A 42,462-nucleotide genomic window follows, 5' to 3' on the forward strand; every position below is an offset into this window, starting at 1 on the left:
GATTTTCATTGAGTATTAGAACAGAAAAATGCTTGGAGTATTTGTTTGTGTGTTTATTTTTATATAACAAACTATAAACACAACAAAAATATAAAAAAAGAGACAAAAATCAACAGAAAACTATTGACAACGATTTCATATAGTGTTATACTTATGGCATAAAGTTAATGGAAAGAAGGGAAAACCTTATGGGATTAGATTATTTCTTTGACAAAAACCTTGTGTTTTGCTTAGAAGCGGATAATCAAGAACATCTCTTTGATCAGGTTGCAACTTTATTGGAAGAACGAGAAATCGTAACTCCGACCTATCGTGAAGCCTTGATCACGCGTGAAAAGTCATTTCCAACTGGCTTAGATATGGAATTTTTGGGTAAGGATTTGCCGAATGTGGCTATTCCTCACACAGATATTGTTCATAATCTTGCCGAAAAAGTTGTGGTCGTTCGATTAGATAAACCTGTGACCTTCCACAACATGATTGCACCAGATAAGGAAGTAGAAGTATCTTTACTCTTCTTTATCATTAATAACTCAAGTTCAAGTCAAACAAACATTCTTGCTCAGTTGATGGACTTCTTTACTGGAAATGGTCATCTTGAAGACCTATCAAAAATTTCTGAACCAGAAGCCCTCTATGCTTATATCGCTGAAGCAATTGCTTAATCTTGTCTATTAAAAATATTAAATCGGAGGAAATCCATATGATTAAAATTCTTGCTGCCTGCGGTGCAGGTGTTAACTCAAGCCACCAAATTAAAAGTGCTCTTGAAGAAGAACTTTCAAACCGTGGCTACGATGTGCACTGTGATGCAGTCATGGTCAAAGACGTTAACGAAGACCTTATCAAAGGTTATGACATCTTCACACCAATTGCTGCGACAGACCTTGGTTTTGACCCAGGTATTCCAGTTATCGAAGCTGGACCAATCTTATTCCGTATCCCAGCTATGAGTGCTCCAGTATATGATAATATTGAAGCAGCCATTAAAGAACACGGGTTAAGCTAATTTTAATTTGTTAACATTCATATAACATAAAAAAGGGAGGAACTGTTATGGATGCAATCTTTGACCTAATCGGAAAGGTTTTCAATCCCATCTTAGATATGGGTGGACCTGTCATCATGTTAATCATTTTGACAGTATTGGCTTTACTTTTTGGAGTGAAATTCTCCAAAGCGCTTGAAGGTGGTATCAAACTTGCCATCGCTCTTACAGGTATCGGTGCCATCATCGGTATGCTCAACACTGCTTTCTCAGCATCACTTGCAAAATTCGTTGAAAACACTGGTATCCAATTGAGTATTACCGACGTTGGTTGGGCACCACTCGCAACAATCACTTGGGGATCTGCTTGGACACTTTACTTCTTGCTCATCATGTTGATTGTCAACGTAGTGATGCTTGCTATGAAGAAAACCGATACACTTGATGTCGATATCTTTGATATCTGGCACTTGTCTATCACAGGTCTCTTGATTAAATGGTATGCTGATAACAATGGTGTGAGTCAAGGGGTTTCACTCTTTATTGCTACAGCAGCTATCGTCCTTGTCGGTGTGTTGAAAATTATCAACTCTGACTTGATGAAACCTACATTTGATGACCTTCTTAACGCCCCAAGTTCATCACCAATGACATCAACTCACATGAACTACATGATGAACCCAGTTATCATGGTTTTGGATAAGATTTTTGAAAAATTCTTCCCAGGCCTTGATAAATATGACTTTGATGCTGCTAAATTGAACAAGAAAATCGGTTTCTGGGGATCTAAATTCTTCATCGGTTTCATCCTTGGTATCGTTATCGGTATTATGGGAACTCCACATCCAATTGCAGGTGTTGCAGATGCAGATAAATGGCGTCTTGTTATCAAAGGATGGTTGTCTCTTGGTTTGACTGCCGGTGTATCTTTGGAACTCTTCTCACTTATCGGTTCATGGTTCATCGCAGCCGTAGAACCACTATCACAAGGTATTACAAACGTTGCTACTAAACGTCTTCAAGGACGTAAATTCAATATCGGTCTTGACTGGCCATTCATCGCTGGTCGTGCTGAAATCTGGGCTTGTGCCAACGTACTTGCTCCAATCATGTTGATTGAAGCTGTTCTTCTTTCAAAAGTCGGAAATGGTATCTTGCCACTTGCAGGTATCATCGCTATGGGTGTTACTCCAGCTCTCTTAGTTGTAACTCGTGGTAAATTGCTCCGTATGATTATCTTCGGAACACTCTTGTTGCCACTCTTCCTTCTTTCAGGTACACTTATTGCACCATTTGCAACAGAACTTGCTAAAGGTGTAGGTGCCTTCCCAGCAGGTGTGAGCCAAACTCAATTGATCACTCACTCAACTCTTGAAGGACCAATCGAAAAACTTCTTGGTTGGACAATTGGTAACACTACAACTGGTGATATCAAAGCAATTCTTGGTGCAGTAGTCTTCCTTGTATTCTATATCGGTATCTTTGCTTGGTACAGAAAACAAATGATCAAACGTAACGAAGAGTACGCAGCAAAAGCAAAATAATGCGCTCCTATAAAATGTAAATTGTTGAAACTAGGTTGTCATACTGTTTAGGAGTGACAGCCTAGGTTTTTTATAAACTATCAAGAAATCGGAGAAAATAATGGTAATTGAATAATACTCAATGAAAATCAAAGTGTAAACTAGGAAGCTAACCGCAGGTTGCTCAAAACACAGTTTTGAGGGTGTAGATAAGATTGACGAAGTCAGTAATCATACCTACGGCAAGGCGACGCTGACGAAGTTTGAATTGGATTTTCACAGAGTGTAAATTGTTGAAACTAGGTTGTCATACAATGTATACCACTTGGGCTTTGGCAGTAGCTAACTGCACTAAATATAATATAAGGAGGGTTTTATGGGGAAAGGCCATTGGAATCGGAAAAGAGTTTATAGCATTCGTAAGTTTGCTGTGGGAGCTTGCTCAGTAATGATTGGGACTTGTGCAGTTCTATTAGGAGGAAATATAGCTGGAGAATCTGTAGTTTATGCGGATGAAATACTTATTACTCATACTGCTGAGAAACCTAAAGAGGAAAAAACGATAGTAGAAGAAAAGGCTGATAAAGCTTTGGAAACTAAAAATGTAGTTGAAAGGACAGAACAAAGTGAATCTAGTTCAACTGAGGCTATTGCATCTGAGAAGAAAGAAGATGAAGCCGTAACTCCAAAAGAGGAAAAAGTGTCTGCTAAACCGGAAGAAAAAGCTCCAAGGATAGAATCACAAGCTTCAAGTCAAGAAAAACCGCTTAGGGAAGATGCTAAAGCTGTAACAAATGAAGAAGTGAATCAAATGATTGAAGACAGGAAAGTGGATTTTAATCAAAATTGGCACTTTAAACTCAATGCAAATTCTAAGGAAGTCATTAAACCGGATGCAGATGTATCTACGTGGAAAAAATTGGATTTACCGTATGACTGGAGTATTTTTAACGATTTCGATCATGAATCTCCTGCACAAAATGAAGGTGGACAGCTTAACGGTGGGGAAGCTTGGTATCGCAAGACTTTCAAACTAGATGAAAAAGACCTCAAGAAAAATGTTCGCCTTACTTTTGATGGCGTCTACATGGATTCTCAAGTTTATGTCAATGGTCAGTTAGTGGGGCATTATCCAAATGGTTATAACCAATTTTCATATGATATCACTAACTATTTGAACAAAGATGGTCGTGAGAATGTGATTGCTGTCCATGCAGTCAACAAACAGCCAAGTAGCCGTTGGTATTCAGGAAGTGGTATCTATCGTGATGTGACTTTACAAGTGACAGATAAGGTGCATGTTGAGAAAAATGGGACAACTATTTTAACACCAAAACTTGAAGAACAACAACATGGCAAGGTTGAAACTCATGTGACCAGCAAAATCGTCAATACGGACGACAAAGACCATGAACTTGTAGCAGAATATCAAATCGTTGAACGTGGTGGTCAGGCTGTGACAGGTCTAGTACGTACAGAGAGTCGTACCTTAAAAGCACATGAATCAACAAGCCTAGATGCGATTTTAGAAGTTGAAAGACCAAAACTCTGGACCGTTTTAAATGACAAACCTGCCTTGTACGAATTGATTACGCGTGTTTACCGTGACGGTCAATTGGTTGATGCTAAGAAGGATTTGTTTGGTTACCGTTACTATCACTGGACTCCAAATGAAGGTTTCTCTTTGAATGGTGAACGTATTAAATTCCATGGAGTATCCTTGCACCACGACCATGGGGCGCTTGGAGCAGAAGAAAACTATAAAGCAGAATATCGCCGTCTCAAACAAATGAAGGAGATGGGAGTTAACTCCATCCGTACAACCCACAACCCTGCTAGTGAGCAAACCTTGCAAATCGCAGCAGAACTAGGTTTACTCGTTCAGGAAGAGGCCTTTGATACTTGGTATGGTGGCAAGAAACCTTATGACTATGGACGTTTCTTTGAAAAAGATGCCACTCACCCAGAAGCTCGAAAAGGTGAAAAATGGTCTGATTTTGACCTACGTACCATGGTCGAAAGAGGCAAAAACAACCCTGCTATCTTCATGTGGTCAATTGGTAATGAAATAGGTGAAGCTAATGGTGATGCCCACTCTTTAGCAACTGTTAAACGTTTGGTCAAGGTTATCAAGGATGTTGATAAGACTCGCTATGTTACCATGGGAGCAGATAAATTCCGTTTCGGTAATGGTAGCGGAGGGCATGAGAAAATTGCTGATGAACTCGATGCTGTTGGATTTAACTATTCTGAAGATAATTACAAAGCCCTTAGAGCTAAGCATCCAAAATGGTTGATTTACGGTTCAGAAACATCATCAGCAACCCGTACACGAGGAAGTTACTATCGCCCTGAACGTGAATTGAAACATAGCAATGGACCTGAGCGTAATTATGAACAGTCAGATTATGGAAATGATCGTGTGGGTTGGGGGAAAACAGCAACCGCTTCATGGACTTTTGACCGTGACAACGCTGGCTATGCTGGACAGTTTATCTGGACAGGTACGGACTATATTGGTGAACCTACACCATGGCACAACCAAAATCAAACTCCCGTTAAGAGCTCTTACTTTGGTATCGTAGATACAGCCGGCATTCCAAAACATGACTTCTATCTCTACCAAAGCCAATGGGTTTCTGTTAAGAAGAAACCGATGGTACACCTTCTTCCTCACTGGAACTGGGAAAACAAAGAATTAGCATCCAAAGTAGCTGACTCAGAAGGTAAGATTCCAGTTCGTGCTTATTCGAATGCTTCTAGTGTAGAATTGTTCTTGAATGGAAAATCTCTTGGTCTTAAGACCTTCAACAAAAAACAAACCAGCGATGGTCGTACCTACCAAGAAGGTGCGAATGCTAAGGAACTCTATCTTGAGTGGAAGGTTACTTACCAACCAGGTACCTTGGAAGCTGTAGCTCGCGATGAAGCTGGAAAAGAAATTGCACGTGACAAGATTACCACTGCAGGGCAACCAGCAGGAGTTCGCCTCGTCAAGGAAGAACACGCCATCGCCGCAGATGGAAAAGACTTGACTTACATCTACTACGAAATCGTAGACAGTGAAGGAAATGTTGTACCAACTGCCAATAATTTGGTTCGTTTCCAATTGCATGGACAAGGTCAACTAGTCGGTGTCGATAATGGGGAACAAGCCAGCCGAGAACGCTATAAGGCGCAAGCAGATGGTTCATGGATCCGTAGAGCCTTTAACGGTAAAGGGGTTGCCATCGTTAAATCAACTGAACAAGCAGGTAAATTCACTCTGACTGCCCACTCAGATCTCTTGAAATCGGATCAAGTTACCGTCTTTACTGGTAAGAAAGAAGGACAAGAGAAGACTGTTTTGGGGACAGAAGTAGCAAGAGTTCGTACATTAATTGGTAAAGAACCAAAAATGCCGAAAACAGTAGGTTTTGTATACAGCGACGGTAGTCGTGAAAAACTTCCAGTAACTTGGTCTCAAGTCGATGTTAGTCAAGCAGGAGTTGTGACTGTTAAAGGTACAGCAAATGGACGTGAGGTAGAGGCTCATGTCGAGGTTCTAGCAATTGCGAAAGAATTACCAACAGTTAAACGTATTGCTCCAAATACTAACTTGAATTCTGTAGACAAATCTGTTTCCTATGTTTTGACTGATGGAAGTGTACAAGAGTATGAAGTGGACAAGTGGGAGATTGCCGAAGAAGATAAAGTTAAGTTAGCAATTCCAGGTTCTCGTATTCAAGCGACCGGTTATTTAGAAGGTCAACCAATTCATGCAACCCTTGTGGTAGAAGAAGGAAATGCTGCAGCACCTGTAGTGCCAACTGTTACTGTTGGAGGTGAGGCAGTAACAGGTCTTACTAGTCGACAACCAATGCAATATCGTACTCTATCTTATGGTGCCCAACTGCCAGAAGTCACAGCAAGTGCTGAAAATGCTGATGTGACAGTTCTTCAAGCAAGCGCAGCAAACGGCATGCGTGCGAGCATCTTTATTCAGCCTAAAGATGGTGGCCCTCTTCAAACCTATGCAATTCAATTCCTTGAAGAAGCACCAAAAATTGCTCACTTGAGCTTGCAAGTGGAAAAAGCTGACAGTCTCAAAGAAGACCAAACTGTCAAATTGTCGGTTCGAGCTCACTATCAAGATGGAACGCAAGCTGTATTACCAGCTGATAAAGTAACCTTCTCTACAAGTGGTGAAGGGGAAGTCGCAATTCGTAAAGGAATGCTTGAGTTACATAAGCCAGGAGCAGTCACTCTCAAAGCGGAATACGAGGGAGCTAAAGGCCAAGTTGATCTCACTATCCAGGCCAATACTGAGAAGAAGATTGCGCAATCTATCCGTCCAGTAAATGTAGTGACAGATTTACACCAAGAACCTACTCTTCCGTCAACAGTAACGGTTGAGTATGACAAAGGTTTCCCTAAAGCTCACAAAGTCACTTGGCAAGCTATTCCGAAAGAAAAACTAGACTCCTATCAAACCTTTGAAGTACTAGGTAAAGTTGAAGGAATTGACCTTGAAGCGCGTGCAAGAGTCTCTGTAGAAGGTATCGTTTCAGTTGAAGAAGTCAGTGTGACAACTCCAATCGCAGAAGCACCACAATTACCAGAAAGCGTTCGGACATATGATTCAAATGGTCACGTTTCATCAGCTAAGGTTGCATGGGATGAGATTCGTCCAGAGCAATACGCTAAGGAAGGTGTCTTTACAGTTAATGGTCGCTTAGAAGGTACGCGATTAACAACTAAACTTCATGTTCGCGTATCTGCTCAAACTGAGCAAGGTGCAAACATTTCTGACCAATGGACCGGTTCAGAATTGCCACTTGCCTTTGCTTCAGATTCAAATCCAAGCGACCCAGTTTCAAATGTTAATGACAAGCTCATTTCCTACAATAACCAACCAGCCAATCGTTGGACAAACTGGAATCGTAGTAATCCAGAAGCTTCAGTCGGTGTTCTGTTTGGAGATTCAGGTATCTTGAGCAAACGCTCCGTTGATAATCTAAGTGTCGGATTCCACGAAGACCATGGAGTTGGTGCACCGAAGTCTTATGTGATTGAGTATTATGTTGGTAAGACTGTCCCAACAGCTCCTAAAAACCCTAGTTTTGTTGGTAATGAGGACCATGTCTTTAATGATTCTGCCAACTGGAAACCAGTTACTAATCTAAAAGCCCCTGCTCAACTCAAGGCTGGAGAAATGAACCACTTTAGCTTTGATAAAGTTGAAACCTATGCTATTCGTATTCGCATGGTTAAAGCAGATAACAAGCGTGGAACGTCTATCACAGAGGTACAAATCTTTGCGAAACAAGTTGCGGCAGCCAAACAAGGACAAACAAGAATCCAAGTTGACGGCAAAGACTTAGCAAGCTTCAACCCTGATTTGACAGACTACTACCTTGAGTCTGTAGATGGAAAAGTTCCGGCAGTCACAGCAAGTGTTAGCAACAATGGTCTCGCTACCGTCGTTCCAAGCGTTCGTGAAGGTGAGCCAGTTCGTGTCATCGCGAAAGCTGAAAATGGCGACATCTTAGGAGAATACCGTCTGCACTTCACTAAGGATAAGAACTTACTTTCTTATAAACCAGTTGCTGCGGTTAAACAAGCTCGCTTGGTACAAGTAGGTCAAGCACTTGAATTGCCGACTAAGGTTCCAGTTTACTTCACAGGTAAAGACGGCTACGAAACAAAAGACTTGTCAGTTGAATGGGAAGAAGTTCAAGCAGAAAATCTGACAAAAGCAGGTCAATTTACCGTTCGAGGCCATGTCCTTGGTAGTGATCTTGTTGCTGAGTTCACTGTACGAGTGACAGACAAACTAGGCGAAGCTCTTTCAGATAACCCAGAGTATGATGAAGACAGTAACCAGGCCTTTGCTTCAGCCACTAACGATATTGATAGAAACTCCCATGACCGTGTGGATTATCTCAATGACGGAGATCATTCAGAAAATCGTCGTTGGACAAACTGGTCTGCAAGACCGTCTACCAATCCAGAAGTATCAGCAGGCGTAATCTTCCGTGAAAATGGTAAGATTGTAGAACGGACTGTTGCACAAGGAAAAGTTCAGTTCTTTGTAGATAGTGGTACAGATGCACCATCTAAACTTGTTTTGGAACGTTATGTCGGCCCAGACTTTGAAGTGCCTACCTACTATTCAAACTACCAAGCCTACGAATCTGGACATCCATTTAACAATCCAGAAAATTGGGAAGCTGTGCCTTATCGTGCGGATAAAGACATTGCAGCTGGTGATGAAATCAACGTAACATTTAAAGCTATCAAAACTATCAAAGCCAAAGCTATGAGATGGCGTATGGAGCGTAAAGCAGATAAGAGCGGTGTTGCGATGATTGAGCTGACCTTCCTTGCACCGAGTGAATTGCCTCAAGAAAGTACGCAATCAAAGATTCTTGTAGATGGAAAAGAACTTGCTGATTTCGCTGAAAATCGTCAAGACTATCAAATTACCTATAAAGGTCAACGGCCAAAAGTCTCAGTTGAAGAAAACAATCAAGTAGCTTCAACTGTGGTAGATAGTGGAGAAGATAGCCTTCCAGTACTTGTTCGCCTCGTTTCAGAAAGTGGAAAACAAGTCAAGGAATACCGTATCCACTTGACTAAGGAAAAACCAGTTTCTGAGAAGACAGTTGCTGCTGTACAAGAAGATCTTCCAAAACTCGAATTTGTTGAAAAAGATTTGGCATACAAGACAGTTGAGAAAAAAGATTCAACACTGTATCTAGGTGAAACTCGTGTAGAACAAGAAGGAAAAACTGGTAAAGAACGTATCTTTACAGCGATTAATCCTGATGGAAGTAAGGAAGAAAAACTCCGTGAAGTGGTAGAAGCTCCGACAGACCGCATCATCTTGGTTGGAACCAAACCAGTAGCTCAAGAAGCTAAAAAACCACAAGTGTCAGAAAAAGCAGATACAAAACCAATTGATTCAAGTGAAGCTAGTCAAACTAATAAAGCCCAGTTACCAAATACAGGTAGTGCGGCAAGCCAAGCAGCAGTAGCAGCAGGTTTAGCTCTTCTAGGTTTGAGTGCAGGATTAGTAGTTACTAAAGGTAAAAAAGAAGACTAGAAATTTTGATACCTTCTTTATCATTAAAGACCAAAGAAAAACTCTTGTCCTAAATAGAAGATAAAGAGCCTGAGACAAAATAGTTCTCAACCACAAAAAAGCTAGATATTTCCAATTGCGGAACTCTAGCTTTTTAATTTTGAGTCGTTCTCTTATTGTATAGTAGATTGAAACTAGAATAGTACACTTCTACTTCTAAAACATTGTTAGAAATCAATTTGACTGTCCTTATCGATTTGTCCTGTTCTTATTTCATTTCACTATGTTTTAGGAGGTTATTGGCCATAAGTACCAATCCCATGTCAATTCTCACTTGACGCATCCCTCTCAGATTACATATCTTGTAACCCAAACAAGCCTTTATCTGCCCAAAGACAGGTTCCACATCAATCTTGCGTTGAGCGAAAATCTGTCTACCTTGGGGAGATAAAAGCGCCTGACATTCTTTAACTTTCAAGTTTTGATAGCCTTCGTTCATATACAGTCCCTTTTGAGGGGCTGATTCAGGTTCGTCGGCGTAGTAAACCTTGATTTCCTGTTGCAAGTCTGTCTGTGTTTTCTGATGTTTGATATGGTGAAAACGATAGCACCAGCCATCAGGATGTGTGTAGCTATCCTCCTTGTTATCATAGTGCCAATTCGCTAAGTTTCTAGCTGACTGTTTATACCCTCTCTTTTGTTCCTTGTCAAACATGGCATATTTAATCAGAAGGGGAGTGATTTCTTCTTGAAAATAGACCTGTATCTGTTCTTGAAGTTTGGCGGAGAATTTCTCTGTCGTTTTCTTCCACACAAAACTATACTTGTTGGCATTGGCTTCAATCTTAGTTCCGTCAATAAACAGACAATCTAAGGTCACTAACTCTTCCACTTTTAAACGAAGATTGAGGTCGATGAAAAGATCACGAATAAGGTCTTCCATCCCTTCAGCGACTCGAAAACGATTGATGGTGCGATAGCTGACAACCAACTGCCCTGTTAGGTATTACATAGCCAGATTTTCAATCATCATTTTTTCAATTTTTCGCCCAGAGAAAATCCCTTGTGAATAGGCAAATAGAAGAGCAGATACAAGCATTTTTGGGTGATAAGACGGGCGACCAAAGGCATGATAGAAGGCGTGGAAGTGATAATCCTCCAAGGTATTCACCACTTTTTCAATCGTAAAGACGAGATGGTCTTGTGGCAAGAAGGAACTGATTTCTAGTGGTAAAGTTGTTTGATTTGTGTTATAGTGAATATGCATGGGATAGCCTTTCTAAACGGTTTATTGTGCAATTCTATTTTACCAAGACTATCGCAACCATGCAAAAAAGCAACGGCAAATCCGTTGCTTTTTTGGATATAAGAGACTATTGTCCCAGACTCTTTTCTTTGTATAAAATTGTATAGTGTTATTGTCTATACTATTTTGTAGAGAAAGCAAAAATCCCTAGAAAAAAATGCTTAGGGATTCGACTATTTCATTAAGAACAATTCAACAATCATTTCTATATACATGATAAGGGTTAATAAGAATCCTGCACGCCAGAAGAATTTGATGAATTTAGGATAGTAAAAGCTGCGTTTTTTCAAAAGGAAGAAAAAGACGAGAATAATGGCTAGGAACGAGAGGGCTAGCCCCAGTCTAGGGAGGAAATTATGGGTAAAGGTTTTAGCTGTAATCAAGTAATACTCAAATACCAAGACTGGAAAAGCCAAATCCGCAAAGTTTCGTCCTAGTTTTTTTAATCTAAAAAGTTTGGTTAGGATAATGCAGACGACTAAGGTCAGTATCAATAATAAAATAGATGCTAATTTCATTAAAATCATACCCATATTGTATCATAAAAAAAAGGCTAATGGAAACGAGAAACAGAGGAATTTATAGGAAAGTCAGGCTTTTGAGATTGTGGGTGATTTTTGTTATAATGAAAGTTATAAAATCTTATAATACCTTGAATGATTATTATCGAAAACTCTTTGGAGAAAAGACTTTTAAAGTCCCTATTGATGCGGGATTTGACTGTCCCAATCGTGATGGAACTGTGGCTCATGGAGGCTGTACTTTTTGTACGGTTTCAGGTTCTGGAGATACTATTGTAGCCCCAGATGCGCCTATCCGTGAGCAATTTTATAAGGAAATTGACTTTATGCACCGTAAGTGGCCGGATGTTCAGAAGTATCTGGTTTATTTTCAAAATTTTACCAACACCCATGAAAAGGTGGAAGTTATTCGAGAGCGTTATGAACAGGCTATCAATGAGCCAGGTGTGGTAGGAATCAATATTGGAATGCGCCCAAACTGTTTACCAGACGAAACCATCGAATATTTGGCTGAGTTATCGGAGTGCATGCATGTGACGGTTGAATTGGGCTTGTAGACTACTTATGAAGCAACTTCTGACCTGATTAACCGTGCGTATTCTTATGAATTGTAGGTGGAAACGGTCAAGCGTTTGAGAAAGTATCCCAAGATTGAGATTGTTTCCCATTTGATTAATGGTTTGCCTGGTGAAACCCATGAGATGATGGTTGAAAATGTCCGCCGTTGTGTCACGAATAACGATATTCAAGGGATTAAACTGCATTTGCTCCATCTTATGACAAATACTCGTATGCAACGAGATTACCATGAGGGACGTTTACAATTGATGAGTCAGGACGAATATGTCAGGGTCATCTGTGACCAACTGGAAATCATTCCCAAACATATCGTCATCCATCGAATCACAGGAGATGCACCTAGGGATATGCTGATTGGGCTTATGTGGAGCCTCAATAAATGGGAAGCTCTCAACAGCATTGAGATGGAGATGCGACGTCGTGGAAGTGTTCAAGGATGCAAGGCTGTAAAACAGGAGTTTGAAAATGAAAAGACCACTTGAGATGGCACATGATTTTTTGGCTGAGGTCGTGACAAAAGAGGATGTCGTAGTGGATGCGACTATGGGAAATGGTCATGACACGCTTTTTTTAGCCAAGCTAGCCAAGCAAGTCTATGCCTTTGATATTCAGAAGCAAGCCTTGGAAAAGACCCAAGAGCGTTTGCATCAGGCTGGCTTGACAAATGCCCAGTTAATCTTGCAAGGTCATGAGACACTGGACCAGTTTGTGACAGAAGCCAAGGCAGGGATTTTTAATCTGGGTTATCTGCCGTCGGCTGATAAGTCAGTCATTACCCAACCTCAGACAACGATTGAAGCCTTAGAAAAGCTGTGTAGCTTACTTGTCAAAGGTGGACGGATTGCCATTATGATCTACTATGGTCATGATGGAGGCGACCTCGAGAGGGATGCTGTCTTGGATTTTGTGAGCCAGTTGAACCAACAAGAGTACACAGCTACCATTTACCGAACTTTAAACCAAATCAACAATCCACCATTTTTAGTGATGATTGAAAAATTAGAGAGATACAGACATGGATAAACAATACCTACACGAAAAGCTGGATGCCATGCGCCAGAATTTTGTTGAATCAACCCACCACGAACGAGCGGTGGGCGTGCTAGACCAAGCGCATATGAGCAAAAAAATGCTTAAAATCAAGAAAAAATTAGTTGCTCTTGAAATGGAACGGTGCCAGAGAAAAATTGAGCACAAAGACTGTTCCAAGATTGACCAAAAAATCAAAGAGCAGAAGGAGATATTTGAATCCTGTTGTAAAAAAGATTAAGGAGGACGTGCGTGGAATTACTGATTTACCTCATCCTATTTTTACTGGTTTTGATTGTCTCAAGTACAACCAATAAGCTCCTGCCCTTTTTGCCTCTCCCTTTGGTGCAAATTCTTTTGGGAATTGTGATTGGTCTCTTTTTACCCAATACTGACTTTCACCTTAATACGGAGTTGTTTTTGGCACTGGTTATCGGACCCTTGCTTTTCCGAGAGGCTGAAGAAGCAGATGTTACGGCTATTTTAAAACACTGGCGAATCATTGTTTATCTCATATTTCCAGTGATTTTTATCTCGACCCTGAGTTTGGGTGGCTTGGCCCATCTTCTTTGGTTCAGCCTTCCCTTGGCAGCTTGCTTGGCTGTTGGGGCAGCCCTTGGTCCTACGGACTTGGTGGCCTTTGCCTCTCTTTCGGAGCGTTTTAGCTTTCCTAAGCGCGTGTCCAATATCCTTAAGGGCGAAGGACTCTTGAATGATGCTTCTGGTTTGGTGGCTTTTCAGGTAGCTTTGACAGCTTGGACAACTGGAGCTTTTTCTCTGGGGCAAGCTAGCAGTTCGCTTATCTTTTCAATCCTAGGCGGTTTTTTAATTGGCTTTTTAACAGCCATGACTAATCGTTTCCTGCATAGCTTCTTGCTAAGTGTGCGAGCAACGGATATTGCTAGTGAGCTCCTTCTGGAATTGAGTTTACCCTTGGTAACCTTCTTCCTGGCAGAAGAAGTCCACGTTTCAGGGATTATTGCCGTCGTAGTTGCTGGGATTTTAAAGGCGAGTCGCTTCAAGAAAATCACGCTCCTCGAAGCCCAAGTGGATACGGTGACCGAGACAGTTTGGCATACAGTGAATTTTATGCTCAACGGTTCTGTCTTTGTGATTTTAGGAATGGAGTTGGAAATGATAGCAGAGCCTATCTTGACCAATCCAATCTATAATCCCTTGCTCTTGCTGGCATCTCTTGTCACCCTTACCTTTGTCCTCTTTGCTATTCGTTTTGTCATGATCTATGGCTATTTTGCCTATAGGACTAGACGTCTCAAGAAAAAGCTAAATAAGTATATGAAGGACATGCTTCTCTTGACCTTCTCAGGTGTCAAGGGAACGGTGTCGATTGCTACGATTCTCTTGATACCAAGTAATTTAGAACAGGAGTATCCTCTCTTACTTTTCCTTGTCGCAGGTGTGACGCTTGTAAGCTTTTTAACAGGTCTCTTGGTTCTGCCTTATCTTTCTGATGAAGAGGAAGAAAGCAAGGACTATCTCATGCATATCGCCATTTTGAATGAAGTAACGCTGGAGTTGGAAAAAGAGTTGGAAGACACCAGAAATAAACTTCCCCTCTATGCGGCTATTGACAATTACCATGGACGTATTGAAAATCTCATTTTAAGCCAAGAAAACCAGGATGATCAAGAAGACTGGGCTGCTTTGAAACTCTTGATTCTTAGTATTGAAAGTGATGGATTGGAACAGGCCTATGAAGAGGGGAACATTAGCAATCGTGCTTACCGAGTTTACCAACGTTATCTGAAAAATATAGAACGAGGAATCAATCGTAAGTTTGCGTCACGATTGACCTATTATTTCCTTGTTTCTTTGCGGATTTTACGTTTTCTCCTTCATGAAGTTTTTACTCTCGGGAGGACTTTCCGTAGCTGGAAGGACAAGGAGCAAAGCCGTCTCCGTGCTCTTGATTATGACCAAATTGCAGAGCTCTATCTTGCCAATACAGAGATGATTATTGAAAGTTTGGAAAACCTGAAGGGAGTCTATAGACGCTCTTTGATTAGTTTTATGCAGGAGTCTCGTCTTCGAGAAACAGCTATTATCAGCAGTGGTGCCTTTGTCGAACGGGTTATCAATCGCGTTAAGCCTAACAATATCGATGAAATGCTGAGGGGCTATTATCTGGAGCGCAAGTTGATTTTCGAATACGAAGAAAAACGATTGATTACGACCAAGTATGCCAAGAAGTTACGACAAAATGTCAATAACTTAGAGAACTATTCCTTGAAGGAAGCTGCCAATACCCTGCCGTATGATATGGTGGAATTGGTAAGAAGAAATTAGTTAATACTCTTCGAAAATCTCTTCAAACCACGTCAGCGTCGCCTTGGATTATATATGTGACTGACTTCGTCAGTTTCATCTACAACCTCAAAGCAGGGCTTTGAGCAACCTGCGGCTAGCTTCCGAGTTTGCTATTTGATTTTCATTGAGTATAAGATTATAAGTGAAGGAGTGTGACATGAAAAAGTGGTGGAAAGAGCTGATAGACAAGCCTCTATTAAAAGCCTTTTTGCATTATTATCAAGCATCAGATAGTGAGTTGACCAGTGTCGCAGTAGCCTACTATTGGTTGATTTCGATTTTTCCCCTGCTTTTGGTGGTGGTCAATATCCTCCCCTATTTTCAGATTCCTGTGGGAGAATTTCTGGGATTTGTAAAAGATGTCCTGCCCCCAAGCCTCTATGAAGGTGTGGAAAAAATAGCCAGAGAAGTCTTGACCCAACCTTCAACAGGTTTATTGAGTTTTTCTGTTTTATCGGCGTTATGGAGTTTTTCAAAATCTATGAATTTCTTGCAAAAAGCTTTTAACAAGGCTTATGGCGTCGAAAAGAGTCGTGGACTTATTTCCCATCAGATGGTAAGTCTCCTAGTCAGTTTTGGTTTACAGATCCTCTTTGCTTTTGCCTTGTTTCTGAGCTTATTTGGGCAGATGATTTTGGCTTTACTTGCTCATTATTGGACAAAAGATGGCATTATCTATCAGGCTTTACAAGGGTTGGCAGGTCCTCTGACTTACGCTCTCCTCTTTGCTATCTTGGTCATGCTTTATTATTTTCTTCCCAATCTATCTAACAGGAAAATTAGCTATACCCTACCAGGCAGTGCCTTTGTTCTCTTAGTGATTTTAGGTTTACTAACTCTGTTCTCTAGTTATCTCAATTACTATGTCCATCATTTAGTGGACGTCCGAATTTTAGGTTCCGTTCTTCTTGTTGTTATGATGTTTTGGTTTATCTTGATTGCTAAAATTGTTATCCTAGGTGCGGTGATCAATGCCAGTATACAGAGTTTGAAAGATCCTAGTTTTAGAAAAGACTAACTATTTATCCATTACAAAAGCGCATAGTATCAAGGTTCTATAAAGCCTTGATACTATGCGCTTTTGCGCTTTTGTGCTTTGACAGTTTTTGTATAGTTTTTGTCCAAGATTTCTAAATCATCTGATTAAATTCCTATTTTTCCCTATCATTGTCCCTGTTTTTTCGAAAATGGAAGGAGTATAATAAATCTATCAATAAAATGATAGGAGGAACTTTATGGGTCATATTTTCTTTTTTCTAAGTGTCTTTTTGGCAGGGATTCTATCCTTCTTTTCTCCTTGTATCTTACCCTTGTTACCAGTCTATGCAGGGGTGTTACTAGATGATAAGGATAGTGCTCAGGCTTCTAGTGGCAAATTTTCCATCTCAGTTGTTAGTTTATTACGAACTCTGGCCTTTATAGCAGGAATTTCCTTTATATTTATTTTGTTGGGCTATGGAGCTGGTTTTTTAGGCGACTTGCTTTATGCTTCTTGGTTTCAATATGTGACGGGTGCGGTTATCATTCTCTTAGGCTTGCACCAGATGGAGATTCTACACTTTAAGGGGCTTTATAAGGAAAAGAGGTTACAACTGCAAGGACAGGGGCAAAATGGTAAGGGCTATAGTCAGGCATTTTTATTGGGCTTGACCTTTAGTTTTGCTTGGACGCCTTGTGTGGGGCCGGTTCTTGGCTCTGTTTTGGCCTTGGCGGCTTCAGGTGGCTCAGGTGCTTGGCAGGGAGCGGGTCTCATGTTGGTGTACACGTTGGGCTTGGCGCTACCATTCTTGCTTCTAGCTCTGACCTCTAGTTATGTTTTGAAACATTTCCGAAAACTTCATCCCTATCTCGGAATCCTCAAAAAAGTGGGTGGTTTTCTCATTATTGTGATGGGACTCTTGGTTCTGTTTGGAAATGCTTCAATTTTAAGTCAATTATTTGAATAAAATGGAAAGGAATATCAATATGAAAAAATGGCAAACATGTGTTCTTGGAGCAGGTTCGCTCCTTTGTTTGACGGCTTGTTCAGGCAAGTCCATGACTAGTGAACACCAAACGAAAGATGAAATGAAGACGGAGCAGACAGCTAGTAAAACAAGCGCAGCTAAAGGGAAAGAGGTGGCTGATTTTGAATTGATGGGAGTAGATGGCAAGACCTACCGCTTGTCTGATTACAAGGGCAAGAAAGTCTATCTCAAATTCTGGGCTTCTTGGTGTTCCATCTGTCTGGCTAGTCTTCCAGATACGGATGAAATTGCTAAAGAAGCTGGCGACGACTATGTGGTCTTGACAGTAGTGTCACCAGGACATAAGGGGGAGCAATCTGAAGCGGACTTTAAGAATTGGTATAAGGGCTTAGATTATAAAAATTTCCCAGTCCTAGTTGACCCATCAGGCAAACTTTTGGAAACTTATGGCGTCCGTTCTTACCCAACTCAAGCCTTTATAGATGGTGAAGGAAAATTGGTCAAAACGCAACCAGGTTTCATGGAAAAAGATGCAATTTTACAAACTTTGAAGGAATTAGCCTAGGAGGTGTCCTATGAATGATAAGTTAAAAATCATCATGTTGCTAGGAGTATTTTTTCTAGCCATAACCGGTTTCTATTTTCTATTGATGAGAAATGCAGGGCAGACAGATGCCTCGCAAATTGAGAAAGCGGCAGTTAGCCAAGGAGGAAAAACAGTGAAAAAAACAGAAGTTAGTAAAGATGCAGATTTGCACGAAATTTATCTAGCTGGTGGTTGTTTCTGGGGAGTTGAGGAGTATTTTTCTCGAGTTCCTGGGGTAACAGATTCCGTTTCAGGCTATGCAAATGGTAGAGGGGAAACAACCAAGTACGAATTGATTAACCAAACAGGTCATGCGGAGACTGTTCATGTCACCTATGACGCCAATCAAATTTCTCTCAAGGAAATCCTGCTTCACTATTTCCGCATTATCAATCCAACCAGTAAGAATAAACAAGGAAATGATGTGGGAACCCAGTACCGTACCGGTGTTTACTACACAGATGACAAGGATCTAGAGGTGATTAACCAAGTCTTTGATGAGGTGGCTAAGAAGTACGATCAGCCTCTAGCAGTTGAAAAGGAGAGTCTGCAGAATTTCGTAGTGGCTGAGGATTACCACCAAGACTATCTCAAGAAAAATCCAAATGGCTACTGCCATATCAATGTTAATCAGGCGGCCTATCCTGTCATTGATGCCAGCAAATATTCCAAACCAAGTGATGAAGAATTGAAAAAGACCCTGTCACCTGAGGAGTATGCAGTCACCCAAAAAAATCAAACAGAACGGGCTTTCTCAAACCGCTACTGGGATAAATTTGAATCTGGTATCTATGTGGATGTGGTAACTGGCGAACCTCTCTTTTCATCAAAGGACAAGTTTGAGTCTGGTTGTGGCTGGCCTAGTTTTACCCAACCCATCAGTCCAGATGTTGTCACCTACAAGGAAGATAAGTCCTACAATATGACGCGTATGGAAGTGCGGAGCCGAGTAGGAGATTCTCACCTTGGGCATGTCTTTACGGATGGTCCACAGGACAAGGGCGGCTTACGTTACTGTATCAATAGCCTCTCTATCCGCTTTATTCCCAAAGACCAAATGGAAGAAAAAGGCTACGCTTATTTACTAGATTATGTTGATTAATACTCTTCGAAAATCGCTTTAAACCACGTCAGCGTCGCCTTACCGTGGGTAGGGTTGAGACGGAGCAAAAACTCAATTTGAGGAGAAAATAAAGCAAATTTTCTAACAATAAAACACATAATATCAAGGATTTTTAATACCTGATACTATGCGTTCTCTAATTTAAAAGACTTTTTGCCCAGTCTCTCTATCTACAACCTCAAAGCGGTACTTTGAGAAACCTGTGGCTAGCTTCCTAGTTTACTTTTTGATTTTCATTGAGTATAAGAAGTCTTTCCTAAGCAGTGAGAGGAGAATTTTGCTATACTGATACTAGTAAGTGGTAAAGGAGAGAAGCATGACCTATACAATCTTAATTGTAGAAGATGAATATCTGGTAAGACAAGGTTTGACTAAACTGGTCAATGTAGCAGCCTACGATATGGAAATCATCGGTCAGGCTGAAAATGGAAGGCAGGCTTGGGAATTAATCCAAAAACAGGTGCCAGATATCATTTTAACCGATATCAACATGCCTCAGCTAAATGGCATCCAGTTGGCCAGTCTGGTTCGGGAAACCTATCCTCAGGTTCATCTAGTTTTTTTGACTGGCTACGATGATTTTGATTATGCCTTGTCTGCTGTCAAACTCGGTGTGGATGACTACCTGCTCAAGCCCTTTTCTCGTCAGGATATTGAGGAAATGTTGGGGAAAATCAAGCAAAAACTAGATAAGGAAGAGAAGGAAGAGCAGTTACAAGATTTATTGGCCGATAAGTTTGAAGGAAACATGGCCCAGAAAATCCAGTCCCATCTGGCTGATAGCCAGTTTAGTTTAAAGTCTTTGGCCAGTGACTTAGGTTTTAGTCCGACTTATCTGAGTTCCTTGATTAAGAAAGAGCTGGGCCTGCCTTTTCAGGATTATCTGGTGAGAGAACGTGTCAAACAAGCCAAGCTTTTGCTTTTAACTACAAATCTGAAGATTTATGAGATAGCTGAAAAGGTTGGTTTTGAAGATATGAACTATTTTACCCAACGTTTTAAACAGATTGCAGGTGTGACACCTCGTCAGTTTAAGAAGGGGGAAGGTCGATGAAGCGTTCTTCTCTTTTAGTCAGAATGGTTATTTCCATCTTTTTGGTCTTTCTTATTCTCCTAGCTCTGGTCGGGACTTTCTACTATCAATCTAGTTCTTCAGCCATTGAGACCACCATTGAAGGCAACAGCCAAACGACCATCAGCCAGACTAGCCACTTTATCCAGTCTTATATTAAAAAATTAGAAACCACCTCGACCGGTTTGACCCAGCAGACGGATGTCCTAGCCTATGCTGAGAATCCCAGTCAAGATAAGGTCAAGGGAATCCGAGATCTATTTTTGACCATCTTAAAGGCAGACCAGGACTTGAAAGCAGTGGTTTTGGTGACCAAATCTGGTCAGGTCATTTCTACAGATGACAGTGTTCAGATGAAAACTTCTTCAGATATGATGGCTGAGGATTGGTACCAAAAGGCCATTCATCAGGGAGCTATGCCTGTTTTGACTCCAGCTCGTAAATCAGATAGTCAGTGGGTCATTTCTGTCACTCAAGAACTTCTTGATACAAAGGGAGCCAATCTTGGTGTGCTTCGTTTGGATATTTCTTATGAAACTCTGGAAGCCTATCTCAATCAACTCCAGTTGGGGCAGCAGGGCTTTGCCTTCATTATCAATGAAAACCATGAATTTGTCTACCATCCTCAACACACAGTTTATAGTTCGTCTAGCAAAATGGAGGCTATGAAACCCTACATCGAGACAGGTCAGGGTTATACTCCTGGTCACAAATCCTACGTCAGTCAAGAGAAGATTGCAGGAACTGATTGGACGGTACTTGGCGTGTCATCATTGGAAAAGTTAGACCAGGTTCGGAGTCAGCTCTTGTGGACCTTGCTTGGGGCTAGTGTCACATCTCTTCTTGTCTGTCTCTGCTTAGTGTGGTTCAGTCTTAAACGCTGGATTGCTCCTTTGAAGGATTTGAGAGAAACCATGTTGGAAATTGCTTCTGGTGCTCAAAATCTTCGTGCCAAGGAAGTTGGTGCCTATGAACTGAGAGAAGTAACTCGCCAATTTAATGCCATGTTGGATCAGATTGATCAGTTGATGGTAGCTATTCGTAGCCAGGAAGAAACGACCCGTCAGTACCAACTTCAAGCCCTTTCGAGCCAGATTAACCCCCATTTCCTCTATAACACTTTGGACACCATCATCTGGATGGCTGAATTTCATGATAGTCAGCGAGTGGTGCAGGTGATCAAGTCCTTGGCGACCTATTTCCGCTTGGCACTCAATCAAGGTAAGGACTTGATTTGCCTGTCTGATGAAATCAATCATGTCCGCCAGTATCTCTTTATCCAGAAACAACGCTATGGAGATAAGCTGGAATACGAGATTGCTGAAAATCCTGCCTTTGATAACCTAGTCTTGCCCAAGTTGGTTTTGCAACCTCTGGTGGAAAATGCTCTTTACCATGGTATCAAGGAGAAGGAAGGTCAGGGACATATTAGAGTTTCTGTTCAGAAACAGGATTCAGGATTGGTCATCCGCATTGAGGATGATGGAGTTGGCTTCCAAGATGCTGGTGATAGTAGTCAAAGTCAACTCAAACGTGGGGGAGTTGGTCTTCAAAATGTCGATCAGCGTCTCAAACTTCATTTTGGAGAACATTACCAGATGAAGATTGATTCTGCACCCGACAAAGGAACGACGGTTGAAATATACATAAATAGAATAGAAACTAGTTAACTCCCAGTCAATTCTGGGAGTTTTATGCGTAATTGGGCAAGCTTTCCAGGTCGTCTATCTTGCTAAAAACAAGAAAAAACGGTATGATAGATAGTGACAAAAGAGGTAGCAGAGATGAACGAGACACAGATTCAAAGAGAAACACGTCAGATAGTGAAAGATGTTTTAGAAAAGGCCAATTTGAAGCAAGGATCTATCTTTGTTTTGGGTCTTTCCTCTAGTGAAGTGATAGGTGGTCAGATTGGCAAGGAATCCAGCCAAGAAATTGGCGAAATCATTGTGAAGACCATCCTAGATCTCCTAGAAGAAAAAAGAATTCATCTAGCTGTTCAAGGCTGTGAGCATGTCAATCGGGTTCTCGTCGTTGAACGTCAGATGGCAGAGCAGTTTGGTCTGGAAATCGTCAGTGTCCTTCCTACTCTCCATGCAGGAGGTTCAGGTCAATTGGCAGCCTTTAAGTTTATGCAAGATCCAGTTGAGGTTGAATTTATCAAGGCTCATGCTGGATTGGATATCGGAGATACTGCAATTGGTATGCATGTCAAGCATGTTCAGGTTCCGATTCGCCCTCTTTTGAGAGAGATTGGTCATGCCCATGTAACGGCGCTGGCTAGTCGTCCAAAATTAATCGGAGGTGCGCGTGCGCACTATCCGCAAGATTCTATCAGAAAGTCGTGAGAATAAATAAAGGAGATGAAAGTGTTTAAAAAAGACCGTTTTTCAATTCGTAAGATTAAGGGAGTTGTAGGTTCTGTATTTCTTGGAAGCCTTTTGATGGCTTCTTCTGTAGTGGACGCAGCCACCTATCACTATGTAGATAAAGAGGTTATTTCACAAGAAGCTAAAGATTTAATCCAGACAGGAAAGCCTGATGGAAATGAACTTGTTTATGGTTTGGTGTATCAAAAAAATCAGCTGCCACAAACAGGGACAGAAGCATCTGTTTTGACAGCTTTTGGTTTGCTGACTGTTGGGAGCTTGCTTTTAATCTACAAGAGAAAGAAAATTGCCAGCGTCTTTCTAGTTGGAGCTATGGGATTGGTAGTCCTTCCTAGTGCAGGAGCTGTAGATCCAGTTGCTACTCTAGCACCGGCTAGTCGAGAGGGTGTTGTTGAAATGGAGGGTTATCGTTATGTTGGTTATCTATCAGGTGACATCCTCAAAACGCTTGGCTTGGACACTGTTTTAGAAGAAGACTCAGCTAAACCTGAAGAGGTAACTGTGGTCGAAGTTGAGAATCCCCAAGTAACAACAAATCAGGAGCAAGATAAGCCAGAAAACCGAGCAGTAGAGACAGAGGAAGCTCCTAAAACAGAAGAAAATCCAAAGGAAGAACAAGAACCTAAATCGGAGGTAAAACCTACTGACGAAACCCTTCCTAAAGTAGAAGAGGGGAAAGAAGATTCAGCAGAACCAGCACCAGTCAAATCGGAAAGTCAACCATCAGACAAACCAGCTGAGGAATCAAAAGTTGCAACTCCAGTAGAACAACCAAAAGTCCCAGAACAACCCGTGCAACCTACACAACCGGAGCAGCCAAGGATACCAAAAGAATCATCACAACCAGAAGATCCTAAAGAGGATAAGGTATCGGAAGAGACACCGAAACAAGAAGATGCACAGCCAGAAGTAGTAGAAACAAGAGATGAGGCTTCTAATCAACCTGTTGAAGAACTAAAAGTGGAAACGCCTGCTGTAGAAAAACAAACGGAACCAGCTGAGGAACCAAAAGTTGAACAAGCAGGTGAACCAGTCGCGCCAAGTGAAGGCGAAAAGGCACCAGTCGCGCCAGAAAAGCAACCAGAAGCTTCTAAAGAAGAGAAGACTGCGGAAGAAACACCGAAACAAGAAGAACAACCAGTAGAAGCTCAAGTTGAACCAGAAAGTCAACCAACAGAAACTTCACCAGCTGCTCAACCAGCAGAACATCAGGACGAAGAAACAAAAGTAGAACAGCCAGCAGTAGAACATAAAACAACTCCTGAAGAAGGTGTGTTAAATGTAATAGAAGTTAAGTCTGAAGTTATAGTAACTAAAGAGCCTGTGCCTTTTAAGACAGTTGAGCAAGATGATGAGAACCTCGCTAAGGGAAAAACAAGGGTTATTCGAGAAGGTGTTGCTGGCGAACGCACTATTTTAACTGAAGTCACTACTACTGATGGTAGACAGTCCAGTAAAGTACTAGAGGATACAATAACAACCAATCCAGTAGATGAAATAAAGGGTGTTGGTACTAAAGAACCAGTTGATAAAAGTGAGTTAAAGAATCAAATTGATAAAGCTAGTTCAGTTTCTCCTACTGATTATTCTACAGCAAGTTACAATGCTCTTGGATCTGTTTTAGAAGCTGCAAAAGGTGTATATGCTTCTGACTCTGTAAAACAACCTGAAGTAGATAGCGAGACAGCTAAACTTAAAGATGCTATCGACGCTCTTACTGTTGATAAAACAGACTTAAACAAAACTATCGAAGATGCGAAATCAAAAACTAAAGAGCACTACAGTGATGCATCTTGGACAAACCTTCAAAATGTATTAGCCGAAGCGAAAAAAGTTACAAGCAAACCAGAAGCAAAACAAAGCGAAGTTAATCACATTGACGAAAAACTTAAATCCGCTATTGCTGGATTAAATACAGATAAGACTGAACTTGAAAAACAACTGAATCTTGTAAACGAAAAAACTCAAGCTGACCACAGTACTACATCTTGGAACACTCTAGAAGAATCGAAAAATGCCGCTCAAACTGTAAAAGATAAGGCTACCTCTACTCAAGCTCAAATCGACGAAGCTACTAAAAAACTTAAAGCTGCTATTGACGCTCTAAGCGTTGATAAAACAGACTTAAACAAAACTATCTCTGATGCGAAATCAAAAACTAAAGAACACTACAGCGATGCAACTTGGGCAAATCTTCAAACTGTACTAGCTGAAGCTGAAAAAGTTACAAGCAACCCAGCAACAAAACAAAGCGAAGTAAATCACATTGACGAAAAACTGAAAGCTGCTATCGCTGGTTTAAATACAGATAAGACTGAACTTGAAAAACAACTTGCTGATGTTAAGTCTAAAACTGCAGCGGACTACAGCACTACATCTTGGAATGCTCTAGAAGAATCGAAAAATGTCGCTCAAACTGTAAAAGACAACAATAAGGCTACTCAAGCTCAAATCGACGAAGCTGCTAAAAAACTGAAAGCGGCTATCACTGATTTAACTACAGATAAGACTGAACTTGAAAAACAACTTGCTGATGCTCAGTCTAAGACTGCTACTGACTACAGTACTGTATCTTGGAGCGCTCTAGAAGAAGCGAAAACTGACGCTCAAGCTGTAAAAGACAACGACAAAGCTACTCAGACTCAAATCGATGATGCTGCTAAAAAACTGAAATCTGCTATCGATGCTCTTACTGTTGATAAAACAAAATTACAAGAACAAATAAAAGATGCAGAAATTAAACGAGAAGCTGACTATAGCCCTAATACTTGGAATGAATTTAAAAAAGCTGAAATAAAAGCTAAAGAAATCAACAACCAAACTACTCCACTTCCTAAACAAAGTAAAATAGATGCGACTACTAAAGCTCTTCAAGACGCTATTAAAGCTCTTGCTGTAGATAAAACTGCACTACAAAGTGCTATTAACACAGCTAACAGCAAACGTAAAGAAGAATACACTACTCAAACATGGAAATCTTTAGAAGACACTCTTACAGCAGCAAAATCTGTAAATGCAGATGATGCTACTACTCAAAGCAAAGTTAATGCAGCTACCGAAAAATTAGAAGAAGCTATCAAAAACTTAGCTCCATTAACTGAAAAACCAGTATTAAAATTTGTAAATACTGATAAGAAAGTATTAGATAAAGAAGTAGTTGCTAAGTATTCTCTAGAGAATCCAACTAAGACAAAAATTAAATCAATCACAGCTACCCTGAAAAAAGATGGACAAGTTGTTAAGACTGTAAATCTGATAGAAAATAATCTAGATGCTTTATTAGACAATGTAGAATACTTCAAAGGTTATACTCTATCTACTACTATGGTTTACGATAGAGGTAACGGTGAAGAGACTGAAACATTAGCTGATCAACCAATTCAATTAGACCTTAAAAAAGTTGAAATTAAAAATATTAAAGAAACAAGTTTAATAAGTGTTGACGATGCAGGTGTTGAAACTGACTCAAGTTTACTTTCAGAAAATCCAGGAAATGTAGCTCCACTTTATCTACGAGTTACAACTCACGATAACAAAGTGACAAGACTTTCTGTTGATAAAGTTGAAGAAGTAGTTAAAGATGGAAAAACATTATACAAAGTTACTGCCAAAGCACCAGACTTAGTTCAACGTAATGCTGATAACACACTTAGCGAAGAGTATGTTCATTACTTTGAAAAACAAAAAGCAAAAGAAGGTAATGTTTACTACAACTTCAATGAGCTTGTAAAAGATATGCAAGCTAACCCAACGGGTGAGTTTAAACTTGGGGCAGACTTGAATGCAGCAAATGTAAAAGGGAATGGTAAATCTTACGTAACTTCAACATTCAAAGGTAAATTACTAAGTAATGATGGCGGTAGATTTACAATTCATAACCTTGAACGTCCACTATTTGCTAGAGTTGAAAATGCGCATGTGCATGATATTAATCTTGGTAATGTTAATATTAACTTGTCAGGAGAAAATAAAGTGGCTCCCCTTGGTGAGATGTTCAAAAAATCAACCATTGAAAATATTAAAGTAACCGGTAATGTAGTAGGAAACAATGACGTTACAGGTATGGTTAACAAACTGGATGAAGCAGATATGCGTAATGTTGCCTTCGTTGGAAATATTACAAGTGTCGGCAATAAAGGCTGGTGGTCTGGTGGACTTGTCAGTGAAAGCTGGAGAAGTAATACGGATAGCGTTTATTTCGATGGAAATATTGTCGCTAATAATTCTAAGGTTGGTGGACTTGTCGCTAAGGTTAACCATGGTGGAAATCCATATGACTTCAAGCAACGTGGTCGATTGAAGAATTCATTTATTAAAGGTACGATGACTCTTAAAAACCATGGTCAAAGTGGTGGTTTGATTCATGAAAACTATGACTGGGGTTGGGTAGAAAATAACGTAAGTATGATGAAAGTAACCAATGGTGAAATCATGTACGGAGCAAGCTCAGTAGATACAGGGGATTCATACTTTGGATTTGATAACTTCAAGAATAACTTCTATGTAAAAGATGTTGCAACAGGTTTATCTTCATATAATAAATCTAAGCAAATTAAAGGTATTTCAGAAACAGATGCTCTAGCAAAATTTGCTAATATGGGTATTACTGCTCATGAGTATACGATTAATGATCCTGTAACAAATAAATTGAACCAGGTGAAACCAAAAGCTGATACTTACAAAGATACTCAAGATTATGATGCATCTCGTGAACTTGCCTACCGTAATATCGAAAAACTTCAACCGTTCTACAATAAAGAATGGATTGTAAACCAAGGAAATAAGATTCCAACGGGATCAAACCTATTAACTAAAGAAGTATTATCTGTTACAGGTATGAAAGACGGTCGATTTGTAACTGATTTATCTGATGTTGATAAGATTATGATTCACTACGCGGATAGTACAAAAGAAGAAATGGGCGTTACATCTAAGGATTCTAAAGTAGCACAAGTTCGTGAATATAGTATTTCTGGATTAGATGATATTGTCTACACACCAAATATGGTTGATAAAGATAGAACTCAGTTAATTAGTGATATTAAAGCTAAATTGTCATCATTTGATCTAATTTCTCCTGAAGTAAGAGATATTATGGATAAACGTAATAGAGCTGAGGAAAACAGTGAGAATCATAAGAATAATTACATTAAAAATCTGTTCCTTGAAGAAAGTTTTGAAGAGGTTCGAGGAAATCTTGATAAACTTGTTAAAGCTTTAGTGGAAAATGAAGATCATCAGTTAAATAGAGACGATGCTGCTATGAAAGCTCTTCTTAAAAAAGTAGAAGATAATAAAGCTAAGATTATGATGGGTCTTACTTATCTAAATCGCTACTATGGATTCAAATATGATGAAAAGTCTATGAAGGATATTATGATGTTCAAACCGGACTTCTATGGTAAGAATGTTAGTGTCTTGGACTTCTTGATTAGAGTTGGTTCAAGAGAACACAATATTAAAGGTAACAGAACGTTAGAAGCTTATCGTGAAGTAATTGGTGGAACGATTGGTATCGGTGAGTTAAACGGTTTCTTAAACTATAATATGCGTTTATTCACAGAAGAAACTGACATCAATACTTGGTATAAAAAAGCTGTATCGAATACCAACTATATTGTTGAAAAACAATCTTCAAATCCATTATTTGCTGGCAAAAAATATCGTTTGTATGAAAACATTAATAATGGTGAGCATAGTAAATACATCTTACCATTATTGACCACGAAGAAAGCTCATATGTTCTTGATTTCTACGTATAACACATTAGCGTTTAGTTCGTTTGAGAAATATAATAAGAACACAGAAGCAGAACGTGAAGAGTTCAAAAAACAAATTGATTTACGTGCGCAAGAGCAAATCAATTACTTAGACTTCTGGTCTAGACTTGCTGCTGACAATGTACGTGATAGATTGCTCAAATCTGAAAATATGGTTCCATCAGCAATCTGGGATAGTCAAGATGTTTGGGGATATGGTTGGTCAGATCGCATGGGTCACCATAAAAATGGTGATTATGCACCAGTTCGTGAGTTCTATGGACCTACAGGTAAATGGCATGGAAATAATGGTACGGGGGCATACGCATATATCTTTGATAATCCACAAAATTCAGAAGCGGTATACTATATCTTATCGAGCATGATTACAGATTTCGGTACATCTGCGTTTACGCATGAAACGACACACATTAATGACCGTATGGCATATTTAGGTGGATGGCGACACCGTGAAGGTACTGACGTAGAAGCGTTTGCTCAAGGTATGTTGCAATCACCGGCTGTGACAAGTTCAAATGGGGATTATGGTGCATTAGGTCTTAATATGGCTTATGAACGACCAAATGACGGTAAACAATGGTACAATTACAATCCTAGATTGTTAGACAGTCGTGAGAAGATTGACCATTACATGAAGAACTACAATGAAGCGCTTATGATGCTTGACCATTTAGAGGCTGATGCTGTTATCGCTAAAAACCAAGGAACTAACGACAAGTGGTTCAAGAAGATGGACAAAAAATGGCGTGAAAAAGCTGACCGAAATGGATTAGTTGGGCAACCACACCAATGGGACTTGCTTCGTAACTTGAATGACGAAGAGAATAAGAAGAAATTGACAAGTATTGATGACCTTGTAGATGGTAATTATGTAACGAAACATAATATGCCTGATAACAAATACTATCGCGCCGAAGGTTTTGATACGGCATATCAAACAGTAAGTATGATGGCTGGTATTTACGGTGGTAATACAAGTCAAAGTGCTGTTGGTTCTATCTCCTTCAAGCACAACACATTCCGTATGTGGGGTTATTTCGGGTACTTAAATGGTTTCCTAGGTTATGCTTCGAATAAATATAAACAAGAATCTCAAAAAGCGGGACATAAAGGTCTAGGTGATGACTTCATTATCGATAAAGTTTCTGGTGGTAAATTCAAATCACTTGAAGCTTGGAAGAAAGAATGGTATAAAGAAGTATACGATAAAGCTCAGAACGGTTTTGTTGAAATCGAAATCGATGGTGAGAAAATTTCGACTTACGCTAGACTTAAAGAATTATTCAACGAAGCTGTTGAAAAAGATTTGCAAGGGAATAAATTCGACAATACTGTTAGACTTAAAGAAAAAGTTTATAAACAACTTCTTCAAAAATCAGACGGATTCTCAGGAAAACTTTTTAAAGCATAGATTGTATTAAATAGATGAGTAAAAAGGTAGATCAGCTTTGTCTGTATCTGCCTTTTTATGCTATACTTAAGGTATGCATAGAAAAACAGTGATTGATTTTAGGGCTTTGGGGGAGCGATACATCTTTACCCAGCCTATCAAAGAGTTAAAAACGAGAGATTTAGCGGAAGTAACAGCCTTGCTGTCACAAGTGGAAAGCTATCAAGAGCAGGGCTATTATGTGGTGGGCTATGTCAGCTACGAGGCTGCACCTGCTTTTGAGGAGAAGTTTGCAGTTCACAAGGATCCCCTACTGGGTGAGTACTTGCTTTACTTTACTGTTCATGATAGCGTAGAAACATCCCCTATTCCTCTGACTTATGATGAGGTTGATTTGCCTTCAAATTGGCAGGAAGTAACGTCTGCAGCAGACTATGAAGAGGCTATTGCACAGATACATCATCATTTGCGGCAGGGAGACACCTATCAGGTCAACTACACCGTTCAACTCAAACAAGACTTAAATGCCAATCCTTTTGCTATCTACAATCGTATGGTGGTAGAACAGGAGGCGGGCTACAATACCTATATTGAACATGATGAGATGGCAGTGATTTCCATGAGCCCAGAGCTCTTTTTTGAGCAAAATGACCGCGAGTTGACAACGCGACCGATGAAGGGAACGACTCAGCGTGGGGTAACTGACCAAGAAGATCTTGAACAGGCCAGTTGGTTGGAGCAGGATCCTAAAAATCGGTCTGAAAATATGATGATTGTGGACCTCTTGCGCAATGATATGAACCGTATTTCTGAAGTGGGGAGCGAGCACGTGGAGCGTCTGTGTCAGGTAGAGCAGTATTCAACTGTTTGGCAGATGACTTCGACCATCAAGAGTCGGTTGCGAGTAGATGTTGATTTAGTTACAATTTTTCGCTCTCTCTTTCCTTGTGGATCCATAACGGGCGCACCGAAAATTGCGACAATGGAGATTATCAAGGACTTGGAGCCACAACCGCGTGGAGTCTACTGTGGAACGATTGGTCTCTTGCTTCCAAATGGACGACGGATTTTTAATGTGGCCATTAGGACCATTCAACTGCATCAAGGGAAAGCCATCTATGGAGTTGGCGGAGGCATTACATGGGATAGCACTTGGGAATCTGAATACCGCGAGGTTCATCAAAAGGCGGCTGTTCTCTATCGTAAACAAGCTCGTTTTCAGCTGATTACGACTGGGAAAATCAGCCAAAAACAACTGCTGTTTGAAGAACAACATCTGGAAAGACTGATAAAAGCTAGTCGATATTTTGCCTTTCCTTTTGACCCAGAAATTTTGAGACAAAAGATTGAAGAAGAGTGTCAGACTTGTGATGCTAATCAAGATTACCGCTTGCGAATCAGCCTTAGCAAATCTGGAGAGATAGAAGTCAATCGTCAAGTATTAACACCCCTTAGTCCACAGTTCTGCCAGGCTAAACTTTGTCTGCAAGAAGCCAATTTGCAGCAAGCTTTTACCCACTTTAAAACGACTCATAGACCATACTTGAGTTTAGGGGAGCAAGAGATCATTTACTACAATAAGTCAGGAGAACTGCTTGAAACCTCTATCGGAAATCTGGTTTTGAAAATTGCTGGGAAACTCTACACACCGCCTATCCGACTTGGAATCTTGCCAGGAATTTACCGTCAGCATTTGCTGGAAACAGGACAGGTAGAAGAGAAAGTCTTGACCTTGGCAGATTTAACCCAAGCAGAAGCTATTTACGGCTGTAATGCAGTGAGAGGCTTGTATGAACTAAGCCTTGAGGAGAACTAGATGAAATTGATATTTTTGCATGGGTTAGGGCAGTCAGAAGAGTCTTGGAAAGAAGTTCGGAATCTACTGACAGATTATCCTTCTGAGGCTATCGAGTTATTTCCTTCTGGAGTTAGTAACTATCAACAAGCTAAAGAGCGAGTTTATCAGCACCTAGCTCAAGAGACAGAACCTTTTGTTTTGATTGGATTGTCCTTAGGTGCTGCCCTGACACTAGAACTTTCCAGTTACGATTCACCAAATCTTCGAGCTTTGATTCTGTCAGGATGCCCGCTTAAATTAGCAGGGAATATCCTATTTTATCTTCAGTTGCTGATTTTTAAACTACTTCCCAAAAGAGTATTTGAAAAACAGGGAGCAGACAAGACTTTTATAATAGGTATTTCCAAAGAATTGAAGACACTTGACTTAACGGATATAGCAGGGAATTGCCCCTATCCAACCTTACTAATTTGTGGCAGCAAAGATAAACCGAATCTTAGTTCTATGAGAAGTCTTCATAAACTAATATCAGAATCCCAATTTCAGATTATCCCAGATGGCCCTCATGTCTTGAATAAGGAAAAACCAAAGGAGTTTGTAGAAAAGACCAGAAGTTTCCTTGAATTGCTGAAATAAGTTTGATAAAATAATATTGAAATCGATAACATCGTTAGAGGAGAAAGTAATGAACAAACGTCTATTTTTAAAAATGAGTCTGGTGACGTTGTCAATTTTAGCCTTGTTTTCACAACCTGTGTTAGCAGAGGAAAACATTCATTTTTCGAGTTGTAAGGAAGCTTGGGCGAATGGATACGCGGATATTCATGAGGGAGACCCCGGTTATTCTGCCAAGTTATACCGTGATCATGACGGTGTGGCTTGCGAATTAAAAAATGCCCCTAAGGGTGCTTTTAAAGCAAAACAAGAGACTACAACTCAAACTGATACAAGTTCATCAACAACAAGTGGTTGGGTTAAGCAGGACGGTGCTTGGTACTACTTTGATGGAAATGGAAATCCAGTGAAAAATGCTTGGCAGGGAAGCTATTACCTGAAATCAGACGGGAAAATGGCCCAGAGCGAATGGATTTATGATGATTCTTATCAGGCTTGGTATTACTTGAAATCAGATGGTTCGTATGCTTATAGTACATGGCAAGGAAATTACTATTTGAAATCAGATGGTAAGATGGCCAAAAGTGAATGGGTTTATGACTCTTCTTATCAAGCTTGGTATTATTTGACATCAGATGGATCTTATGCTTATAGTGCATGGCAAGGAAACTATTATTTGAAATCAGATGGTAAAATGGCTAAAGGTGAATGGGTTTATGACTCTTCTTACCAAACTTGGTATTATTTGACATCAGATGGATCTTATGCTTATAATACATGGCAAGGGAATTATTATCTAAAATCAGATGGTAAAATGGCTGTCAATGAATGGGTTGATGGTGGACGTTATTATGTTGGTGCGACTGGTTTGTGGAAAGCTAATTCAAAAGTAAGCAATAAAGGTTCTTATTATAGCCTTCAAGGAAAGTATGATGAAATCATAGTTGCCAATAAACATTATCCTATGTCTAAAGATTACTATCCAGGTGAAAATGCTACTGCAAAAGCAGCCTTTTTAAAACTGATTGCACAGATGCAGAAGGAAGGATACGCTATTAGCGATAATTATAGTGGCTTTAGAAGTTATGCAACTCAAGCACAATTATATCAAAGTTATGTGAACCAAGAGGGCCAGGCTGCTGCGGATCGTTATTCCGCCCGTCCTGGATATAGCGAACATCAGACAGGACTTGCTTTTGATGTGATTGGCACAGATGGTCAATTAGTTGAAGATGCTGGTGCGGCTCAATGGTTATTGGATTATGCACCAGACTATGGTTTTGTTGTTCGCTATCCCCGTGGAAAAGAGAGTGTCACAGGCTATATGCATGAGGAATGGCATTTACGTTACATTGGAAAAGAAGCAAAAGAGATTGCTGCAAGTGGTTTGACACTGGAGGAATATTATGGATTTGATGGTGGAGATTATCTGGATTAAAAATCTATATTAGCTAAATGCAAACCTTTGCATAAATGACTGAAATTTGTTATACTAGTACTGTAAGCATTTTCAATTACTAGACAATGAAAAAGGAGAGTATGATGAGTCAAAAGATTATTGGGATTGACCTTGGTGGAACTTCTATCAAATTTGCAATCTTAACAACAGCAGGAGAAATCCAAGGAAAATGGTCAATCAAGACCAACATTCTGGATGAGGGAAGTCATATCGTTGATGATATGATTGAGTCTATTCAACATCGTTTGGACTTGCTTGGATTGGCAGCAGCGGACTTCCAAGGCATTGGAATGGGATCACCAGGTGTGGTTGACCGTGACAAAGGGACTGTTATCGGTGCCTACAACCTCAACTGGAAAACCCTTCAACCAATCAAACAAAAGATTGAAAAAGCTTTGGGCATTCCATTTTTCATCGATAATGATGCCAACGTAGCAGCTCTTGGTGAGCGCTGGATGGGTGCTGGAGATAACCAACCAGACGTTGTCTTTATGACACTCGGTACTGGTGTTGGTGGTGGTATTGTCGCAGAAGGCAAATTGCTTCATGGTGTTGCTGGTGCAGCAGGTGAACTTGGTCATATCACTGTTGACTTTGACCAACCAATCGCATGTACTTGCGGTAAGAAAGGCTGTCTTGAGACAGTTGCTTCAGCAACAGGGATTGTCAACTTGACTCGTCGTTATGCAGATGAATATGAAGGCGATGCAGCCTTGAAACGATTGATTGATAACGGAGAAGAAGTAACTGCTAAGACAGTCTTTGACCTTGCAAAAGAAGGAGACGACCTTGCTTTGACTGTTTACCGTAACTTCTCACGTTACTTGGGAATCGCTTGTGCTAACATTGGTTCAATCCTAAACCCATCAACAATCGTCATCGGTGGTGGTGTGTCAGCTGCAGGAGAATTCCTTCTACAAGGTGTTCAAAAAGTCTATGACGAAAATACTTTCCCACAAGTGCGCACATCTACTAAATTGGCTCTTGCAACTCTAGGAAATGACGCTGGAGTTATCGGAGCAGCATCACTTGTATTGCAATAAAATAAAAAAGGAGAAAATTGCTTTCCAGAAGCGAGTGATTTTCCTCCTTTCTTTTTTTATGCTATACTAGTTAGGAAATAAATGAGGTGATAGTAAATGACAAAAGCAGATACGATTTTTAAAGAGAATATTGAACGCATTCTAAAGGAAGGTGTTGTCTCAGAGCAGGCTCGTCCTAAGTACAAGGATGGGACAGTTGCCAACTCCAAGTATGTAACGGGTGCCTTTGCAGAGTATGACTTGGCCAAGGGGGAATTCCCCATTATAACTTTACGCCCTATCGCCATCAAATCCGCCATCAAGGAAGTGCTCTGGATTTACCAAGACCAATCTAATAGCTTAGAGGTACTAAATGATAAGTACAATGTTCACTACTGGAATGACTGGGAAGTGGGGAATACAGGAACCATTGGTGAGCGCTATGGTGCTGTTGTTAAGAAACACGACATCATCAATAAGCTTCTCAAGCAGTTGGAAGCCAACCCTTGGAACCGCCGAAACATCATCTCCCTTTGGGATTACCAAGCTTTTGAGGAAACAGACGGCCTTCTTCCGTGCGCCTTTCAGACCATGTTTGATGTCCGCCGTGTAGATGGGGAAATCTATCTGGATGCGACCTTGACGCAACGCTCCAATGATATGCTGGTGGCCCACCACATCAATGCTATGCAGTATGTGGCTTTGCAGATGATGATTGCCAAGCATTTTGGCTGGAAGGTTGGGAAGTTCTTCTACTTTATCAACAACCTTCATATCTATGACAATCAATTTGAACAAGCTCAGGAATTGCTTCGTCGTGAGCCGTCTGACTGCCAACCTCGCTTGGTTTTAAATGTTCCTGATGGGACTAATTTCTTTGATATCAAAGCAGAAGATTTTGAGTTGGTGGATTATGACCCTGTTAAGCCGCAGTTGAAGTTTGACCTAGCCATTTAATACTCTTCGAAAATCTCTTCAAACTACGTCAGCGTCGCTTCATCAACAACCTCAAAACCATGTTTTGAGCTGACTNNNNTGCGGCTAGCTTCCTAGTTTGCTCTTTGATTTTCATTGAGTATAAAAGAATAGAAAAAGAAGTTGAGACAATGAATCCCAACTTCTTTTGTTTCTTAACGTGACACGCGACGGCGAGCTGCTTTTTTACGGTTTTCTTCGATGAAAGCTGCTTTTTGCTCTTCTGGTTCGATTACTTTCTTTTTAAATGCGTATACTGCACCTGCAACGGCAGCAACAGTTCCTGCGACACCTGTTACAAGACCTTTAGCGAATCCTTTAGCCATGAGTCTTCCTCCTTTATCTTCTTAATCAGCCAGCCCCCTCAAGAGGTCACATTTTTCTGACTGACCTTTTTGTGTTATAATAATAGTAACGAAAAAATGGGAATTTTTCAAGGAAAAAAGATGAAAACAAAAATAATTGTGATTGTTGGACCGACTGCTGTTGGAAAAACAGCCCTTGCCATTGAAGTGGCCAAGCGTTTTAATGGCGAAGTGGTTAGCGGTGATAGTCAGCAAGTCTATCGAGGACTTGATATTGGGACGGCTAAGGCTAGTCCAGAAGAGCAGGAAACTGTTCCTCATCATTTAATCGATGTTAGAGAGGTAACCGAGTCTTACTCGGCTTTTGATTTTGTTTCAGAAGCTAAGATGGCTATTGAGGATATTCACAGCCGTAGCAAGCTGGCCATTATCGCTGGTGGGACTGGACTTTATATCCAGAGCTTGCTAGAAGGTTACCACCTAGGTGGGGAGACTCCCCATGAGGAGATTTTGGCCTATCGGGCTAGCTTGGAGCCTTATACAGATGAGGAATTAGCTCATCTGGTGGAGCAAGCAGACCTTAAAATTCCTCAGTTTAATCGTCGTCGTGCGATGCGTGCCTTGGAAATTGCCCATTTTGGTCAGGAATTGGAAAATCAAGAGACCTTGTATGAACCATTGATTATCTGCTTGGATGATGAACGTAGTAAACTTTATGAGCGCATCAACCACCGAGTGGATTTGATGTTTGAGGCTGGGCTTTGGGATGAGGCCAAGTGGCTTTTTGACCATTACCCTAATGTGCAGGCGGCTAAAGGAATTGGCTATAAGGAACTCTTTCCATATTTCCGTGGAGAGCAGACCTTGGAGGAAGCCAGTGAGAGTCTCAAACAGGCGACCCGTCGTTTTGCCAAGCGTCAGTTAACCTGGTTCCGTAATCGCATGCAGGTGACCTTTTATCAGATTGGAGAAGCTGGTGTGCAAGACCGCATTTTAAACCAGATAGAGGAGTTTTTAGATGATTGAAACGGAGAAAAAAGAGGAGCGAGTCCTGCTCATTGGTGTGGAATTGCAGGGCATGGACAATTTTGATCTCTCTATGGAAGAATTGGCCAGTTTAGCTAAGACAGCTGGGGCAGTCGTTGTAGATAGCTACAGACAAAAACGTGAAAAATATGATTCCAAGACCTTCGTCGGCTCTGGTAAGTTAGAAGAAATTGCGCTTATGGTGGATGCAGAAGAAATCACCACTGTCATCGTCAACAACCGTCTGACCCCAAGGCAAAATGTCAATCTAGAGGAAGTTCTGGGTGTTAAGGTCATTGACCGTATGCAGTTGATTTTGGATATCTTTGCCATGCGGGCTCGAAGCCATGAAGGGAAACTCCAAGTCCACCTAGCTCAACTAAAATATCTCTTGCCTCGCTTGGTTGGTCAGGGGATTATGCTCAGCCGTCAGGCAGGGGGAATTGGTTCCCGTGGACCTGGTGAAAGCCAGCTGGAGTTGAACCGTCGTAGCGTTCGCAATCAAATCACGGATATAGAGCGCCAGCTCAAGGTGGTTGAGAAAAATCGGGCGACTGTCAGAGAAAAACGTCTGGAGTCAAGCACCTTTAAGATTGGTTTGATTGGTTACACCAATGCTGGAAAATCAACCATCATGAACACCTTGATCAGTAAGACTCAGTATGAAGCGGACGAGCTCTTTGCGACTCTGGATGCGACGACTAAGAGTATCCATCTGGGAGGCAATCTCCAAGTAACTTTGACAGATACAGTTGGCTTTATCCAAGATTTGCCTACAGAGCTGGTGTCCAGTTTTAAGTCAACCTTGGAAGAAAGCAAGCATGTGGACCTTCTGGTTCATGTTATCGATGCCAGCAATCCTTACCACGAGGAACATGAAAAAACAGTTCTTTCCATCATGAAAGACTTAGATATGGAAGATATTCCTCGTCTGACACTTTATAATAAAGCGGATTTGGTGGAGGATTTTACGCCGACCCAAACACCTTATGCCCTCATTTCTGCCAAGTCTGAGGATAGTCGTGAGAATTTGCAGGCTTTGTTTTTAGAGAAAATCAAGGATATTTTTGAATCTTTCACCCTGCGTGTGCCTTTTTCAAAGTCCTACAAGATTCATGATTTAGAAAGTGTTGCGATTTTGCAAGAACGCGATTATCAGGAAGACGGCGAAGTGATTAGAGGCTACATTTCTGAGAAAAACAAATGGAGGTTAGAAGAATTTTATGACTGATATTAAAACTTTGGCTCTAAAGTATGGAGGTTATACAAGTCTGGATAAGGTCTATCTGGATCAACTTCTAGCTGGTAAAACAGAGCAGGAGCAGTTGGCACTTATCACACCTCCGCCAAGTGTCGTTAATGCTTACTTTGCAGAGCTCTACCAGAAAAAGAGTCCTCAAGCTGCGACGGATTATTTTGCAGAAGTCAGTCAGGAACTGAATCTTTACAATGCTGAACCTAGTTTCACCTCAGAAAACAAGCCCTTTATTCGGCTTAATCTGTCTGGTAAATCCTTTGGTTTTTGTTATGAGAGTGAGGGTCTAGGTCGAATTTTCTCTGAAAATGAGGAGAAGATTTCAGATGACTTGCTCTTTGAGATTGCGCAAATTTTCCCTCATCAACTAGTCTTTGAAGAATCTGGCAAGATTTACATGAAGGCTGTCGGAGAAGAGGAAGTCGTCTCTGTTGAAAGTTTAACTCCTTTAACGGATTTAGAAATCTTAGCAGATGGTCGCAAGCGTCTTAAAGGATACAGCCAAGAGGAGTTATTACAAGAAGCTACAGCTTTTTCTGGCAAGCCTTATTTCCGATCGGAAAACCGCACAGCCATGTTATATATTGATTAATTAGAAAGTATCGAATGGATATTCAATTTTTAGGAACGGGGGCTGGTCAGCCCTCTAAAGCCCGCAACGTTTCAAGTCTCGCCCTGAAACTCTTGGACGAGATTAACGAAGTCTGGCTCTTTGACTGTGGAGAGGGAACGCAAAATCGCATTCTGGAAACCACAATTCGACCACGTAAGGTCAGCAAAATCTTTATCACTCACCTGCATGGAGACCACATTTTTGGCTTGCCAGGATTCCTTTCTAGCCGTGCTTTTCAAGCTAATGAAGAGCAGACAGATTTGGAAATCTATGGGCCGCAAGGGATCAAGTCATTTGTCTTAACCAGCCTTCGTGTGTCAGGTTCTCGCCTGCCTTACCGTATTCATTTTCATGAGTTTGACCAAGATTCTCTAGGTAAAATCCTTGAGACCGATAAATTCACGGTGTATGCAGAGGAGTTGGATCATACTATATTCTGTGTTGGCTATCGTGTCATTCAAAAGGACTTGGAAGGAACGCTAGATGCTGAAAAACTCAAGGCGGCAGGTGTCCCATTTGGCCCACTTTTTGGGAAAATCAAAAACGGTCAGGACGTTGTTCTCGAAGACGGTACTGAAATCAAGGCAGCTGACTATATCTCAGCTCCCCGTCCAGGTAAAATTATCACTATTTTAGGAGACACTCGAAAAACGGATGCCAGTGTGCGTCTGGCTGTTAATGCCGATGTCCTTGTCCATGAGTCCACTTATGGCAAGGGTGATGAAAAAATTGCTCGTAACCATGGCCACTCTACTAACATGCAAGCTGCACAAGTAGCGGTAGAAGCAGGAGCCAAACGCCTCTTGCTCAACCATATCAGTGCCCGTTTCCTCTCAAAAGATATCAGCAAGCTCAAAAAAGACGCTGCTAGTGTCTTTGAAAATGTCCATGTGGTCAAAGACTTGGAAGAAGTGGAAATCTAAAAGATTGAGAAAGGAACAGTATGTCTACTATTCTCATTACTGGAGCTAGCGGTGGTCTAGCTCAAGAAATGGTCAAACTCTTGCAAAATGACCAACTCATCTTGCTTGGTAGAAATAAGGAAAAATTAGCCCAACTCTACGGAAACCATCCACAAGCAGAATTGATTGAAATTGATATTACCGATGACTCAGCCTTAGAAACTCTGCTAGCAGACCTCTATCTTCGCTATGGCAAGATTGATGTCTTGATAAACAACGCTGGTTACGGGATCTTTGAGGAATTTGACCAGATTTCCGACCAAGATATTCATCAGATGTTTGAGGTCAATACCTTTGCTCTGATGAATCTATCTCGACGCCTTGCGGACCGTATGAAAGAGAGTCGAAAAGGTCATATCATCAATATCATCAGCATGGCAGGTTTGATCGCTACTGGCAAGTCCAGTCTCTACTCAGCTACCAAGTTTGCGGCCATTGGTTTTTCAAATGCTCTGCGCCTCGAACTCATGTCCTACGGTGTTTATGTAACGACGGTTAATCCAGGACCAATCCGTACAGGATTTTTCTACCAAGCCGACCCAGATGGAACCTATCTCAAGTCGGTTGACCGTTTCCTGCTAGAACCAGATGCAGTGGCTAAAAAGATTGTCAAGATTATAGGAAAAAACAAACGAGAACTCAATCTACCGATGTTGTTGAACCTAGCCCATAAGTTGTATACTCTCTTTCCCAAGCTAGCTGATAAGTTGGCAGGGGAGACTTTTAATTATAAGTAAAAAGAACCAATATGCAGGTTGTTGCTAGCCTACATATTGGTTCTTATCATTTATCAACTATCAAACTGGACTTCTTCTAGTAGATAGTCGATAAAGCGTTCGCCCATCTTAGATAGGCTGGTTTTCTCATGCTGGATATAGACCAGTTCAATTGGGTCATCAATATCCAGTGGGATAGAAACGATATTGTCTCCGTTGAGGTTGCTGTTCAAAATCCCTGTTGCAATGGTATATCCATCCAAACCAATCAAGAGATTAAAGAGGGTAGCACGGTCGCTGACTACGATGGATTTCTTGTGGTGTTCTTGGGAAAGAATCTCTTCTGAAAAGTAGAAGGAGTTGTGCGTCCCTTGGTCATAACTCAGATAAGGGAAGTTTTCCAAATCAGACAGTTTCACCTTGTCTTTCTTTGCCAGAGGATTGGTCTTGCTGACAAAGATATGCGGTTGCGCTGTGAAGAGATGGTGAGCCAGCAGGTGATTGTCATCCAGCATTTTCGTTAAAACATCACGGTTGTAGCTGTTCAAAAATAGGACACCGACCTCACTACGGAAGTTCTTGACGTCGTCGATAATTTCCCAAGTACGAGTTTCACGAAGGAAGAGCTCGTATTTCTCCATATCGCTTTTCTTGAGCAAAGAGACAAAGGCATTGACCACAAAGGCATAGTGTTGAGACGAAACGCTAAAGAGTTCGCGGTGGGCGACAGGATTTTTATAGCGTTCCTCCAGAAGCTGAGTTTGCTCGACAACCTGACGGGCATAAGAGAGAAACTCCATCCCATCACGGGTCAAGGTGATTCCCTTGGGATTGCGGATAAAGATCTCAATCCCCATTTCATTTTCCAAATCTCGCACCGCATTGGAAAGACTGGGCTGAGTGATAAAGAGTTGCTTGGCTGCCTCATTCATGGAGCCAGTTTCGACGATTTTGATAATATAATGTAATTGTTGAATTCTCATGTTTTTATTGTACCATACTTGCAACAGAATCGCCAAAGAAGATAGGAAAATCAGGAGTATTGTGTAAGTCTCTTCTTGAAAAAAACACAAAATTTTGCTAGAATGAGTCTTATGAAAACATTCTATGATGTGCAGCAATTCCTCAAACGATTTGGTATTATTGTTTACATGGGAAAACGCTTATATGATATTGAACTGATGAAGTGGGAACTCTCTCGGATTTACGATGCAGGGTTGATGGACAAATTAGACTATCTAGAAGCAGAAGCGGTTCTTCGCAGAGAGCACAAGGTAGAATTGGATTATATTGAGAAAAATGGAGAAAAGAACTAATGGTTACTTGGATTTTGTGGGCACTTATACTAGCAATGTTGGCGTGGATGGGCTTTAACTATCTTCGTATTCGCCGTGCGGCTAAAATTGTGGACAATGAGGAGTTTGAAGCCTTGATTCGTACGGGTCAATTGATTGATTTGCGCGACCCAGCAGAATTCCACAGAAAACATATTCTTGGGGCTCGCAATATTCCTTCAAGTCAGTTGAAGACTAGTCTTGCAGCCCTTCGTAAAGATAAACCTGTCCTTCTCTACGAAAACCAACGTGCGCAACGAGTTACAAATGCAGCTCTTTACTTGAAAAAACAAGGTTTTTCTGAGATTTATATTCTTTCTTATGGCTTGGATTCTTGGAAAGGGAAAGTGAAGACTAGCTAACATTCTGTAAAAATCTGTCGAATGATAGATAAAGCTAGCATTTTATGGTATCATCATTTATATTAATTTTAAGGAGATTTTATAATATGAATTCACAAGAAAAGAAAAAACCTTCACTTATTTTAGGTATCTTATCTATCGTCCTTGGTTTGCTTTCTCCAATAGTGAGTCTGATTTTGGGGATCATAGGATTGGTTTTGGCTTTTTCATACCAAAAAGAATCTGGACTGGACTATAAAACAGAAAAAATTCTCAACATCGTAGGACTTGTAGTTTCTGTTCTTAACTGGATTCTAACAATCGCAGTAGTTTTTAGATAAGCAAAAAACAAAAAAGCTTTAAATTTAAAGCTTTTTTTATTATGGCTTCAAG

30 protein-coding genes and 4 pseudogenes are annotated in these 42,462 nt (G+C 40.7%); 30 read left to right on the forward strand and 4 right to left on the reverse strand.

The genetic code is table 11. The features are described from left to right. Positions 1–188 precede the first annotated feature (188 nt). The 4 genes from HT715_RS01030 to bgaA all read left to right on the forward strand — a co-directional run bounded on the left by HT715_RS01030 (position 189) and on the right by bgaA (position 9,598). Positions 189–665, forward strand: a complete 477-nt coding sequence (locus tag HT715_RS01030; protein ID WP_171040613.1) for a PTS sugar transporter subunit IIA — start codon at positions 189–191, stop codon at positions 663–665. A 38-nt stretch (positions 666–703) separates the two neighbouring features. Then, positions 704–1,009: a PTS sugar transporter subunit IIB gene (locus HT715_RS01035; RefSeq protein WP_000590550.1), complete on the forward strand. Its 306-nt coding sequence runs from the start codon at positions 704–706 to the stop codon at positions 1,007–1,009. A gap of 47 nt (positions 1,010–1,056) precedes the next feature. Then, positions 1,057–2,532, forward strand: coding sequence for a PTS galactitol transporter subunit IIC (locus HT715_RS01040; RefSeq protein WP_054388158.1), 1,476 nt, complete (start codon positions 1,057–1,059; stop codon positions 2,530–2,532). A gap of 355 nt (positions 2,533–2,887) precedes the next feature. Beyond that, the gene (gene bgaA / locus HT715_RS01045; protein WP_138707458.1) at positions 2,888–9,598 is read left to right on the forward strand and encodes an LPXTG-anchored adhesin/beta-galactosidase BgaA; all 6,711 of its coding nucleotides are present in this window, start codon (positions 2,888–2,890) and stop codon (positions 9,596–9,598) included. A 247-nt stretch (positions 9,599–9,845) separates the two neighbouring features. Here bgaA and HT715_RS01050 read toward each other — a convergent pair. Together HT715_RS01050 and HT715_RS01055 are read right to left on the reverse strand one after the other, a co-directional pair. Further along, positions 9,846–10,844: pseudogene (locus tag HT715_RS01050) on the reverse strand (transposase). A gap of 212 nt (positions 10,845–11,056) precedes the next feature. Further along, on the reverse strand, positions 11,057–11,416 hold the full coding sequence (locus HT715_RS01055) for a DUF3397 domain-containing protein (protein ID WP_000525405.1): 360 nt from the start codon (positions 11,414–11,416) through the stop codon (positions 11,057–11,059). 92 nt (positions 11,417–11,508) lie between these two features. Between HT715_RS01055 and HT715_RS01060 the strand changes: the two are divergent. From HT715_RS01060 to HT715_RS01140, 18 genes and pseudogenes are all read left to right on the forward strand, one after another. Next, positions 11,509–12,465 (forward strand): annotated as a pseudogene (locus tag HT715_RS01060) (TIGR01212 family radical SAM protein). Further along, positions 12,449–13,006, forward strand: coding sequence for a class I SAM-dependent methyltransferase (locus tag HT715_RS01065; RefSeq protein ID WP_166736041.1), 558 nt, complete (start codon positions 12,449–12,451; stop codon positions 13,004–13,006). Before HT715_RS01060 ends, HT715_RS01065 begins: the two are co-directional and overlap by 17 nt. Next, positions 12,999–13,253: a hypothetical protein gene (locus tag HT715_RS01070; protein ID WP_000361073.1), complete on the forward strand. Its 255-nt coding sequence runs from the start codon at positions 12,999–13,001 to the stop codon at positions 13,251–13,253. Before HT715_RS01065 ends, HT715_RS01070 begins: the two co-directional genes overlap by 8 nt. A gap of 11 nt (positions 13,254–13,264) precedes the next feature. Beyond that, entirely contained in the window at positions 13,265–15,319 is a 2,055-nt protein-coding gene (locus tag HT715_RS01075) for a sodium:proton antiporter (RefSeq protein ID WP_138704537.1), read from the forward strand. Positions 15,320–15,497: 178 nt separating this feature from the next. Further along, on the forward strand, positions 15,498–16,358 hold the full coding sequence (locus HT715_RS01080) for a YihY/virulence factor BrkB family protein (RefSeq protein WP_000759506.1): 861 nt from the start codon (positions 15,498–15,500) through the stop codon (positions 16,356–16,358). 217 nt (positions 16,359–16,575) lie between these two features. Then, positions 16,576–17,286 (forward strand): thiol-disulfide oxidoreductase-associated membrane protein CcdA2, encoded by a 711-nt coding sequence (gene ccdA2, locus HT715_RS01085; protein WP_000509841.1) that lies wholly within the window; start codon positions 16,576–16,578, stop codon positions 17,284–17,286. Positions 17,287–17,305: 19 nt separating this feature from the next. Further along, positions 17,306–17,872, forward strand: a complete 567-nt coding sequence (locus HT715_RS01090; protein ID WP_000759276.1) for a redoxin family protein — start codon at positions 17,306–17,308, stop codon at positions 17,870–17,872. A gap of 10 nt (positions 17,873–17,882) precedes the next feature. Further along, positions 17,883–18,995: a peptide-methionine (R)-S-oxide reductase MsrB gene (gene msrB, locus HT715_RS01095; RefSeq protein WP_050207717.1), complete on the forward strand. Its 1,113-nt coding sequence runs from the start codon at positions 17,883–17,885 to the stop codon at positions 18,993–18,995. A gap of 337 nt (positions 18,996–19,332) precedes the next feature. Continuing rightward, entirely contained in the window at positions 19,333–20,070 is a 738-nt protein-coding gene (locus HT715_RS01100) for a response regulator transcription factor (RefSeq protein WP_000222621.1), read from the forward strand. Beyond that, complete coding sequence (locus HT715_RS01105; RefSeq protein ID WP_000831093.1) at positions 20,067–21,758, forward strand: sensor histidine kinase; 1,692 nt, start codon at positions 20,067–20,069, stop codon at positions 21,756–21,758. Before HT715_RS01100 ends, HT715_RS01105 begins: the two co-directional genes overlap by 4 nt. 114 nt (positions 21,759–21,872) lie before the next feature. Continuing rightward, complete coding sequence (locus HT715_RS01110) at positions 21,873–22,436, forward strand: TIGR01440 family protein (protein WP_166727395.1); 564 nt, start codon at positions 21,873–21,875, stop codon at positions 22,434–22,436. Positions 22,437–22,457: 21 nt separating this feature from the next. Further along, positions 22,458–29,669 carry a ZmpA/ZmpB/ZmpC family metallo-endopeptidase gene (locus HT715_RS01115; RefSeq protein WP_138701171.1) on the forward strand — a complete coding sequence of 2,404 codons (7,212 nt, stop codon included), beginning with the start codon at positions 22,458–22,460 and terminating at the stop codon, positions 29,667–29,669. Between the two features lie 73 nt (positions 29,670–29,742). Beyond that, positions 29,743–31,464, forward strand: a complete 1,722-nt coding sequence (gene pabB, locus HT715_RS01120; RefSeq protein WP_138701172.1) for an aminodeoxychorismate synthase component I — start codon at positions 29,743–29,745, stop codon at positions 31,462–31,464. Beyond that, positions 31,465–32,082 (forward strand): alpha/beta hydrolase, encoded by a 618-nt coding sequence (locus tag HT715_RS01125; RefSeq protein WP_138701173.1) that lies wholly within the window; start codon positions 31,465–31,467, stop codon positions 32,080–32,082. Between the two features lie 49 nt (positions 32,083–32,131). Further along, positions 32,132–32,938, forward strand: a pseudogene (locus HT715_RS12195) (N-acetylmuramoyl-L-alanine amidase family protein); the annotation flags it as partial. Positions 32,939–32,944: 6 nt separating this feature from the next. After that, positions 32,945–33,499: pseudogene (gene ldcB / locus HT715_RS12200) on the forward strand (LD-carboxypeptidase LdcB/DacB); the annotation flags it as partial. 104 nt (positions 33,500–33,603) lie between these two features. Next, positions 33,604–34,563: an ROK family glucokinase gene (locus HT715_RS01135; RefSeq protein WP_138701174.1), complete on the forward strand. Its 960-nt coding sequence runs from the start codon at positions 33,604–33,606 to the stop codon at positions 34,561–34,563. Positions 34,564–34,659: 96 nt separating this feature from the next. Next, positions 34,660–35,499: a thymidylate synthase gene (locus HT715_RS01140; RefSeq protein ID WP_138701175.1), complete on the forward strand. Its 840-nt coding sequence runs from the start codon at positions 34,660–34,662 to the stop codon at positions 35,497–35,499. 173 nt (positions 35,500–35,672) lie between these two features. Here the strand turns inward: HT715_RS01140 and HT715_RS01145 are convergent, their stop codons facing one another. Continuing rightward, the gene (locus tag HT715_RS01145) at positions 35,673–35,843 is read right to left on the reverse strand and encodes a DUF3042 family protein (protein WP_001051780.1); all 171 of its coding nucleotides are present in this window, start codon (positions 35,841–35,843) and stop codon (positions 35,673–35,675) included. A 120-nt stretch (positions 35,844–35,963) separates the two neighbouring features. Between HT715_RS01145 and miaA the strand changes: the two genes are divergently transcribed. The 5 genes from miaA to HT715_RS01170 are packed head-to-tail and all read left to right on the forward strand — an operon-like array spanning position 35,964 to position 40,415. Continuing rightward, positions 35,964–36,848: a tRNA (adenosine(37)-N6)-dimethylallyltransferase MiaA gene (miaA, locus tag HT715_RS01150; protein ID WP_138707398.1), complete on the forward strand. Its 885-nt coding sequence runs from the start codon at positions 35,964–35,966 to the stop codon at positions 36,846–36,848. Next, the gene (hflX, locus tag HT715_RS01155; RefSeq protein WP_138707397.1) at positions 36,841–38,079 is read left to right on the forward strand and encodes a GTPase HflX; all 1,239 of its coding nucleotides are present in this window, start codon (positions 36,841–36,843) and stop codon (positions 38,077–38,079) included. The genes miaA and hflX overlap by 8 nt, the downstream gene beginning before the upstream one ends. Further along, positions 38,072–38,695, forward strand: coding sequence for a hypothetical protein (locus HT715_RS01160; protein WP_000129711.1), 624 nt, complete (start codon positions 38,072–38,074; stop codon positions 38,693–38,695). The genes hflX and HT715_RS01160 overlap by 8 nt, the downstream gene beginning before the upstream one ends. A gap of 14 nt (positions 38,696–38,709) precedes the next feature. Next, complete coding sequence (rnz, locus tag HT715_RS01165) at positions 38,710–39,639, forward strand: ribonuclease Z (RefSeq protein ID WP_000354331.1); 930 nt, start codon at positions 38,710–38,712, stop codon at positions 39,637–39,639. A gap of 20 nt (positions 39,640–39,659) precedes the next feature. Next, positions 39,660–40,415, forward strand: coding sequence for an SDR family oxidoreductase (locus tag HT715_RS01170; protein ID WP_138707396.1), 756 nt, complete (start codon positions 39,660–39,662; stop codon positions 40,413–40,415). Positions 40,416–40,468: 53 nt separating this feature from the next. On the opposite strand, the gene HT715_RS01175 is transcribed toward HT715_RS01170, so the two are convergent. Further along, the gene (locus tag HT715_RS01175) at positions 40,469–41,377 is read right to left on the reverse strand and encodes a LysR family transcriptional regulator (RefSeq protein WP_001222592.1); all 909 of its coding nucleotides are present in this window, start codon (positions 41,375–41,377) and stop codon (positions 40,469–40,471) included. Between the two features lie 102 nt (positions 41,378–41,479). Here HT715_RS01175 and HT715_RS01180 point away from each other — a divergent pair, with 102 nt between their 5' ends. The 3 genes from HT715_RS01180 (at position 41,480) to HT715_RS01190 (ending at position 42,410) form a co-directional block, all read left to right on the forward strand. Continuing rightward, positions 41,480–41,710, forward strand: coding sequence for a YqgQ family protein (locus HT715_RS01180; protein ID WP_055387820.1), 231 nt, complete (start codon positions 41,480–41,482; stop codon positions 41,708–41,710). Next, positions 41,710–42,090: a rhodanese-like domain-containing protein gene (locus HT715_RS01185; protein ID WP_000259256.1), complete on the forward strand. Its 381-nt coding sequence runs from the start codon at positions 41,710–41,712 to the stop codon at positions 42,088–42,090. The genes HT715_RS01180 and HT715_RS01185 overlap by 1 nt, the downstream gene beginning before the upstream one ends. A gap of 86 nt (positions 42,091–42,176) precedes the next feature. Beyond that, positions 42,177–42,410 (forward strand): hypothetical protein, encoded by a 234-nt coding sequence (locus HT715_RS01190; protein WP_001088017.1) that lies wholly within the window; start codon positions 42,177–42,179, stop codon positions 42,408–42,410. The last annotated feature ends 52 nt before the right edge of the window (positions 42,411–42,462 follow it).

The organism is Streptococcus sp. 4155 (assembly GCF_013276695.1).
In the GTDB taxonomy this organism is placed as follows: Bacteria; Bacillota; Bacilli; order Lactobacillales; family Streptococcaceae; genus Streptococcus; species Streptococcus pseudopneumoniae.

What these genes read in the sequence shown, in the direction of transcription:
- HT715_RS01030 (WP_171040613.1), top strand. Translation starts at nt 189, where the DNA reads ATGGGATTAGATTATTTCTTTGACAAAAACCTTGTGTTTTGCTTAGAA.
- HT715_RS01035 (WP_000590550.1), top strand. Translation starts at nt 704, where the DNA reads ATGATTAAAATTCTTGCTGCCTGCGGTGCAGGTGTTAACTCAAGCCAC.
- HT715_RS01040 (WP_054388158.1), top strand. Translation starts at nt 1,057, where the DNA reads ATGGATGCAATCTTTGACCTAATCGGAAAGGTTTTCAATCCCATCTTA.
- bgaA (WP_138707458.1), top strand. Translation starts at nt 2,888, where the DNA reads ATGGGGAAAGGCCATTGGAATCGGAAAAGAGTTTATAGCATTCGTAAG.
- HT715_RS01055 (WP_000525405.1), bottom strand. Translation starts at nt 11,416, where the DNA reads ATGGGTATGATTTTAATGAAATTAGCATCTATTTTATTATTGATACTG.
- HT715_RS01065 (WP_166736041.1), top strand. Translation starts at nt 12,449, where the DNA reads ATGAAAAGACCACTTGAGATGGCACATGATTTTTTGGCTGAGGTCGTG.
- HT715_RS01070 (WP_000361073.1), top strand. Translation starts at nt 12,999, where the DNA reads ATGGATAAACAATACCTACACGAAAAGCTGGATGCCATGCGCCAGAAT.
- HT715_RS01080 (WP_000759506.1), top strand. Translation starts at nt 15,498, where the DNA reads ATGAAAAAGTGGTGGAAAGAGCTGATAGACAAGCCTCTATTAAAAGCC.
- ccdA2 (WP_000509841.1), top strand. Translation starts at nt 16,576, where the DNA reads ATGGGTCATATTTTCTTTTTTCTAAGTGTCTTTTTGGCAGGGATTCTA.
- HT715_RS01090 (WP_000759276.1), top strand. Translation starts at nt 17,306, where the DNA reads ATGAAAAAATGGCAAACATGTGTTCTTGGAGCAGGTTCGCTCCTTTGT.
- msrB (WP_050207717.1), top strand. Translation starts at nt 17,883, where the DNA reads ATGAATGATAAGTTAAAAATCATCATGTTGCTAGGAGTATTTTTTCTA.
- HT715_RS01100 (WP_000222621.1), top strand. Translation starts at nt 19,333, where the DNA reads ATGACCTATACAATCTTAATTGTAGAAGATGAATATCTGGTAAGACAA.
- HT715_RS01105 (WP_000831093.1), top strand. Translation starts at nt 20,067, where the DNA reads ATGAAGCGTTCTTCTCTTTTAGTCAGAATGGTTATTTCCATCTTTTTG.
- HT715_RS01110 (WP_166727395.1), top strand. Translation starts at nt 21,873, where the DNA reads ATGAACGAGACACAGATTCAAAGAGAAACACGTCAGATAGTGAAAGAT.
- pabB (WP_138701172.1), top strand. Translation starts at nt 29,743, where the DNA reads ATGCATAGAAAAACAGTGATTGATTTTAGGGCTTTGGGGGAGCGATAC.
- HT715_RS01125 (WP_138701173.1), top strand. Translation starts at nt 31,465, where the DNA reads ATGAAATTGATATTTTTGCATGGGTTAGGGCAGTCAGAAGAGTCTTGG.
- HT715_RS01135 (WP_138701174.1), top strand. Translation starts at nt 33,604, where the DNA reads ATGAGTCAAAAGATTATTGGGATTGACCTTGGTGGAACTTCTATCAAA.
- HT715_RS01140 (WP_138701175.1), top strand. Translation starts at nt 34,660, where the DNA reads ATGACAAAAGCAGATACGATTTTTAAAGAGAATATTGAACGCATTCTA.
- HT715_RS01145 (WP_001051780.1), bottom strand. Translation starts at nt 35,843, where the DNA reads ATGGCTAAAGGATTCGCTAAAGGTCTTGTAACAGGTGTCGCAGGAACT.
- miaA (WP_138707398.1), top strand. Translation starts at nt 35,964, where the DNA reads ATGAAAACAAAAATAATTGTGATTGTTGGACCGACTGCTGTTGGAAAA.
- hflX (WP_138707397.1), top strand. Translation starts at nt 36,841, where the DNA reads ATGATTGAAACGGAGAAAAAAGAGGAGCGAGTCCTGCTCATTGGTGTG.
- HT715_RS01160 (WP_000129711.1), top strand. Translation starts at nt 38,072, where the DNA reads ATGACTGATATTAAAACTTTGGCTCTAAAGTATGGAGGTTATACAAGT.
- rnz (WP_000354331.1), top strand. Translation starts at nt 38,710, where the DNA reads ATGGATATTCAATTTTTAGGAACGGGGGCTGGTCAGCCCTCTAAAGCC.
- HT715_RS01170 (WP_138707396.1), top strand. Translation starts at nt 39,660, where the DNA reads ATGTCTACTATTCTCATTACTGGAGCTAGCGGTGGTCTAGCTCAAGAA.
- HT715_RS01175 (WP_001222592.1), bottom strand. Translation starts at nt 41,377, where the DNA reads ATGAGAATTCAACAATTACATTATATTATCAAAATCGTCGAAACTGGC.
- HT715_RS01180 (WP_055387820.1), top strand. Translation starts at nt 41,480, where the DNA reads ATGAGTCTTATGAAAACATTCTATGATGTGCAGCAATTCCTCAAACGA.
- HT715_RS01185 (WP_000259256.1), top strand. Translation starts at nt 41,710, where the DNA reads ATGGTTACTTGGATTTTGTGGGCACTTATACTAGCAATGTTGGCGTGG.
- HT715_RS01190 (WP_001088017.1), top strand. Translation starts at nt 42,177, where the DNA reads ATGAATTCACAAGAAAAGAAAAAACCTTCACTTATTTTAGGTATCTTA.